This window comes from Microcoleus sp. bin48.metabat.b7b8b9.023 (assembly GCF_013299185.1).
Classification (GTDB): domain Bacteria; phylum Cyanobacteriota; class Cyanobacteriia; order Cyanobacteriales; family Microcoleaceae; genus Microcoleus.
This window is the reverse complement of record NZ_JAAFKG010000029.1, coordinates 1-48,248: the sequence shown is the minus strand read 5'-3', so window position 1 is coordinate 48,248 and position 48,248 is coordinate 1. Positions and strand designations below refer to the sequence as shown.

Sequence of the window (48,248 nt, the reverse complement as noted above, 5' to 3'; positions counted from 1 at the left end):
TTTTCTGCGGACTAAAGTCCTCACTACAAACCCCATAAGAAAATAGGTTTGTAGTGAGGACTTCAGTCCTTCTTTTTCTGCGGACTAAAGTCCTCACTACAAACCCCATAAGAAAATAGGTTTGTAGTGAGGACTTCAGTCCTTCTTTTCTGCGGACTAAAGTCCTCACTACAAACCCCATAAGAAAATAGGTTTGTAGTGAGGACTTCAGTCCTTCTTTTTCTGCGGACTAAAGTCCTCACTACAAACCCCATAAGAAAATAGGTTTGTAGTGAGGACTTCAGTCCTTCTTTTTCTGCGGACTAAAGTCCTCACTACAAACCGTTCAGGCAAAAATTCATCATTCAACTACTTGTTGCAAGCTGAAAGCTGAATTTTACAATTGCCTCCTTCCAGTTCGCTGCAAGCAGCGAGAGCTTGAGCTTCTGCTGCTGCTTTATCGCCGCCCCAGCCCGCACCTGCTCCTCCTTTGCCTACTGAGATCGCTCCACAATTATTGGTATTAGAGGTTAGCGCTTGACAATCGTTAGCCCCACCGCTTTGTTGATTGCAGGCGGCTACTGCTGCATCTAGCGCTTCTTTCTCTGTACCATGATCCCAACTAATACCGGTGGCGTCAGAAGTCGGAGAATAAGCAGTAGCTCCATGACTGTTCTGAGCTTTAGCTACTTGGGCAGAGCCAACAATAGAAAGTATCAGACTTGTCACTACTACTAACTTAAAACAGAGTTTTTGCAGCATATTCACTCGATATTTTTACAACGTTAACTTTGAATGCTTGTTTAATATTATATTCTGAATTTTATTGATGTCAAGATTGCTGGCAAATGTTTATATTTGCTTAATTTCTATGCAGATCGTGTAAAAACAAGTAAAATCACCAGAAAGAATTGGTTGAAAGCCTCTCCCCGATAGGGAGAAAATAAAATCAGACTATTCATTACTCCAATCCTCTTCCTTCTAGGTAAAGGTCGCTCTTAAACTGTCAACTGTCAACTGTCAACTGTCAACTGTCAACTGTTGAAGGAGGTCACTTCCATGGCAAACATCCGCAAAATCATCAGCAAACTCGCTGCCCAAGAAGGGGAACTGCTCGATACCCAATTCCTGGCTCCTTGCGTTCGAGGGGGAAGGGTGCGGACAAAGATAGGTGGCATGATTTATACTTTTCAGTTGCAGCAGCGCAACTTTGAAGGATGGGCGATTTTGGGGTCAATTAATGATAAAATTGCTGCTGTAGTTGAGGAACCGAGTTTGCCACAAATCGCCGAGTATTTGCAACTGCTTGTCCCGATTCGCTTGCAATTAGCTCGCGTGCTGCAAGGGCAAACTTGGCTGGCTTATCCTGTTAACGAGTCTGATGCTAAACAGCGCGTGGGTTTTGCTAAACCTGTACCTGTACATTTAGTGAGTGAAGGCTCCCAGTTCGAGCAGATTGTGGCGCGGTGGGACGGTAATTGTTTGTGGTTTGAAGAGATTGACAGGCGCGCCGATCCGCTGCTGTCCGAGCAGTTGAGATCAGCTTTAAAAAAGTTGATTTTGCCTCAAGATGTTCGCTTTAAAGGGATGACTCCAGAAATGCGAACTGTTTATGAATTGGTGACTAGAAATATTAAAGATTTCGCTCCGAAAGTCCGTGACGAACAGCGCTTGCAGCGGGCGTTGAAGATGGGCGGCGGCGAGTTGCGGGATTTTTCCGATCGCGCTGATTATTGGCTGGTTGAATGGACTAGCGGCAGTGGAGAACATCATAGTTCGGCGATCGCCAAAAATGACTTAACAGTTATGAGTGCTGGCATTTGTCTCAGCGGCTTGGACAATGATTTCGACTTGCAGTCATTAGTTGGAGTAGTCGAAAATCGATAAGCTTTACAGCATTTAATTTGTACGTCTGGGGCGGGCTAGGAGCATCGCCCCACAAGACTTTGAGTTTTTTACATTAAAATTTTTAATGCAGAATAGCTGAGCAATTCCCAATTCCCAACAGTCAACAGTCAACAGTCAACAGTCAACAGTCATGAGTATATTTTTTCACGAACAACTTTACAGAACTTCCGCAGTGATGTCGCTGGTTAAAAATTTCCCGGTAACGGTGTGCGGCGCGGGGGCTTTGGGTGCGAATATTGTAGAGAGTCTGGCGCGATCGGGCTTTTGCCAGTTAAGAGTCGTCGATCGCGATCGCATCGAAGAGCGCAACCTTTCCACTCAACCCTATTATCGATCGGACATCGGCGCATTCAAAGCCAAAATTCTCGCCAACAACCTGTACCGCGCTTTGTCTGTCAGCATTGACGCGCACTCAAAGGAATTGACACCCGCCAATGTCGATCGACTGCTTGCCAACAGCGCCGTTGCGATCGATACTTTTGATAACAGCGTCGGGCGCCAAGCAGTCAAAGATTACTGTGCGAGTGCCTCCATTCCCTGCGTGCACGTCGGATTAGCCGCCGATTACTCCGAAATAATTTGGAACCAACACTATCGGGTTCCGACCGCCGCCAATGATGACGTTTGCGATTACCCGCTGGCGAGAAACTTGGTAATGCTGACGGTTGCTGTTGCCTGCGAAGTAATTGTTACCTTTGCTGCAACCCAAGAGCAACAAAATTTAACTTGCACAATCAGAGATTTTGCAGTAAAGCCACTTATATTGTAGAATGTCTGTTGACTGTTGCTAGAAACCCGGTCAATCGAGATTGGACGCCTCCATCCCAGAAACCAGGTTTCTCACTCTCAAACAATTGTCAGTAGATTTTAGATTTTAGATTTTAGATTGACTCTCCGATTGCATCTGGGAACTCGAACAAAAGTCTAAAATTTTGATATAGTCCACTCCTGGTGTCGGTGGCTTTTACCCGTTTCTTGCGGGTCAAACTTGCAGAAAACGCTTAAGAAAATTAACAGGGAAAGTATGGTTGGATCGCAGACTTTTTATTATTTACTAGCAGTTCTCGGATTATTAGTTTTGACTGGCGCCAATGCAGCCACTTATTCTGGCAGCAGCAGCACAGCTTGCCACACTAATGATTGTCACGAACCAGAAGTCCGTTACCATAAAAGGGTTTTAAAACACGGATCGAGAGGGGAAGATGTGAGGAAACTGCAAAAATTGTTGAACGCCCGGGGTGTCTGCCCAGAACCGATCGCACTTGATGGCATCTTCGGTAGAACAACCCTAGATGCAGTGAAAATATTTCAGCGGCAAGAAAAACTTCCTGTAGACGGAATTGTGGGAGGCAAAACTTGGGACAGACTGTTTTCGAGTTAGTAAATTCAACTACCGGACAGCAAAAGTTCCTAAGTCACTCAATTTTAGATTTTAGATTTTAGATTTTAGATTTTAGATTTACTCAATAACAGATGAATCTGGAAGCTTAAACTCTACAATCTAATTTTTTTTCTCGACCCTCCATATCGTCGGAAAGCAAGTATCTGTGTTTGGATCGAGTCATTTTTGGCAATCATTAATCCCTGGAATTTGTAGTTGTACATTAAGTAGATTTTGTGCAACTACAGATACCTAAATTTCCATTAATAATCAATGCCTAACTAGATTGGTAATGAATGAAATTTTAGATTTTTGGTTTGGGCGATCGAACTCTCCAGAGTTTGGTAAAGTTCAAAAGAAGTGGTTTGAGAAAGATGCGGCTTTTGATACGGAAGTGCGATCGGGCTTTCTGGCAGAATACGAACGAGCAGCCTCGGGTCAACTCGACTTCTGGCAAAATACCCCAGAAAACTGCCTAGCATTGATCGTACTGCTCGATCAATTTCCGCGCAATATGTTTCGCGAAAATCCCCAAGCCTTCGCCACGGACAGCAAAGCCTTAGCCGCCGCCCAACACGCTGTTAACAATAACTTCGATCGCGAATTGTTGACTGTACAAAAGTGGTTTATCTACCTGCCTTTTGAACACAGCGAAAACTTAGAACACCAGCAAAAATCTGTGAAACTATTTCGCCAACTCAGCGGCGAACCTGACAGCGATTCAGTCATTGATTTTGCAGTGCGGCATTTTAAAATCATCGAGCGTTTTGGGAGATTTCCCCACCGCAATCAAATTCTCGGACGCGAAACAACCCCCGAAGAAGCAGAGTTTTTAAAACAACCAGGTTCGGGGTTTTAAAGTTTATCAATATTGGTTCGTAGTTAGATTGGTTCGTAGTGAGGACTTTAGTCCTTCTTTCTTGGCAAAAATTCGGAGGACTGAAGTCCTTACTACGAACCTGAAGACGGACTGAAGTCCTTACTACGAACCTGAAGACGGACTGAAGTCCTTACTACGAACTTACTAAGAAACTTATAAAACGTTATTTTACCACATACGATCTTGTCTTTAAAAAAACGTCCTTGCCCTTTGCTCACCGGGGATACTGCACCCGATAAATCCGGTTGTTCGCTTCCTCAGTAAACAACAAACTCCCATCAGGTAAAACCAGCAAACCAACAGGCCGCCCCCAAGTTTTCGGGCCCGACGGATCGGTGAGAAAACCAGTCAGAAAGTCCTCATAATAACCTTGAGGGCGTCCAGTCGCCGCATTAAAAGGTACAAACACAATTTTATAACCCGTTCCTGCATTCCGGTTCCAACTACCGCGAAACGCTACAAACGCCCCGTTCAGAAATCTTTTGGGAAACGTTTTCCCGTCGTAAAACTGAAGTCCCAAAGCTGCCGAATGTGCCTGAAACAGCACGTCTGGCATCAATGTTTTAGCCGCTAAATCAGGCCGATCGCTCTTTCCATTTTTGACGTGGCGCGGGTCGAGCAAATTTGGCTTAAAATAAGTGTATGGCCAGCCGTAAAACTCGCCTTGACGAATTCTGGTCAAGTAATCCGGCACCAAATCATCTCCCAAACCGTCGCGCTCGTTGACTGTCGTGTAGAGTTGATTGGTTTTTGGGTGAAAATCCAATCCCACCGGATTTCGCAAACCGGAAGCAAAGGTTTGCTGGTTTGTACCGTCCAAATTCATCACTTGCACCGACGCCCTGGGTAAGGGTTCGGAGTCGGCATTAGATTGGGAACCAACTGATACAAACAACTGGCGGTTGTTAGGAGAAGCGACAACATTTCGCGTCCAGTGTTGATTGTAGCCGCCGCCCGGTAAAGTGGCAATTTTTTCACCAGTACCTGTTAATTGTTCTTGTCCTCTTGTGTAGGGAAATCGGCGGACTTCATCGCTATTTCCTAGGAAGAAATAGCGATCGGCAAAAGCCATACCAAAGGGAATATTTAAGCCGTTTTGGGCGCTAGCAAAAGTCATGTTCACCTCAGCAACGCCATCACCGTTGGCATCCCTGAGCAGCCTAATCCGATTCTGCCGGGTTTCTGTTACCAAAACATCTCCTGTCGGCGTCAAAGCCAGCCATCGGGGAGCGTCTAAATTGTCAGCAAAAACGCTGACGACAAAGCCCGGAGGGACTTGCAGCACTGGCGATGGGGGAATCGGTACTACTTGAGGAGGTTTCGAGGCGCTTTGGGTGGCGAAAGGCTGCGGCAAAGCAGTTGCAACAATGCGGATCGGCTGCGGCGATAGCGGCTTGGTTGGTACAGTTTGATTGGTGCGGACATTTGTCAGCGGTGCAACGGAGGGAATTTGCGACAGGGGAGTTGGTGCGGGTACAGGAGTCGCTGTAGCATCGGTAGCTCGATCGCACGCAACCAGCGGTAACAGCAGAATTAGCAGCAAGAAACGCAGGTAATACATAGCAGCGATTTCTCAACAATTGCTGGACAATTCTCTTATTCTAACTGCTCTGAAAAAGCGAAGCCACCGCGCGCGCGGTGGCTTAATTCTGGTTAGAAATCTAGCTCTACCAAAGTCCTCTCACAGGAGGAGCTGGACGCGGAGCCGGAATCGGACGCGGAGCCGGAGCGGGAGCGGGACGGGGAACTGGGCGGGGAGCGGGAGCCGGACGCGGTGGCGGTTCAGGGGCCGGACGCGGTGCTGGAGCGGGGGGACGAACAACTGTGGTAGAGACTACTTTATAATCGGGGATCACGACGAGCCTTTCTACCTGATCTCCGGCTACGGTGGCTCTGACTTTCATTCCCGGTACCAGAGACGTAATTCTCAGGATACATCTTTGAATCCTGAGAGTCCTGTACGGCCCGCTTTCTGGGCTAATTGTTACTATGTCGCCGACAATATTTTTGACAAAACCAATAATGGTTTGAGCGTTGGCTGTTGTGGTGCTCTGCGTTTGGGCTATTTCAATTGGAGGGTTAGCCATCGCAGGATTCACTGAAACCGCCGATATTAGTACCGACAGGGTTGCACCTGTAAATAATTTGATCTTCTGAAGACGCATTGAAACCTCACATTAACTGCTATTCAGGGTCGGGCTTGCTTCCGCTGCGCGAAAGTCCCAACCTTTAAACCTAATCCAGTTTAATCCCCGGAGTAGTAAATTTAGGACAATCTCAAAAAAAGATTATCGAACAAGTTTTCAAAGACTGAATTATACATCAAAAGTTCCCCTGTTACAAGAAGTTCAGTGCTTCGAATCTCTAGAGTGTCGGCGTGATATATTGAGTTTGTTCGATCGACCGTTTCCGTTTTTTTGCGCCCCTCTAACTGTGGTGCCACGGGCGGCAAACTCTGCCAACAGACAGATTATGCTTGCCGGATGCAGCAGCGCCATAGTTTCAATTTGCGATCGCCAGTCTGCCACAGATAAAAAAATCAAATGAGTCGGAGGTAAAATTCAATCATTGACTTGCGCGATTTACCCATCAACCGGATTTGTTCGCGAAAATCTCTAGCCCAGCGCCACCATTAGCCGTATAAAATCCCGGTTTCTTTGATATTAGTGCTTCATTCAGTTGACAGTTGACAGTTGACAGTTGACAATTAATAGTTGACAGCAACCTCTGCCTGGAAGTCCGAGGATTGGAGTAATGAATCGTCTGATTTTAATTTCTCCCGCTCAAGGAGAAGCTTTCAACCAATTATTTCAGGTAAGTTTTTTGTTGAGTTAGATCGTATCCGTAAAATTACTGACAATAAAAAATATTGGTTTGTAGTGAGGACTTTAGTCCGCATCAAATTTCCTAAAATCGCATTCATCACTACAAACCTATCTTGTGACAGTTAGACAAGTTATAATTTGTAGAATTGAAACTCAAAACTGGGCAGGGCATTTACACAAAAAAAGCCATCTCTAAATTGTGGCTGTTCGGTGGAGTTTGCGGATAATTACATAGGAAATTTGTAGGAACTGCTGGTGAGGAGTTTAGCGAACAAAATAATGGTGAACAGCAAATTTTTATTTAACAACTTAATTGTGCTGAGTTTGAGCGCAGCGGCGCTGTCGGTTCCCCTCCAGCAGCAGGTAGCAGCCGAACAGGTGGCTAATTTGAGTAATAGGGCGATCGCCCAGCAGCCAAAATCCGATGTAAAATTGCCACATCTCGGAGTTCCCGAACTGCCACCATTAGGCGAACCGTCTCAGTATCTTCCCCAGGAACCAAACGCGCCGCAAAATGCCATTGAGGAAGTGCGTTTAGTGCTGAAATTGCGAGAACGCCGGGTCTATGTTTACCGCAAAAATAAGGTGCAAGCCAGTTTCCCGGTGGCTGTCGGTAAAGGCGGGTGGGAAACTCCCACGGGGAATTTTAAAATTACACACATGATTAAAGATCCAGTTTGGGAACATCCTTGGACTGGAGAACTTGTACCCGCAGGGCCGGACAATCCCCTGGGAAGCAGGTGGATCGGGTTTTGGACGGATGGTAAAAATGTGATTGGTTTTCACGGTACTCCGAATCCAGAGTCGATCGGGCGAGCGGCTTCTCACGGTTGTGTCAGAATGTTTGATAAAGATGCCCAAGCTTTATTTGAGAAAGTCGCAGTTGGCACTCCGGTAATAGTCGAACATTAGTTGTGTTCGAGTAGAAAAACATCAATTCCCGGCGATTGAAATCGCGGCTACAAAAACATCAATTCCCGGCGATTGAAATCGCCGAGTTTCAACAAAAACATCAATTCCCGGCGATTGAAATCGCGGCTATAAAAACATCAATTCCCGGCGATTGAAATCGCGGCTACAAAAACATCAATTCCCGGCGATTGAAATCGCGGCTACAAAAACAAAGTCCGCCTCCGCGGACTGAAGATTTTCTTAGTCCGCGGAGGCGGACATCGTTTGTGTAGTAGCGGTTTCAACCGCCGAGTTTCTGAAGATTTTCTTAGTCCGCGGAGGCGGACATCGTTTGTGTAGTAGCGGTTTCAACCGCCGAGTTTCTGAAGATTTTCTTAGTCCGCGGAGGCGGACATCGTTTGTGTAGTAGCGGTTTCAACCGCCGAGTTTCTGAAGATTTTCTTAGTCCGCGGAGGCGGACATCGTTTGTGTAGTAGCGGTTTCAACCGCCGAGTTTCTGAAGATTTTCTTAGTCCGCGGAGGCGGACATCGTTTGTGTAGTAGCGGTTTCAACCGCCGAGTTTCAACCGCCGAGTTTCAACCGTCGAGTAATTTTGATATCAAATAGATTGCTGGTATTTTTCCAACAATTCCGGAATATAATCGTAGCCATCAACACCAATTACTGGCATGATGCGGGATCGACTTTTGGCTAAAGACTGTTTAAAAGATTCCGCCCCCATTTGTCCGCGCAAAATAGTCAGCAAACCAGCCGATTGTCGCCATTCCATCGCCCCAATTTGCTCCAAAGTATACATCCCCAAACAGCCAGCAAAAATTGCTTGTTCTAGCTCATTTAGGCTGTAATAAGCTTGAGCTAAATAAGCTAAATTGAGACCTTGGAGATATAAGTCGCCGGAAAATTGAGCAGCTTGCCAACCTTTGACCAAATACTCGATCGCACCAGCAGCATTTTCCAGAGCAATTTTAGCAATACCGAGGCTGCTAGAGCAAAAAGCTTGACTTTGGCGATCGCCCAATTTCTCCGACAATAACAAACCTTGTTCCAAATAACTAATAGCGCTTTCGTAAACCTCCGGTTCCACCTCCTCCAACTGCCGCGCCTGGAACACCTCGCTGTAGCCCAAATTAGCCAGCGCGTTCGCCTCACCTTGCCGCTCTCCCGCCTGCCGTGCCATAATCAAAGCCCGTTGGCTGTAATTAATCGCTTCCTGATAATTTTTTTGAGCAACATAATTGCGGCTGATATGATTGAGATTAGCGACTTCGCAGGCTTTATCTCCTTCGGCGCGGGCAATTTCCAGGGATTGCTTGTGCAGTAAGATCGATCGTTCGTAAGCCCCAGCCGCCTGCATCGAATAACCCAAAAGCGTCAGAATCCGAGCCTTCGCTTGAGTACCTTCAACACGCCGCAGCGGTTCATCTAAATAATCCAAAGTATGCCGCAAAGCTTTACCATCAAACGAAGCAAAAATCCCGCCGTAAAGCGGAAAGTATTCCCGCTGAGAAAAAGTGCGTAAAATTTGCAAAGTCACCTGAAAACAAGCATTTGCCAACTGTTCGCCGCTCTTCGTAGAATTATTAAATCCACTAGCTAGCTGACTCCAAATTACCGAAAAAGTAATATAAGTAGAAATCGAAGCTTTTGTGGACACCTTGGAATCATAAACTTGCTTGTCGAACCATGTTACCAAAGCCCGTTGCAAACACTGCAAAATTATCGCCAATTCCAGCAGCGTACCTAATTCTACATTAGACTGCTTGGCTGCAAATTCAACGATAGAATCACCCCTGGCAATAGTCTGTAAAAGAGCATTAACAAAGGCACTATTAACTTTTTTAGCCCAAAAAGCCCAAGGCCCATTTTGTTCGGGACTGCCGGCGAATCCTAGCTGCTGCGGCTGATAAATCCAGCCGACGAGTTCCGGTTCCAAGCGCTGCCAAGATTCTAAACCTTTAGCAATCCCGGCTGTGATTTGCTGCAAATCTCGTTCGGTTTCGGGATTGGTAGTTTGCAGCATTTGTTGGTGAACAGATTTTGACAATTGCTGCAATTGATCGAGAGTCAGCGGATGTTCTTTATTGGGATCGATTATTTGCAATATTGCCAGGAGGCGGCCGTTAGATTCGGCGGCAAGGATTTGTTGGATGGAAGATGCGATTTCGCGATCGACGCGGTTATCCTTCTGCCAGCGTTCCCATTCTCCTTGGATAGTTTTGAGCGCTCTGAGGCTGCGATTTGCCTTGGCTTGTTTGATTTCGTCCTTTTCATTTCTGAGCAGGTTGTCAGTGGCATCTAAGCGTTCGCCGAAACAGCGTTCAAAGATTTCGCCGGTGCCGGTGCCAATGTCTTGCACCAACATTTGATATACTTGTTCTTTGGAGCGAATTTGACCTTTGAGGGTGATTTCGACAATTTTATCGATCAGTGCTAGGTAGCGATCGCGCAATGAAGTAGGTTCTGGCATAAGTTATTTTTAGTTAATAAATTTTTATGGGCAGTGCTAGCAGCATTTGACGCTAGTATTTCATCTTACAGTTTAAAAGAATGTTTGTAGTGAGGACTTTAGTCCTCAGCAGTGAAGGACTTTAGTCCTTACTACAAACTAATTTTACTGTCGGATGACAGAGCAAGTCCTATATTAAATTTTACAGTTCATCTGGATTAATGCCCATTACTCGGAGGCGATCGGCTAAACGATTGGCTCGCTCCCTTTCAGATTCAGCACGTTGCCTTTCAGATTCAGCACGTTGCCTTTCAGATTCAGCTTGCTGCCTTTCAATTTCAGCTTGCTGCCTTTCAAACTCAGCTCGTTGGCATTCCAATTCGGCTCGTTGGCTTTCCAATTGAGCTCGCTGTCTTGCAAATTCTTCAGGAGTCAGAATCAAATTCCCATTAATATCGTACCAGCGCAGCCACAACCTTTCATTTTGCAGAAAAGCGCCTTGCCACAAACCCAAACTTAACTGTATTTCCGGTATCCAGAATCGAGAACCTGTTAGCACTTGTTCGCGGTAACGGTTGCCAATCAAGCGAAATACTCTCAATTGATTGTTGTATTTGCTAAAAACAAAGTAATAGGGAATCCGCAAAATTCTCTCGTAAACCTGCCACTTAGTCGGCGGTTTGTTTGGTTCTGATTCTGTCAGCCCTAAATCTTCATCTTCCGTACTTGGTGATAGGAATTCGATCGCAATTAAAGGATTGACTGCTTCGTCCCAAATGACGTAACTTTGGCGCAAGTCTCTGTCTTGGTAAAATCTCGAAACGCCCACAACTAAATACCAATCGGGTCTTTTGTACCAATTGGGATGGTTAGAGTCGTAGTATAGATTGAGATCGCTGGCTGAAAATGTGCGATCGACTGGATAATTAGGGGGAATGCAGCTAGCAGACAAAAGTTGTGCTTGCCATCGATGATATTCGTCAAACCCAGTATCATCGGGGTCTTCACTAGGTAGATCGTACATCGTCGGCAACGCTTTTGCTTGGGAAGATTGCGAATCTGGTATGTACATGGTTATACAAATATCCCTGCGAGATGTGATATCAATTCCGATTGTACCGGAATGATTGTTGACTGCTGCATAGACTCCGATCCCCCCTAACCCCCCTTAATAAGGGGGGGACAAGATTCTGCTCAAAGTCCCCCTTCTTAAGGACAAGATTCTGGTCAAAGTCCCCCGACCTAAGGGGGATTTAGGGGGATCGAGATATCTGCAACGACCCATTAAATTGATAACGGATGTGATATTAAGGAGATACAGGCACTGCGGTAATTGTTACATTATAGCGCGATGTGATTTGTTGTGGCAGAAAATCAGTATCTTTTGCACCGCTAATTTCATCGAGATAGCAATCTTTTACTGCTAGCATAAAGCCTTTGATTCCTTCTGGTGAATTTTGGGAGTCTGCTATATTCAAAAAATCTTGCCATTTACTCTCATCAGTGCCGTTAATATCTAGCAAATGCAACGCGGCTAAATACTCGGCTACCGGATCTAAAGCAAAGTGAATTTGGTCGTGGGCGACACCTTTTGTTTGGATGATTCTGAGTTTCTCTTCTAAATACTTGATTCGCGATTCTGGATTCTCTGCACCCAGAGCAATTATCGCATTTTTAGGGTTTGCTGCTGCGGGGCGATAGGTTGACTTCAGGCATTCCCAGGCGATGATTTTAGCATCTTTTTGGACGGTGGAATCGCTGATCTTATCCTCTGTTACGCTGTGGTTGACTTGGTTTAAATAGTGCAGCATTAACTCGGCAATGTTATCTGGTAAATTGCCGTCAGTTGTGCCTTCTTTCTTGGCAATCAGTTGGTCGGCATAGAGTTTGGCTAGCAAAACGGTGATGTTTCTGTCGCCTGCGATTGTTGATAGTTGGATACAGGCATCGAAAAATTCAGTATCGCTGCTGAATAAGTCGCGCTTTTGCCGTTGGCTGAGATAGCTTTCCATGAACGATGACAATCGATTTCCGGCAATGCGGAGGGGTTTGATTGTGGTCTTGGTAACTTTATCTAAATCTTCTTGCAGCCGCGAAGTTACCAGCAAAGCATTAACAGAAAAATCTGGCATTCCCGGTTTAATTGCTGTTCGTGTTTGTTCGCTCATTTCTGAGAAATGATCGACGATAACTAGAATGCGCCGCTGTTTGAGCAATTGTTGTAATAATTCTTCAGAAATCGGCTCGGCAGTGTCGGTTAAATCTTGCAATTGACCGCGAATTGCTTCGATGAATGGCTGTTTGCCTTCTGTTACTTTTATGTTGAGTTCTTCTTCGATCAGAACTGGCAGCATTCGATGACTGCAAATACGTTCTTCAGGATTATCCGACATCGCCCATTTGCCAATCTGACAAGCTAAACTGGTTTTTCCGGCTCCCCCTTCTTCCCAAATCAACAAACAGCCGCGCTTTTGAGCAAATGTGGGCTGCAAATCTTTGCCTTTCAAAGTTGCAATTGTGTTGTTGTCGAGGATGACGGGAATGGGGACGAAAATTTTGCGATCGCGCACTGTTTCCCGCTTCTGAAATTCGTTTCGCGGGGCTTGGATGTGTGCTGTCACCCAAGCATCGAGGACTCTGGGATGATATTTGAAAAATATCAAGTTGCCGAGGGATACGTCTGTGCCGAGAACTGGTATTTTGAAGCCGATCGGTTTTAAGGTTTCATAGATTTTTAGCAGCCACAGTGGACGGATGGCAAAGGTTCCGAAGAGTAAAAATAAGTATATTCCGGTTCCCCAGATGTAGGGATTTTGGATAATTGATTTTACGAATAGGCGATCGTTTTGTTCGGCTTTGAGAACATTGATGTATACACGGAGATTTGCGATCGTTGTTTGTGGTGATACACCACCTTTAGGTTCTGCCAAAATTTTCAAGGCTGATTCTAAATTTGATACGACCTCATTTAACTCCGGTGAAGTTAGCATCTTTGCTTTTTCTTGAAGCCTAAGAGCGATTCTCCCCAAGGCATAGGCTGCACTGCCACGCACACTTGCATCGAAGTCTTTAAGTAAGAGAACTAGCTGCGGTATAACTGTTTTAGCTTCTTCACTAATAAATCCCAAGGCATAGGCTGCACTGCCACGCACACTTGCATCGGAGTCTTTAAGTAAGAGAACTAGCTGCGGTATAACTGTTTTAGCTTCTCCACCGATATTCCCCAAGGCATAGGCTGCACTGGTACGCACACTTGTATCTGAGTCTTGAAGCAGGGGAACTAGCTGCGGCACAACAGCTTTAGCTTCTTTACCGATAAGCCCCAAGGTAGAGGCTGCACTGCTACGCACACTTGCATCGGAGTCTTGAAGTAGGGGAATTAGCTGCGGTATAACTGTTTTAGCTTCTCCACCGATATTCCCCAAGGCATAGACTGCACTGATACGCACATCTGGATCGGAGTCTTTAAGTAGGAGAACTAGCTGTGGCACAACTGCTTTAGCTTCTGATGAGAATAAAGGGCTTCTGTTTATTTCGCTTACCAGCAAACTTTTTGCCAGCAAAACAGCAGCGCGACGACGTACCAGCACATCTGAGTCTTTCGAGGCTTTGACAAGGGCAGGAATAGCAGAGGCACCAAATCGTTGCAAAACCTCGGCAGCACTCCGGCGGACTAGCAAATTCTGATCGCGCAAAGCTTCAATCAAAGCGGGGATGGCTGGTTTACCTATTTTTCGTAACTTCTTAATAGTTGCATCAAGTTCCCTTTCATCATTAGTCTTTAACTTCTCGATGAGTGAGTCAATCTCTTTGGGATTAGCCTTCGATGCGCTCAGGTTTTGGGCCGCAGCATTCCGAGTCAACAGTAAAGGTGATGTGAAAGATAGAAACGAGAGGGCAATTACGGCAACTAATCTTTGTCGGTAGTGCTTCGTCATGGGCCAGAATCCTTGTATTTGATGAGCCGTCTCAGCCATTTGAATTATTGTATCTACATTCTCATCAAATTGGTTTCCAGAGTTCGGGCGATCTAAATTTGTGCTTCTCGGTGGTGAAATCGAGCGCCCTAAATCCTGCTTAAAAAGCGGGATTTTAATAACATTCCGGTTTTTTCCTTAAACAACAATTCTTTACGTGTAACTTTTGCTGGGAATTTGGATATATGAATCGGGCATTTCATGCTGCTGGTGAATAGCAAAGAAACGGCGCTCAATTTCTTTAAGAACTGCTGCATCATAATATATCATGCCGCAATCAATACAAATCTCAACTGGCGTGTTAGGAACTAGCAAATATTTACCTTTGTGACTGTACAAGTAATTGATTTTACGTTCCTCATAGCTACTGCTACCGCAGGTATTACATGGGATTATTTCTCGCATCAGTTTATCCTCTGGTTCTAGGGTTAATAAAATTTGGGGGACTGGGAATATAGACAGTTATAATTGCTATTCTTTCACCGCGCCAGCCGCAGACTATATGAATGGATATCTCACTTACATAACCTAATACTAAACAACTTTCACCTCGACCAGTATTAGGATATTGATCGAGAATCTCTCCGTTGAGCAAAGCTTCCTCAACCTGAGTAAAAGTTAAGTCATCAGCCTGACGCTCGATATCTCCATGAGCTGTATAAACATATAAATTTTGGCGAACTCTTGCTTGAATTTCCTCGGCTTCCATTTATACTTAAGTCTAAGGCATAATCACATAATCTCTATTCTATCATATTTGATGATTTCCGAACCACTTACCCTCTCAAAAAGCACTCCCGTCTTAGCAGCCCAAGGATTGACTCGCCGCTTCGGCGGTTTAGTGGCGGTAAACGACGTATCTTTTACAGTTAAAAAACACGAGATATTTGGACTGATCGGCCCTAACGGCGCGGGCAAGACTACCCTATTTAATTTAATGACTGGGCTGATACCCAGCAACAGCGGAAAACTGATTTATCAAAATGAGGATATTTCCCAACTTAAACCACATCAAATTGCGAACAAAGGTATTGCCAGAACTTTTCAAAATATTCGTTTATTTGGGGAACTTTCGGTGTTGGAGAATGTGGCGATCGCCCGACACATCCACAGTCGATCGCAAAATCCGGTATTATCGCTACTATCGGGGATTTTCGGCTTACCAGAATCTAACGCCATGGAGCGCGAAACCCAGGCAAAAGCGTTGGAATTGTTGGATTTGGTCGGTTTGGGCGATCGGGCGGGCGAACAAGCCAAAAACCTACCCTACGGCGATCAGAGGCGTTTGGAAATTGCCCGTGCCTTAGCCCTGGAACCGCAAATCTTGCTGTTAGATGAACCAGCGGCGGGGATGAATCCCAAGGAAAAGCAAAAGTTAAGCGAATTTATCCGGGAAGTGCGGGAACAATTCAATTTGACTGTAATATTGATCGAGCATCACGTACCGCTGGTGATGGGATTGTGCGATCGCATTGCTGTATTGCATTTTGGTCAGCTTATTGCCTTGGGTGAACCTGCTCTTGTTAGGAACGATCCTGCTGTAATAGAAGCTTATTTGGGAGACGAAAAATAGATAAAATAAACAGTAGATTGTTCCTTGGGTGGGGGCGGGTTTATGAGACGATCGATTTCAGTCGATTACGGTTGGCGAACCCGCCCCTACAGGTATCATGTAAATTAAAATTGATATTAATGGCTGTCAAAAATAGGTTTTTACCGAAATATTGTAGGGGCGGGTTCACAAACAATAACTGCATAAAACTAACAATCTCATAAACCCGCCCAGCCCAACCAATAATCTCATATACTTCAAGCTCAAAGTCAGATAAAATGCACGATTTTCCCCCAAAGACCACCAAAAATATCCTGTTAGAACTCAAAAATCTCTGTGTAAATTACGGAGGAATTCAAGCCCTGCAAAATATCAATTTAACCGTAAATGCGGGCGAAGTTGTCAGTCTCATCGGCGCTAACGGTGCAGGGAAAAGTACCACCCTGAGAGCAATTTCTAAAATAGTTAATTTCCGGGAAGGACAAATCATCTACAGCGGGCGCGATATTAGTCGCCGCCAAGCTCACGAAGTGGTAAAATTGGGAATCGCCCACAGTCCAGAAGGACGAAGGGTTTTGGCGCAACAGACGGTGTTAGCTAACTTGGAATTGGGTGCTTATGTGCGATCGAACTTCGCAGCCATCAAAGCCGATTTAAGCCGCCAATTCGAGATATTTCCGCGCTTGGCCCAAAGGCGGACTCAACTGGCGGGAACCCTTAGCGGCGGGGAACAGCAAATGCTGGCGATCGCCCGCGCGCTCATGAGCCGCCCGAAACTGCTATTATTGGACGAACCTAGTTTAGGCTTAGCACCTGCGATCGTCAAAGAAATTTTCGGAATCATTCAAAACCTACGCTCTACGGGGGTTACAATCTTGTTGGTAGAACAAAACGCTAATTTGGCGCTCCAAATTGCCGATCGGGCTTACGTACTAGAAGCTGGTAACATGACTCTCACAGGTACAGGATCGGATTTGCTAAACGACGAGCGAGTCAGGAGCGCATATTTAGGTTGACTTGGTTAATTTTTGGCATTCTCACCGCTTTTTTTGAAGCCGTAAAAGACGTTTTCAGCAAGCAAAACCTGAAAAAAAACGATGAATATGTCGTAGCTTGGTCATTAGCATTTTTTTCAGCACTTTTTTTACTACCCTTTTTATTTTTCATAAAAATACCGCAACTAAATCCCCAATTAAACCCGCTATTTTGGATAGCCTTATTAATCGGAGGAAGCATCAATGCAGTCACAGCCATCCTCTACATTAAAGCCATCAAACTGTCCGACTTATCCCTAACCGTGCCGCTAGTAGCTTTGACACCCTTATTCATGCTGCTAACTTCACCGTTAATTGTCGGCGAATATCCCAACTTTTTTGATTGTATTGGAATTTTTCTCATCGTCACTGGTTCCTATCTATTAAACATCAAAGAAAAATCTCAAGGATACCTAGCCCCATTCAAAGCACTACTGCACGAACCAGGGCCAAAATTAATGTTAATCGTAGCCTTTCTCTGGAGTATCACCTCAAATTTCGACAAAATAGGCGTGCAAAACTCTTCCCCGATTTTTTGGTTGTTCTCTTTATTTACGACCATGAGTGTGTTATTGTTACCAGTTTTACTGCACAAAACCCCCAACCCCAGCCGCAAAATTATCCAGCAATTACCGCTGCTAGCAACAATGGGTTTTGTCAATGCTTTAGGAGTCGTTTTTCAGATGCAAGCTTTGACAATGACTTTAGTTGTGCAGGTAATCGCAGTTAAGCGTACCAGCGTATTAATGGGTGTACTTTTCGGTCATTTCATTTTTAAGGAAAAAGATATTCAGCAAAGATTGTTAGGATCTGCTATCATGATTTTGGGAGTTTTCTTTATCACCTTATGACTTTCCAAGGTTCGTAGTGAGGACTTTAGTCCGCTCCAACTCTGAGGACTAAAGTCCTCACTACAAACATCTTTTTTCGGGCTCGTAGTGAGGACTTTAGTCCGCTCCAACTCTGAGGACTAAAGTCCTCACTACAAACATCTTTTTTCAGGCTCGTAGTGAGGACTTTAGTCCGCTCCAAATCTGAGGACTAAAGTCCTCACTACAAACATCTTTTTTCGTGTAAGAATTAAGTGAGAGCATTTGTCTCTGAGAATTTGGAATTTTAACTTATTATAGAGGAAAATTTAATGCACAAAATAGCAGCTACGCCCGGAGGTTGGAACCCTCAAGCAGAAGGAGTAATTTTTATTCAGCAAACCCCAGCACCAATCGTATTTATTAGTGCTGCTGACACGGACATTCAAACACTCGCGGCCGCCGCATCCAAAATGCCACCCGAATTCCCGAAAGTGCGCGCCGTAAATCTGCTTCAATTGCAGCAACAATTAACCATTGACACCTACGCTGAGGAAATTTTAGAACGCGCGGAGGTAATAATTTTAAGGCTGTTAGGTGGGCGTTCTTATTGGTCTTACGGATTAGAAGTTCTGCGGGAAACGGTGCAGAAAACTAATGCGGTATTGATTGTAATGCCCGGTGAAGATAGTCCCGATCCAGATTTAATTAGTCATTCTAATGTATCGCTGTCGGCAGTAAATCAACTGTGGCGTTATTTCACTGAAGGCGGAGTCCAGAATTTTGTTAATGCACTCAAGTTTACGGCTGACACTTGTTTGAAAACTGCTTACAATCCGCCTCTTCCTCAAACAGTTTCTCGGGTGGGAATTTATGACTGGGGAGGAAATACAACGGCTGGTTTGGGAATTTTACTACCAGATTCCGATCCCCCTAAATCCCCCTTAATAAGGGGGACTTTGAACCCAGATTCCGATCCCCCTAAATCCCCCTTAATAACTGAGACTTTGACAACTTCTTGCCCCCCCCTTAAGAAGGGGAGCTGGGGGGAATCTCCGGGTTTACCAAGCGATGCCAATGCTCCTAAATCACCCTTAAAAACTGAGACTTTGACAACTTCTTGCCCCCCCCTTAAGAAGGGGAGCTGGGGGGAATCTCCGGGTTTACCAAGCGATGCCAATGCTCCTAAATCGCCCTTAAAAACCGAGATTTTGACAACTTCTTGCCCCCCCCTTATTAAGGGGGGCTGGGGGGAATCTCCGGGTTTACCAAGCGATGCCAATGCTCCTAAATCGCCCTTAAAAACCGAGACTTTGACAACTTCTTGCCCCCCCCTTATTAAGGGGGGCTGGGGGGGATCTCCGGGTTTACCAACCCAGGCGAAAGTCGGCATTTTATTTTATCGCGCTCATTACTTATCGGGAAACTTAGCGCCAGTTGATGCACTTTGTCAAGCTTTAGCAGAACGAAACTTAGTACCAGTTCCCGTCTTTGTGTCTTCGCTGCGGGAACCTGATTTACAAATAGAATTGCTGGAATACTTTCAACCAAAAGAATCCGAACCAATTCAATTACTTATCAATACGACAAGTTTTGCAGTCTCCGGTTTCAACAATCCAGAACCGGAACAAAATAGTTTAAACTCCTTAGATGTTCCTATCTTGCAAGCAATCTTCAGCGGCGGCGGTTTGCAACAGTGGGAAGCTGAATTGCAAGGACTTTCCCCCCGCGATGTGGCGATGAATGTGGCATTGCCCGAAGTTGATGGTAAAATCATTACTCGGGCTGTTTCTTTTAAAGCAGTACAGACTTGGAACAGCGAATTAGAAACAGATGTGGTAGGATATGTCGCTGCGGACGATCGCATTTCATTCGTAGCAGACTTAACGGCGAAGTGGGTGAAGATGAAGCAAACCCCCGCCGCCAACAGACGCATCGCCATAATTCTCGCAAATTATCCCACCCGCAACGCCCGTTTAGCTAACGGCGTCGGCTTGGATACGCCCGCTAGCTGTGTGGAAATCCTCAAAGCTATGCAGGAAGCCGGTTATCGAGTAGATAACATTCCCAGCAGCGGCGGTGAGTTAATTGAAATGCTCATTTCCGGTGTGACAAATGACCCGGAAGGACGGGAATTGCGGCCTGTTAATCAATATTTGGATTTGGCAGAATATGAAGAGTATTTTGCAACTTTGCCTCAGCAAGTACAGGATGGAATTTGTAATAGATGGGGATTGGCGACTGGGGAAAGAAGGACTGAAGTCCTTACTACGAACCTGGATGCGTATCTGTTTCCGATTCCGGGGATTCAGTTTGGCAATGTATTTGTGGGAATTCAACCGTCGCGGGGATACGAAATTGACCCTAGTTTGAACTATCACGCACCGGATTTGGAACCAACTCACAATTATCTCGCTTACTATTATTGGCTGCGGGAAAAGTTGGGAATTGATGCGATAATTCATGCGGGAAAACACGGGAATTTAGAATGGCTTCCCGGTAAAAGTGTGGCACTATCTAATAAATGTTATCCCGAAGTCGCATTGGGCGCGCTGCCGAATTTCTATCCGTTTATTGTCAACGATCCGGGGGAGGGTTCCCAGGCAAAAAGACGATCGCAAGCCGTGATAATCGACCACCTCACCCCGCCGATGACTCGCGCCGAACTTTACGGGCCTTTGCAGCAATTGGAAGCCTTAATCGACGAATATTGCGAAGCCCAAAGCTTAGATCCGTCCAGATTACCGATGATTCGCGATCGCATTGTAGCCCTCACCAACCAGGAAAATCTAGATAAAGACTTAGGCATCCAACTCAATAAATCCGAATTTACCGAGTTTATCACCCGCACCGACGGTTATCTTTGCGAACTCAAAGAATCCCAAATCCGCGACGGATTGCATATTTTTGGTCAATGTCCCCAAGGCAGACAGTTGCGAGATTTGATAATTGCGATCGCCCGCCATCCTAGCACAAATCGCATCGGCTTAACTCGCGCCCTCGCCAAAGACTTAGATTACGATTTCGATCCCTTAACCACCGCAGGCGATTTAACCGCAGAATTAGAAGCAAAAGCCGCAGAATTAGTAGATGATTTAATCAAAAATATCCGCGTTCATCCGCATCCACCTGCGGTTAAAATTGGAGAATCAACCCAACAAGAATTAGATTGGATTGCCAATTATCTTTTACCATCACTCCTCCAAACAAACCAAGAAATCACCAACCTGTTGCGCGGACTAGATGGGAAACACATCCCCAGCGGTGCATCCGGCGCACCCACCCGCGGCAGGCCCGATGTATTGCCCACAGGCAGGAATTTTTACTCGGTAGATATCCGCGCCATTCCCACAGAAACTGCTTGGAGAGTTGGCAGAGTTGCAGCCGAAACTTTAATCGAAAGATACACTCAAGAAAATGGCGAATATCCTAAAACTTTGGGTTTGTCAGTGTGGGGAACATCGACAATGCGGACAGGCGGAGACGACATCGCTGAAGCCCTAGCATTAATCGGAGTTCAACCAATTTGGGATGGGCCTTCGCGCCGGGTTGTAGATTTTGAAATCTTGCCTGTTTCTGTTTTGGGGCGGCCGCGCGTTGATGTTACTTTGCGGATTTCTGGCTTTTTCCGCGATGCTTTTTTTAATTTAATTGATTTGTTTGACTCGGCTGTCAAAGCTGTCGCAGATTTAGATGAACCTGCGGAAGACAATCCTTTAGCAGCACAAGTTAAACAAGAGATTTTGGATTGGGAATTGGCTGGTTTGAGTCGGGAAGATGCCCAAGCGCGATCGCAATTTCGAGTCTTTGGTTCAAAGCCGGGTGCTTATGGTGCGGGACTTCAGGGCATAATTGAAGCTCAAAACTGGACAGACGACGGGGATTTAGCAACAGCTTACATTAATTGGAGCAGTTACGCCTATACAAGTACCCCCTCCACTTCTTCTGGTAAAGATGTGGCTAATGCCAACTCTTCTCTTTCTTGTCCCCCCCCTTTACAAGGGGGGGCTAATTCCAATTCTTGTCCCCCCCCTTTACAAGGGGGGGCTAGGGGGGGTGAATTTAGCGCTTCACCACCAGTCTATACCCCCCCAACCCCCCCTTACCAAGGGGGGGCTAATTCCACCAATACCCCCCCAACCCCCCCTTATCAAGGGGGGGCTAATTCCACCAATACCCCCCCTTATCAAGGGGGGGCTAATTCCAATGCTTCTCTTTCTTGTCCTCCCCCTTTACAAGGGGGGGCTAGGGGGGGTGAATTTACCGGGAGTGAATGGGGATGTTCGGCGCCCGAAGCATTTACCAAACGCCTCGGCCAAATGCAAATTGTGCTGCAAAATCAAGACAACCGCGAACACGATATTCTCGACTCCGACGATTACTATCAATTCCAAGGCGGAATGACTGCGGCAATTCGCAATTTGCAAGGGAAAAATCCTGAAACCTATTTCGGCGATAACTCGATTCCCGAAAATCCAAAAGTGCGACAACTGCGAGAAGAAATTGCGCGGGTTTATCGCAGCAGGGCGGTAAATCCGAAATGGATTGAAGGGGCGATGCGCCACGGTTATAAAGGTGCTTTTGAAATTGCCGCCACTGTCGATTTTTTGTTTGCTTACGATGCGACGGCGAATTGCGTTGAAGATTTTATGTATGAAGGAATTGCACAGGCTTACATTTTTGATGAAAAAGTTCAGGGATTTATTCAAAAAAACAATCCTTGGGCGCTGCGAGATATGGCGGAAAGATTGTTAGAAGCTCGCCAGCGGGGGTTGTGGGAGAGTGCCAGTCAGGATATCATTGATAAATTGCGATCGATCGCCCTGGAAGCCGAAGCAGTCATCGAATCGCAGTAATTTGTTAAGCGATTGTTACAAAGGTTGATCGATTTGAATCTATAAAATTTGGATGCAGAGCATGAGAATTCAAAAAGAATGGCAAATTTTTTCAGTGTTTTTAGGTCTATTTGCCCTACTGACAAGACCAGTAGCAACTAGCAACGATGCTTCCAGGTTAGCCACGATTGAATCTCTCGTAGATTTCCATACCTTCATTATTGACAATTCCCGATTTATTTGGACTATCGATAAATACTTATACCAAGGCCACTTCTACTCTGACAAGCCTCCTATTCTATCCATATATGGTTCATTCTTTTACGCTCTGCTGAAGGTGTTTGGTATCTCTTTCAAAAATCAATTCATGCTCACTAATACCCTACTGATAATTTTAGTTGTAGGGGTGGCTACAGCCACGGGCATAGTCTATTTGTACAGGATATTTAAGTTTTTGGCAGTAGAGGAAACATGGATAGATGTAGTTATAATAATTGCTGGTACAGGAACTCTGCTGCTACCTTACTCAACCGTATTTAGCAATCATGTAGTTAGTGCAAGTTTACTGATGGCAGGATTTTACTATTTGCTCAGGGTCAAAGAAAGTATTAGATATTCTTTGCTCTCAGGTCTGTTAATTACACTGGCTGGGAGCATTGATGTAGTAGCTTTTATTTTTGTCCCGTTTTTCGCTGTCAGCTTTTTCAATAAACCTCTGAAATCAAAGATAGTTTTTGCTTTGGCTGGCGCTTTAGTCATGGTGATTTACTTACAGTTAAATTTTTACACGTCTGGTAGCCTGCGGCCACCTTCCATGAATCAATCCCTGTGGGAATATCCAGGTTCTGCCTTCGATAGCACAACCCTTTCAGGCTTAGCATATCATTCAAATTTTCCAGCCCTTTTGAATTATGCTTTTCACATGATAATAGGTCATCGAGGCTTAATTTCTTATACTCCTATTCTGGTATTCTCGATTTTTGGTTTTGTGAAGATTTTACGAAACAAAGAATTCAAGTATCGCCAAGAATATCTATTAATTCTTTTGGCATCATCCGCCTACGTCCTGATGTACATTCTGCGTTCTAACAATTACAGTGGGTATTCTTATGGAGTCAGATGGTATGCCAATCTTATGTTTTTGCTCTGCTTACCGTTAGCTCAAATCAGCGAGGATATCAAAAGTTCCAAGAATTTGAGAAAAGCTTTTATATTTGTGAGTTGTCTGTCGATTATCATCTCTTTTGTCGGTGTAAATCATCCTTTTGTAGCGGTTAGCGAACAGCATCCGAGTTCATTTTTAAATGCTTTGATGTACATTTTTAAGCCAATAGATACTCAAATTTACGGCGACAACCAGGCTATGAAACTGTCATTTTCGCACTCTTTGCTATTTGCACTCAAGCAGTTAAGGGTAATTGTCATAGCAGCTCTTGCTGGTTTGTCGTGCTATTTATTAGTGAATCGTGTCAAGCAATTTGTAGCAAACAGACCTTTGGTTAAGAGTTCGATAGATTAGAAAGAATCTCACAATCTAAAATCCCAAATCTAAAATCTCAAATAGATCGTCCTTGCAGCCACAGCCGTCATGAAATCCGACACCGAAATACACAATTAAGTCAACAACGGCTAAACAAACAGGACACCCAGATCCCTGCATCACTCTCAGAAGTCGCGGAATTTAACATTTAAGGTAATATCTAGTAATGTTTCGCGATCGGTGAAAGTGTATGATTCGCCGCTACATTGCTAACCTCAGCACTAGCATCTTTCAACGTGCTGGCGCCGCTGTTGCTTTACTCGCCTTAACCGTCGGATGTTCATCAACAAAGCCGCCCAACACCACAGCGCCCTCTCGGACGATCGCATCTTCCTCCGTCCTAGCACAGCCGCCAACCTCTGTGTTAGCCAAAAACCCCAACAAACGCCAAAAATCGATCAGCGTTCCTTCCTGCGCCCAAAACGACCCCTTTGGAGATTCAGTTAACTTTGCCACCAAGGCCGCCAATTTGGCTCAATCAGCCAATTCAAAACAAGAGTGGGACGAAGTAGCAGCCCAATGGGTGCAAGCGGTAGCCTGGATGCAAGCGGTTCCCCCCGGTAGTCCCAGGCGGGCGTTTGCTGAAAAAAAAGTCACCGAGTACATGAAAAATCTGCTTTATGCACAACAGCAAGCGGGCGCAAGTCGATCGCAAGCCAGTACAGTGAGCTTCAGCAGCGATTTACTCGACGAACAGCTAGAACTATACCTATCCTACGTTGCAGCGGTCGGGCCGCCAGATGTTTTGATTGTCGGCAGTTCCCGGGCGTTGCAGGGCGTCGATCCCAAACAGCTAAAACAATCTTTGGCTGCTAACGGGAGTCCGGGTTTAAAGGTATTTAACTTTGCTGTCAACGGCGCAACTGCCCAAGTTGTTGACTTTCAACTGCGACGGCTGTTGAAACCCGAACATTTACCTCAAATGATTGTCTGGGCGGACGGCGTGCGCGCATTTAACAGCGGCCGGGACGATCGCACTTTTAATTCGATCGTCGATTCTGAAGGCAGCCAGCTTTTAGCAGCAGGCGTTCGCCCCAAACTCCCGTCTGGTGAACCTAACGTGACGCCCCAGTGTTACCGATTCCCGCAGTCTTGTAACACCGATGGCGACGGCATTTTCCGCCGATCGCAGGCATCGGTTAGGGGCGGGCAAGATGCCCAACCCCTACTCCCCACAGTCAAATTTCTTAATAGTGGAACAGGCCTCTTGCCTGTTGCTGACTCGGGCGGGCAAGATGCCCACCCCACAGCCAAATTCCTCAACAGTGGAACAGGCCTCTTGCCTGTTGCTGACTGGCGCGGGCAAGATGTCCACCCCACAGCCAAATTCCTCAACAGTGGAACAGGCATCTTGCCTGTTGCTGACTGGGGCCGACAAAATGTCCACCCCACAGCCAAATTACTCAATAGTGGAACAGGCATCTTGCCTGTTGCTGACTGGGGCGGGCAAGATGCCCACCCCACAGTCAAATTCCTCAACAGTGGAACAGGCATCTTGCCTGTTGCTGACTGGGGCCGACAAAATGTCCACCCCACAGTCAAATTCCTCAACAGTGGAACAGGCATCTTGCCTGTTGCTGACTCGGGCGGGCAAGATGCCCACCCCACAGCCAAATTCCTCAACAGTGGAACAGGCATCTTGCCTGTTACCCAGAATGCAGTATCACAAACAAAAGTAGTAGCAATCAGACAAGTCAGCGAATTGGCAGATGCGATCGACTCTAACGGATTCATGCCTATGTCGGGAAGTTACAATCCCAACACATATTATCGACAACGCGCTTACGTTTCAGGCCAGTACGATCGCGACTACGAAGACTTCAACCTCAGCGGCAAACAAGCAACAGCCTTTAATTCAGTCGTAGCATTTACCAAAACTCGGAAAATCCCCCTAATTTTCGTCAATTTGCCCCTCACCGACGACTACCTAGATCCAACTCGTCGGTGGGCAGAACAGCAGTTTAGACAACGAATGCAGCAACTCTCGCGACAAAAAGGCTTCGCCTTCCGCGACTTGTCCCAGCGGTGGCCAAATCGCAACGACTATTTCTTCGATCCCAGCCACCTCAACCGTTTTGGGGCGATCGCAGTTTCTCGCATCCTCGCCTCCGATACCAGTATTATCTGGCCGCAGCCCAAATCCCGAAGTACCGACGGGTAATCAATATTATTTTCGATTGGCGATTTTCGATTAAACAATTGGGAATTCTCGTTCCCCGGCGCTGCCGAGGAACGCAGATGCTTTGGCTATGCCTCGCAATTTTCAAGAATAGTTTAATATCTAAAATGATGTCCGAAATCAATTTGTGCGATCGAACACTTTGAGATTTTTTAGTTCAGTCTAAAATCCCAAATCCCAAATCCCAAATCCCAAATTAATTGTGCAACTAAAACAAGTAATTATCGCCCACAAAGCCAGAGACACCCTCAGCCAGCGGTGGGCAGAACAATGTGCCCGCCAGTTAGAAAGTCGCGGCTGTCAAGTTTTAATGGGCCCCAGCGGCCCGAAAGATAACCCGTATCCGGTGTTTTTAGCTTCTAGCAGCAGCCCGATCGATCTAGCCGTAGTTCTCGGTGGCGACGGTACCGCCCTGGCGGCAGCCCGGAATTTGTCTGCTGACGGCATCCCGATTTTAGCTGCGAATGTCGGCGGACATCTGGGTTTTTTAACCGAGTCTTTTGAGGATTTCCAAAATACTGAGGAGATTTGGGATAGGCTGGCCGAAGATAGGTATGCCGTGCAGAAGCGGATGATGTTGCAGGCGGCGGTTTTTGAGGGAAACAGAACTAATCTCGAACCCCAAAGCGATCGATTTTTGGCACTGAATGAAATGTGTGTCAAACCTGCTTCTGCCGATCGAATGCCGAGCTGTATTCTAGAAATGGAAGTTGACGGCGAAGTAGTCGATCAATATCAAGGCGACGGTTTAATTGTGGCAACTCCTACCGGTTCGACTTGCTACACCGCATCTGCCAACGGGCCGATTATCCACTCGGGAATGGATGCGATCGCAGTTACTCCGATTTGCCCTTTAAGTTTATCCAGTCGGGCTGTAGTTTTGCCGCCCGGTTCCGTCGTCAGCATTTGGCCCTTAGCAGATTACGAACTCAGCACAAAACTCTGGATGGACGGCATTTTATCTACAGCAATTTGGCCGGGACAGCGCGTAGATGTGCGGATGGCCGACTGCGAAGCCAAATTTATCATTTTGCGGGAAAACTATTCTTATTACGGCACATTGAGGGAAAAACTTCAGTGGGCCGGAGCCCGAATTCGGTACACCAACAATCACCGCAATTAATCGAAGTTTGATTAGGTACGTTGTTGCGCTTCAGCGCTCTTTTCCACAATCTATAAAAGAGCGCTTTAATTAGGTACGTTGTTGCGCTTAAGCGCTCTTTTCCACAATCTCTAAAAGAGCGCTTCAATTAGGTACGTAGTTGCGCTTAAGCGCTCTTTTCCACAATCTCCGAAAGAGCGCTCAAGCGCAACTACGTACCTTAAGATTTGGACTGAAGTTTGATTAGTTCTCTTTTCTACAATGTCCGAAAGAGCGCTCAAGCGCAACTACGTACCTTAATTTTGGACTTAAGTCCGATTAGCGCTCTTTTCCACAATCTCCGGAAGAGCGCTCAAGCGCAACAACATACCTTAGGATCGAACTCTGTTAAGATCGCTGAATATCTTGACAAGCAGCCCGATCCATGCAGACTCTCAAACCATCAACCCGACCTTTCAACCATCAAGATACATATCCCTGCCCTGTCTGTCGCACCGGTCAAATTTCCACCATGCCGATGATGGAAGCCCTCGGTTGCAACTTCTGCCAGCACATTTTTACCGCCAGCGAAGAAAGACAATTACTGAAAATGGCCGATCGCCAACCGCCCGTAACATGGCACTGGGACGGCAAAAAATGGATAGGAGCACACCTCGAAGGCACCGAATTCGGATGGTCTTATTTTGCCGCCGCGATCGGTCTAATCTTCCTTCCCACTACCTTGCTCGGACTTTCAGCTTACTATTTTCCTCCGGTTCCCGGCAGCCGTTTGTCGTGGTTCCCGGCAGCTTGGACGGGCTTAGCCTTTTTGTCCCATTTAGGCATAGTGCTGTGGTTGGTAGCTGAATTTTATCAATTTCCGGTGGGCACTTACTTCAGAGCCTGGGCGCGCAGGATTCGTCGGCGCTAGCTGGATGTTGTCAGACGCGCGATCGACCTCAGCCGCCCACCAACATCAATTCAGCTAAAATTAGAGGCGATCGCAAAACTCAACTCCAAATCTGCACCACTAAAGCTATAATCGTTAGCTATTCTAAATACATCAGATACGAGCGCATAGCGATTTGTGAGGAGAGCGATGAACATACTTGGAATCTCGGCGTATTACCACGACAGCGCCGCCGCCTTAATTCGCGATGGAGAAATTATCGCCGCAGCGCAGGAAGAAAGATTTTCCCGCAAAAAGCACGACGCCAGATTTCCCAAGAATGCGATCGCCTATTGCCTAAAAGAAGCGAACATAGAATTGCGGGAACTCGATCGCATAGTCTTTTACGACAAACCATTAGTCAAATTTGAGCGCCTGCTAGAAACTTACCTAGCCTACGCACCCAAAGGTTTTCGCTCTTTCCTCACCGCCATGCCCATCTGGCTGAAAGAAAAGCTTTACCTCAAAACCATGCTCAAAAGAGAGCTCGCAGAAATGGCAAACTGCAAAAGCAACAAACTGCCATCTCTGCTATTTACCGAACACCACCAATCCCACGCAGCCTCAGCATTTTTCCCCAGCCCCTTCCAAAAAGCCGCCGTTTTGTGCCTCGACGGCGTAGGTGAATGGGCAACAACCTCAGTCTGGCTAGGAGACGGCAACCAACTCACACCTCAGTGGGAAATCGATTTTCCCCACTCCTTGGGCTTGCTTTATTCAGCTTTCACCTATTACACAGGCTTCAAAGTCAACTCTGGTGAATACAAACTCATGGGTTTAGCGCCCTACGGCGAACCCAAGTATGTAGACAAAATTCTCACCCATTTAATCGACCTCAAAGATGACGGAACTTTCCGTTTAGACATGGATTATTTCAACTACACTGTTGGCTTAACCATGACAAATCAGAAATTTGACGAACTGTTTGAAGGGCCGCCGCGCAAAGCTGAAGGAAAATTAACTCAGCGGGAAATGGACATTGCAGCATCCATTCAAGTTGTTACAGAAGAAGTTGTTTTGCGGCTGTGCAGAACAGTTAAAAAAGAATTGGATGTAGATTATCTTTGTCTTGCCGGCGGTGTTGCTCTTAACTGCGTTGCTAACGGCCGACTCTTGCGGGAAGGTATTTTCAAAGATATTTGGATTCAACCTGCCGCCGGAGATGCTGGCGGTGCTTTGGGCGCGGCTTTGGCGATTTGGTATCAGTATTGCGAACAAACTCGTACTGTTGCTGATGAGCTACTCGCAGTAAATAAGATTAAGGAGGAGAGGACTGAAGTCCTTACTACGAACGAGGAGAGGACTGAAGTCCTCACTACCAACCAAGCTGTAGCAACTGTGGCGAAGTCTGTCACTCATTTAACTTGTCACGACAAAATGCGCGGTTCCTATTTGGGGCCAAGGTTTAATGACACAGAAATTCAGGAATATTTGGATGCTGTCAAAGCTAGCTATCATCGATTGGACGATGCCGAATTGATGCCGCAGTTGGCGGAAATTTTGGAACAGGGAAACGTCGTCGGATGGTTCCAAGGGCGGATGGAATTTGGGCCGCGAGCTCTGGGCGGGCGATCGATTATTGGCGATCCTCGCAATGCTAAAATGCAGTCCGTGATGAACCTCAAAATTAAATATCGGGAATCATTTCGACCTTTTGCACCGTCAATCTTAGCCGAACGAGTTGCCGATTATTTCGAGATTGACCATTCCAGCCCTTATATGCTATTAGTAGCTCCAGTCAAAGGCAGTCTCCGCATTCCCATGACTGCGGAACAAGAGCAGTTGTTTGGCATTGAAAAACTCAACATTCCGCGATCGGAAATTCCGGCTGTCACCCACGTCGATTACTCCGCCCGCATCCAAACTGTTCACAAAGAAACCAATCCTCGGTACTATGACTTAATCAACCATTTTGAAGAGCGATCGGGCTGTTCGATTTTAGTAAATACTTCATTCAACGTCCGAGGCGAACCAATTGTTTGCACTCCTGAGGATGCTTACCGCTGTTTCATGCGTACCGAAATGGATTATCTGGTTTTAGAGAATTTCTTAATTCCTAAATCGGAACAAATTCCTTGGAAACAAGATGAAGCTTGGAAAAATGAATTTGAACTAGATTAGTTATTAGTTATTGGTTATTAGTTATTGGTTATTTGTGATTTGTTGGTGTGAATGACTGATAAATGACTAATACCTAATACCTAATACCTAATGCCCAATGCCCAATGCCCCATTCCCAATGCCCCATTCCCAATTTCTAATGAGCGACGAAATAAAAAAACTCGATAACAAAGGCCTGCGCGATTTCGGCCTGCTAATTGGCGGCTTAATTGCAGTGCTGTTCGGTTTAGCAGTACCTTTGCTGCGGCGCGATTCTATACCTTGGTGGCCCTGGGCGATCGGCGCAGTGCTAATTGTGTTAGCATTGGCTGCGCCGAAATCGCTCAATCCCATTTATCACGGGTGGATGTGGTTTGGACTTACCCTCAACAAGATTGAAACGCCGATCGTGCTGGGGATAGTTTTTTACCTGATAATTTGGCCGATGGGAGTTATCAAAGGCATATTTGGCGAAGATGCAATGCGACGCAAACTTAATCCAAAAATGGATACTTACCGCGTCCAAAGTAAAGAAAGAACAAAAGTTAGTATGGAGCGTCCTTTCTAAGTGTTTGAATCAACATTAGACTTTCTCAAAGATTTGTGGGCGTTTATGAAGGAACGCCAAAAATATTGGTTGCTACCATTAATTGTGACTTTAGTCTTTTTAGGAGCTTTGATTGTATTGAGTCAGGGTTCTGTAATTGCTCCGTTTATTTATACCCTGTTTTGAAAGAATGAGCAAGTTGAAGACTTTGGGTGTCAATTTAGGTTTGACACTCGGCGGTTTATTAATGGGGGTGGTAATTGGTGAAATTGGATTGCGAGTTGCTAGAGTTGAGGGCTACCCAAAAATAGGAGATGTTGTAGACTCCGCGCCAACTCGTTTCCATACTTCCGATCGCGATTTGGGTTGGAAGCTCAAACCCGGTGTGTCCGGCGAGTGGAATGGGGAAGGTGCGAGTTTTGTACGGGTGAATAAGGACGGTTTGCGCGATCGCGAACACACCAAAACCAAACCTCCCAATACCTTGCGCGTCGCAGTTTTAGGCGACTCTTTCACCGAAGCAATTCAGGTACCAGTCGAACAAACTTTCTGGTCAAAATTAGAACGAAAGCTAGGTAACTGCGACGCCGTTAAGGGACGCAAAAAAGTTGAGGTCATCAATTTCGGCGTTCAGGGTTACGGTACCGCTCAAGAATTGATGATGCTGCGGAAAAAAGTATGGGATTACAGTCCTGATATTGTAGTCCTGGCATTTTTTATTGGTAATGATGTAATTAACAATTCCCCGCAACTGGAATACGACCATTATCGACCATTTTTTGTGTACGATACTAGCGGCAAGTTAGTACCAGATATGTCTTTTCGCAATCTGCCGCCGATCGCCCGCAACGAAAGAGCAGTTTCCTTTGTAGACAGGATGCCCAGTTTTTTGGTCAACAATTCCCGAATCTTGCAGGTGATTAAAAAGGTAGATTTAGATAGGAAAAAGCGGCAGTTATCTGGAGATTTTACCGCCTTGAGCAGCAAAAACTTCAACCCACCTCAGGATGCTGTTTGGAAAGATGCCTGGAAGGTGACAGAGGGTTTGATTGTGACTATGCACAATGAAGTCGTGCAGAAAAAAGCTGATTTCTTGGTTGTGACGATCGGCGATCCGATCCAAGTTGGACGGGATGTCAAGATCCGAAAAGATTTTATAACACAAAACAACATTCAGGATTTGTTTTATCCCAATAGGCGGGTGGAAACATTGGGTACGCGCGAAGGTTTTCGGGTACTGAATTTAGCCGAACAGTTTCAAGGCTACACTGAAAAATATCAAGTTTGCGTCCACGGTTTTGACAATTCTGTACCCTGTGGCGGACACTGGAATGAGCTCGGGCATCGATTGGCAAGTATTAAAATCAACCAGAATTTGTGCGAAAATTTGAAGCAGTCTCAAGTCCCCAAAAAACAACCGTAATCAATCAAATTTCATGAAAGACTCAACGCTCCAAAAAAGCAAAAATATATTAACTTTAATCGCCGTCAATTTGGCGATCGCCTTTATTTGCCTGGAAGCTTTGTCCCTAGCTTTTTACTTTATCAACCAAAAGCAATTTTTTTATACCAGAACCAAAGCCAAAGAAAAAGTAGTCGAAGATATTGAACGTATCGGCATTCGACTAGATGAATCTATCGTAGAAAGACTGCACCCGTTTTTTGGCTACGTTCTCAAACAAGGTGCTTTTACCAATGAAAGATTAAAGTTAAAAGTCAACAAACACGGCTTTTTTTCCCAGTACGAATATCCCTTTATTAAGACCAATAAAAAACAATTTATTATCGGAGTTTTTGGCGGTTCAGTTGCCAACAACTTCGCAGTAGATGAGTATAAAAATCAAAGATTGTCTAAAAAATTGCAGAGTTATCCAGAATTTGCCGATCGCGAAATTGTGCTTTTGAATTTTGGCAACGGCGGATACAAACAGCCCCAGCAATTATTAATTTTAAATTACTTTCTGGCTTTGGGTCAAGAATTGGATTTAGTCATCAATATTGACGGTTTTAACGAAGTAGCGCTGTCCAATTTAAACAACAAAGCCCAGCTAGAAATAGGAATGCCCAGCGTCCAGCACCTACAGCCGTTAACAAGTTTAGCAAGCAATGTGTCGCCGGAAGCGATGACTTCCATCGTCAACATTAACGAAACCAAAAAACAATTGAAAGCAGGTATTGACAAATTGCAAAATTGTCAACTTGCTTTGTGTCACGCCGTTACCTCGCTGAGAGTGAAACAATTAGTCAACAATTACCAGCAAGCAGTTGTCAAGTACGACGCCCAAGTCAAACAATCCAACCCAGACAACGCAAATAGCAGTATAGTGTACATTCCAAAAGCTGAGTCTGTATTGCCAGAGGCTGCTGCTTTTGATAAAATGGCCTCGATTTGGTACGAATCGTCGATCGGCATGAACCAAATTTTATCGAGTAGAAACATCAAATATTTTCACTTTATCCAGCCCAACCAGTATTATCCAACTAAACGAGTGTTTACCGCCAAGGAAAAGGAAATTGCCATCAGCAAAGACAGCCCGTACATCGCAGGAGTAAACAAAGGTTATCCGGTGCTGTTATCCAAAGTCAATGATTTGCAGAAAGCTCAGGTTAATGTGTTTAGCGCCGTAAATATTTTGGACAATACAAAAGATACGGTTTACAAAGATGCTTGCTGTCACTATAATTCAGTGGGAGAGGAAGTATTGGCAAACTATATTTCCAGTTCCATCATTAAAGTAGTAAGAAAGTCTAAATAAATATTTATGAAAGATTTCAAGTTAATTAACAAAGGCCAAGAAATCCTCAAAATTACTTTGATAAACTTGGCGCTTTTACTTGTTTTCCTAGAACTCGGTTCCTTGGGATGGTATTTTGTCAAGCACAAGCAATTTTTCTACACGAGACAAAAGGCGCAAGATAAGTCGGCTTTAGGAATTAATTTAGAAGGAGTGCGTCTGAATCAGTCTATTGTCGAAAGGTTTCATCCTTTCTTTGGGTTTATTCAAAAACCCAGCGCTGATTTTCGACCTGGTTTTAAGGTGAACAACTACGGATTTATCTCTCCTTACGATTACCCTTTTAAAAAGTTTAAAAAAAATCAATTTGCGATCGGAATTTTTGGCGGTTCCGTGGCTTCAGATTTTTCTATATTTCAAATTCAAAACAAAATTTTACCTCAATATCTAAAACAGGTTCCCGGTTTACAGGACAAAGAATTTATAATTTTGTCTTTTGCTACAGGCGGTTACAAACAGCCGCAACAGTTATTAATTTTAAACTATTTTTTGGCTTTAGGTCAAGAATTAGATATGGTCATCAATATAGATGGCTTTAATGAAGTAGCGCTTTCTAATTTAAACAATAAAAATCAGATTAATCTGGCGATGCCGAGCATTCAGCACATTTCGCCGCTGACTAGCTTGGCGAATAATAGCCTTTCTACCAAGGCTTTGCAAGCAACTATTAGAATCAAAGAAAATAAAACTAAGATTACTGAGGGTTTGGAAAGTTTGCAACACTGCTCTTTAGCTGCGTGCGATGCTTTGACTTCTGTTTACGTTCAAAATTTAGTCAACAATTATCGCAGAGATGTGATTGCATTTGAAAAAGAACGCAGCAAAACTCGGGAAGATGACGAGGGTAGCGTGATGTATATTAATAAAAATAAGTCTATTTTAGAGGATGGTGCAGCTTTTGAACAAATGGCGTGGAATTGGGCAAAAAGTTCAATTTTTATGCACAAAGTGCTGTCGGCCAGTAATGTTCCTTATTTTCATGTCCTCCAGCCGAATCAATACTATCAGACGAAAAGAGTGTTTAGCGATGCCGAGAAGCTGATTGCTTTTAATAAAGATACTCCTTATGCTAAGGCTGTGGAAATCGGATATCCGGCTCTTTTGGGTAAGTTTCCTAATTTACAAAAAAATAAGATTAATATTTTGAATGGGGTGAAGGTGTTCGACAAGACTAAAGATGTTGTTTATGTAGATAGCTGCTGTCATTACAATAAAACTGGAGAGGTAATTTTTAGCAATTATGTGGGCAGTTCTATTCTAGAATCTATGCGGAACGATCAAAGAAAAAATAAGAAGTGATATTATGTCCAGTTGATTGTTATTGATGGTACGATTTGCGAACTCGTAGGGCGGGTTCACCAACAATATATAACGATAACCAACAATGTATAAAAACCCGCCCCCACCCCACCAATAATTTATGTCAACCTGATATTTATATTTAATTTCTAAATGTAGGTGATAATTGATATCATGTCCGGTCGGTTAACCGCAATAAAATGGGTTTGTAGTGCGGACTTCAGTCCGTATTATGCGGACTGAAGTCCGCTTTTGCGGACTTTCATTGTTATGGTAATTGACCGGACATAATATTATCGCTGGGTGGGGGCGGGTTTTTGAGATTGTTTGTTTCCGGCGATAATGGTTGGTGAACCCGCCCCTATGGGTATTATGTCGATCGATTAAAATTACATGGCTTTTAGGTTTTTGCTTGGGTTTTAGCCAGATCGCCCGTGGAGTCGATCGGCATTACCAAGATCTTATCAACTCGGTTTCCGTCCATATCGACGACTTCGACGCGCAAGCCGTTCCATTCAAAATGCTCTGCCGCCGCCGGAATTTTGCCCAAATTTGTAATCACAAAACCGCCCATTGTGTGGTAACTTCCCCTATTTTCTGAAGAGACTTCTTCAATTCCAAACAGTTCAAAGAAATCCTCGACCGGGAGCATTCCATCTAACAGCCAAGAACCATCTTCGCGCTGCACGGCTTGCGGTTCGTCGGCATCTTCAACCGAGGGAAATTCGCCAACTAATTCGACTAAAATGTCGTTGACTGTCACCAATCCTTGAATGACGCCGTATTCGTCTACTACCAAGGCAAGTTGATTGCTAGATTGCTTGAAAAGCTCTAAGACTTTTAAACCGCGCGTACTTTCGGGTACAAATAAAGGTCTCCGCAAAGAAGCACTTAAATCGAGGGGTTGACCTGTTAAAGTGCGAGACAACATATCGGTAACGTGTACCAAACCGACAACATTATCGAGTCCGCCCTGACAAACTGGAAATCGGGAATGACCGCTACCAAGCATTTTTTGGCGGTTTTCTTCTACTGAGTCGTCGAGGTCGAGCCAAGTCAGATCTGGTCGCGGTGTCATTAAAGCGCTGACTCGCCGATCGCCCAAACGGAACACTCTTTCTACCATGTCCTGTTCGGCTTCTTCAAAGGTTCCCGCCTCGGTTCCTTGCTCGATTAAAACTTTAATTTCTTCCTCTGTAACTTGGGGTTCTGTAGAAGGCGCAATCCCCATGATTCGCAGCACTAATTCCGTGGAATAACTTAAAAGATAAACGGCAGGAGCGCCAATTTTTGAGAGCATTCGCATGGGAAGAGCGACACTACAGGCGATCGGCTCGGGGTTGTTGAGGGCCAGCCGCTTCGGCACAAGTTCGCCGATAATTATGGTGAGATAAGTTATGGTTAAAATTGCGATGACTGAGGCGATCGGCTGAGCGTAGGGCGCTAAAGCCGGTATCAAGCGCAACAGAGGCTCTACTCTTTTAGAAATAGTGCTTTCTCCGAAAGCGCCTGACAGGATCGCCAGCAGCGTAATTCCGATTTGAACTGTCGGCAAGAACTGATTGGGGGCATTGGCCAGATCCAAAGCTACACGGGCATTCCTCGAACCCTGGTTAGCCATCTGTTGCAGTCTCACTTTCCGTACTGAGATGATGGCCATCTCTGACATCACAAACACGCCATTGAGGAAAACCAGCAGGAGAACAATCAGAAGGTCGGTACTTGGGGACATTTCTCAATTTATCGGTGTTGACATACTCCCCACCGATGAATCGGGGGGATTCTTATTCATGGTTCATCGAAATCCACTTACAGTATCAAATTGCTTATCAACGGCAGCGGTGGTCTTCTCCCCATGCTTTCCCGATTTCTCGGCGGATTCCTCTTGCCCAGAGGTACCGTTTTTATTCCACTCTACACCAAGAATATTCAATCCTTTGTGCAAAATATTTAGAGCCGCGTTTGTATCGCGACAAATTTCAATCTTGCAACTAGGACATGAATGAGTTCTAGTGCTGAGAGACTTTTTGACTCTATGGCCGCAATTAGAGCAGTCTTGAGATGTATAGCTTGGCGATACTGCCACAACTACTTTATCCCAAATCTTGCCGTAGTAGTCCAACCATTGAGTGTATTGATACCAACCAGCATCCGAAATAGACTTAGCCAAATGGTGATTTTTGACCATGTTCGCAATCTTTAAGTCTTCATAGACAACCACATCGTTAGAGTGGACTACGCACCGGGCTTGCTTTATTGCCCAGTCTTTACGCTGTCTTTGTACTTTAAGATGGATTCTACCCAGTCTTTTCCGAGCCTTATGATAGTTCTTTGATTGGGGCTTTGCACCCTTTACAAATTTCTTGCTTAATCGTCTTTGGGCTTTCTTGAGTTGTTTTTGGGCCTTTCTCAAAAACTGAGGATATATTACAGCATTATCGTTTTGGTCTTTGGTGAAAAACTTCAACCCCAGATCCAATCCTACGACATTGCCAGAATACTCGCCTTGCTCTTTGCGCTCTGCATCAAAACAGAATTGGGCATAATACCCATCTGAAGAGTGCACGATCCGCACGCGATTAATTTTCAATCTATGCAAATCTTCCTGAGTTTCATTGTTGCAAAATATTGATAATGTTCCAATCTCAAAGCCATCGGTGAATGCGATCGATTTGCAATCATCCGATAGTTTCCAGCCTGAAACTTTATACTCGACAGAGCGACAATGTTTTTTAAACTTTGGAAAACCTTTCTTGCCTACACCTTTTTTACATCGGCTATAAAAATTAGAGATAGCAGCCCAGGCACGTTCTGCACTAGCTTGACGAGCGGCGGAGTTAAGCCTTTTAGCAAAGTCAAACTCCTTGGCTAAATCTTTACATATGCTGTACAGATCGGCTTTACTCGTACCTTGATTATCCATCCAATAGCGAAGGGCTTTGTTCCGAATGAACTGGGCTGTTCGGATGGCTTCATCAATGGCAGAATATTGCTCTGCTGTACCGTGTTTTAGCTTGGCTTCTCTAACTATCATGGAGCTATGATAATATAGTTTTATCCAGAAAAACACAGATAAATATTTTTAACGATGAATTACTACTCAATAGCGCACTCTGCCGAAGACAGCCGTGGAATGGGTTGTCTTGCGACGGTCGTCGTAGCCGAGTTCATCCCCAGTCTTGAAAGGCGGGGCTTTCCTCTCGCCTTTCGGTAAAGGCGAAGCGCACTGCCCGCTTAAAGCATAAGCCTGGAAGCTGCCAATCTCGATCGCAAAAATCGAAATTGTTGTCAACCTGTCCCTAGATTAACGGAACGGGCTCATTTCGATCGCAAGTTCCAGATATTTACACAAGGCTTCTAGTAGAAATCTACCCGCAGTGCAGTTGAACTGCCAATAACCGATCGGCACAATGATAGATGTTTGTCGTACAATCTTCCTTAATCAGCAGCCGGGAAGAGCCTTCGCCCATCGGGGATAATAATTAACAGCGCATGACTTTCTCTTCGATAATTCGGACATTGGGGCGATCGCCCTTAGCAACAGAACTTCTCAACAAGCTCAAACGGTATCACTGTTTGCAACTGAACGGCATCGCCCGCTTACCCAAAGGTTTAGTAGCTTCCGCCCTCGCACAACAAGAGGGACGAAACCTATTAGCCGTGACAGCAACTCTGGAAGAAGCCGGCCGCTGGGTAGCTCAATTAGAGGCGATGGGCTGGCAAACTGTACATTTTTACCCTACTTCGGAAGCTTCGCCCTACGAGCTATCTTACTCGGACGAGAACGAAATGACCTGGGGGCAAATGCAGGTACTGGCGGATTTGGTGGACAAGGAAGAAACAAGCGCCACGAAGTCTAAGCCGATCGCAATTGTAGCTACAGAAAGAGCTCTCCAGCCTCATTTGCCACCTCAAAGTGCCTTTGAACCCTACTGTCTGACGCTGAAACGAGGCGAAGTTCAAGACTCAAAGATACTTGACCGCCAACTTGCCTCGATGGGGTACGATCGGGTGACTTTGGTGGAAACTGAGGGCCAGTGGAGTCGCCGGGGCGATATTGTCGATGTGTTTCCGGTGGCGGCGGAGTTGCCGGTGCGGCTGGAATGGTTCGGGGATACTTTGGATCAACTGCGCGAGTTCGATCCCTCCAACCAGCGATCGCTCGATAAGGTCGATCGATTAGTTTTAACTCCTACTAGCTTTAACGCAATTATTAAGGCAGTTTTAGCTGAAAATAATCTTGACAAAACCAACCAAATAGACTCTGTTGACACAGAAAATGAAGCAGAAAAATATGTCCGCAGGCTGTTAGGTTTAGCGTTCGAGAAACCAGCTTGTTTGTTGAATTATTTGCCAGAAAATACTTTAGTTGTAATTGACGAACCCCAAGGATGTGAAGGTCACAGCAACCGCTGGTTTGAAAATGCCCAGGAACAATGGGAAAGTTGCAATCGGGAATCAGAAGTTGTTGATGGTGAAACGCCAAGATTGCCAATTGCGAATCTGAAGGTTCCGAAAATTCACCGCACTTTTGCGGAATCGATCGCAGATGTCGCAGCTTTTGACAGGCTAGAACTTTCAGAATTAGCAGAAGATTCTACTACTCAAAAATCCCAAACGCCTGCGGTTAATTTGTCCAGCAGGCCTGTGCCGGTGATGCCTCACCAATTTGCGAAGCTGTCTCAAATGCTCCGGGAAGAGCGCGATCGCGGTTTTACGGTGTTTATGGTTTCGGCTCAACCGAGTCGATCGGTCTCTCTGCTGTCGGAACACGACTGTCCGGCTCAGTTTGTGGTGAATCCGCGCGACTTTTTGGCGATCGACAAGTTGCAGTTGCAGCATATTCCGGTAGCTTTGAAGTACAGCGGGCTGGCAGAGTTGGAAGGGTTTGTTCTGCCGACTTTTCGGATTGTTTTAATTACCGATCGGGAATTCTACGGTCAGCATTCTCTCGCTACATTTAGCTACGTTCGCAAGCGCCGCCGCGCCGCTTCTAAAAAGGTTGACCCGAACAAGCTGAGTCCGGGGGATTTTGTGGTACACCGCCAGCACGGAGTGGGCAAGTTTCTCAAATTGGAACGCTTGACGATCGATCGGGAAACTCGCGAATATTTGGTGTTGCAATACGCTGACGGTACTCTCAGAGTCGCGGCGGATCAATTGGGCGCCCTGTCGCGGTTTCGGACTGTCGGCGATAAAGTGCCAGAACTCAACAAGCTGACCGGTCAAACGTGGGAAAAAACTAAAGCAAAAGTTCGCAAAGCTGTTAAGAAAGTAGCGGTAGATTTGCTGAATCTTTACGCTAAAAGAGCTAAGCAACAGGGTTATGCTTTTCCTCCTGATATGCCTTGGCAGCAAGAGTTAGAGGATTCTTTCCCGTACCAACCAACGCCGGATCAGTTGAAGGCTACTCTTGATGTGAAACGTGACATGGAGGGCGATCGACCGATGGATCGCTTGGTCTGCGGCGATGTCGGTTTCGGCAAGACGGAAGTTGCTTTGAGAGCTATTTTTAAGGCAATTACAGCGGGCAAGCAGGTGGCTTTGCTGGCGCCGACGACAATTTTAACCCAACAGCACTATCACACGCTCTCAGAGCGTTTTTCCCCTTATCCGATCGAAGTTGGTTTGCTCAATCGCTTCCGCACGGAAACTGAACGCCGGGAAATTCACAAACGCTTAGCAACTGGGGAGTTAGACGTGATTGTCGGTACTCAGTCTGTTTTGAGTAAAGCCATTAAATTTCGGGATTTGGGTTTGTTGGTGGTGGATGAAGAACAACGGTTTGGGGTGAAGCAAAAGGAAGCGATTAAATCTCTCAAAACCGAGGTAGATGTCCTGACTCTGACGGCGACTCCGATTCCCCGCACGTTGTATATGTCGCTGTCGGGGATTCGGGAGATGAGTTTGATTGCGACTCCGCCACCCAGCCGCCGTCCGATTCAAACGCATTTATCCCCCTACAATTTGGAGGTGGTGCGGACTGCCATTCGTCAAGAGTTGGACAGGGGCGGTCAGGTTTTTTATGTTGTACCTCGGATTGAGGGGATTGATGAGTTGGCGGATACGTTGCAGCTAATGGTTCCGGGGGCGAGAATTGCGATCGCCCACGGTCAAATGGATGCTGCGGAACTAGAATCGATCATGCTGACTTTCAGTGCGGCAGAGTTTGATATTTTGGTGTGCACTACGATTATTGAGTCGGGTTTGGATATTCCGCGCGTCAATACAATTTTGATTGAGGACGCCCAGAAGTTTGGTTTGGGTCAGTTGTACCAGTTGCGCGGGCGGGTGGGACGTGCGGGGATTCAAGCTCACGCTTGGCTGTTTTATCCGAAGCAAAACCAACTGTCGGATGCTGCAAGGCAGCGGCTGCGGGCTATTCAAGAGTTCGCGCAGTTGGGTTCTGGCTATCAGTTGGCTGTCCGGGATATGGAAATTCGGGGATCTGGTGATGTTTTGGGTACGGAACAGTCTGGTCAAATGGAGGCGATCGGTTTTGATTTGTATGCTGAAATGTTAGAGGAGGCTATTCGCGAAATTAAGGGTCAGGAAATTCCGAAGGTTGAGGATGCACAAATCGACCTCAGTTTGACGGCGTTTATTCCTGCCGATTATATTGGAGACCTGGATCAAAAGATGAGCGCTTATCGGTCTGTGGCTTCTGCGAATACTCTGGAAGAGTTGCAACAGATTCGGGCCGATTGGTGCGATCGTTACGGGCAGATTCCTCTACCAGCGCAGCAACTGATTCGTGTTGTCGAACTCAAACAAATCGCCAAGCAAATCGGTTTTTCTCGGATTAAACCGGAAAATAAGCAGCACATTGTCTTGGAAACGCCGATGGAGGAACCTGCTTGGAATTTGCTCAAGGCTAATTTGCCCGAACATCTACATTCTCGTTTTGTCTACAGCAAGGGGAAGGTTACTATTCGCGGAATGGCTGTTTTGAGCGCCGAAAAGCAGTTGGATAATTTGATTGATTGGTTGGGTAAAATGCAGGGCGCTTTGCCGGAAGCAAAGATTTGATTTTAATATGAAATCCCGCTATTTAGCCGGCGGTCGAAATCTCAGAATCATACCGATGGAACCGGAGAAAATATTGCTGCTGCTTTAATAATTGTTTGAGCAGCACAAAGGATTAAAATCGTGAAAAAGTTAGTCTGTGTTTTTTTTGCGATCGCGCTAGCGCAAGGAGTGCCAACGGTGGTTCAATCTCAACAAATAATTGACCCGATCGACCGGGTTGTCAATGCAGGATTGATGAATAAAGATTCTAGCGGCAATTTTAATGCTGAAAGCATTATCAGTCGCGCCGATTTGGCGGTAATTTTACTGAAAACTTTTGGTTTGGAACGGCGGAAAACAGCTCAGAAACCGGATATGGAATTGCCCGACGTACCTAAAAGCTACTGGGCTTACAGTGCGATTCAAACTGCTTTGAAAACGGGAACTATGAGTGGATATCGCGACGGAATGTTTTTCCCAAATCAAAGGGTGACTCGCGCTGAGTCTTTGGCGATTTTTGCTCAAGCTTATGGGGTTTTTCAGTTTCCAGACGCCACCGTTGCCGAGATTTTAGCTAGGTATCCAGATGCAGGGGAAATTCCTAGTTGGGCTAGAAAGTCTATGGCTACTGCACTGTATGAAGGGTTTGTGAATTTTGAAGTCGGAACTAATAAAATTAATCCTTTAAAGCCGATGACTCGCGGCGATATCGCTTACGCTTTGAGCAAGTATTTGGAGCGCCAGGTAAGACCAACTTCTTTGCCTGTACCGGATGAGCCACCAAATCGGGGTATGGGAAGGTAAGACGTTTCTCCTGGCCCGTCCCGACTAATTTCCTTATTCCTTATTTTTTATCAGAAAATTGGGTTAAAAACCCCGTCCTTTCAGGACGGCTTTTTTCCATTGTTAAGTAAAATGACAAATCCATCTTCACAAATGAATATGGTAAAATAACCACATCAGACAAGATGTAAAAACCTACCCCCTCCCGGTGGGAAAGTCTACGCCCAAAACATTTTTGAGGAGATATGACTACACACCAAGCGTGCTCTTTTGTGCAAATGTAGTCAGCCTGGGAACTAAGCGCAATACGGATATTTTGACAGAAATGTCTTAAGAATCCTCGTACCTTGATACTCGATGAGTGTCAATCTAGAAAAAGTCGATCGCCCGCCCTGCAAAATCCCGGAGCTTTGGTGACTGTAAAAGCAGCCATCAAACCCCCAGGATTTAATGTTTTCCTCTTAAACGAGGCTCAAATTATTGCCAATGGGTATTGACTAATCAGCAGTAGCCAATTCGGTACTGGCTGCGCCGCGCTTCCGCGTCAGGGTATTGAACAGCATCTGACCGACAGCTTTAATCAAATTGCCTTCTAACTCCATAAACATCTTCATGTTCATGCCAAAAGCTGCATTAGCTTCGTCAACAATGCGCTCTGCTGTAGCTTCGTCAATCGGCAATTCATTCATTGCCTGACGGTAGTTAGCTTTGAACTCTTTTTCATCAGGAATATCCTGGAATTCGTAGAAAGCAGTGCCTTCTCCCTCGGTAAGATTCATGCCGCGCTGAGCAATTCCCTTGAGGATTTGTCCGCCGGACAAGTCGCCTAGGTAGCGAGTGTAAGACTGAGCTACTAACAGTTCTGGTGCGGTAGCCGAGATTTCACGAATCCGCTGCACGTAAGCTTTAGCTGCTGGTGATGGGGATACTTGTTCCCGCCAATTGGCGCCGTAGTAGTAGAATAAATCTTGCTCTAAACTTTGTTTGCGATTTAACTCAGAAAAGTAAATTTTTGAAACAACCGGATGCTGCTTTTGGCGTTCCATTTCCTCTTCCATTGCCGAGTAGACAAAGTACAGGTTTCCTACTAACTTCCGGTAAGAAGTTTTTTCTACAACGCCTTTTAAAAAGCATTTGACAAAACCAACGTTTTCTGCCATTGTGTGAGATTTTTTTGTTCCCTCACGCAATTTTGTTGCTAAATTGATGCTCATGCTATATTGTCCAACCTTCTATTTTTGTGGTAGCTGATGGATGCGCCAAAAATCTAAAATTTACCTAAGCATTTACCTTAAAGCAATTTGATGAGAGATTGTATTAATTTTTATAACAAAAGTTGCAGTTGGCAGGAAAGCAGTAGTCAGTTGACAGGAAAGCAGTTGACAGGAAAGCAGTAGTCATCAGCCACTAACTAATGACTAATGACTCATCCTCGCCAGCAACTGTCAACTGTCAACTGTCAACTATCAACTAACTTAGATGTCCAAGTCGAGGAGGTTGAGTTTGGGGCCGTAGGTTTCGATGAATTCGCGGCGGGGGGCGACCCGATCGCCCATTAAGATGGTAAAGATGCGATCGGCTTCAGCAGCGTCTTCAATCTCCACCCGTTTTAGCGTCCGAGTTTCCGGGTTCATCGTGGTATCCCACAACTGCGTCGGCATCATTTCGCCCAAACCTTTGAACCGCTGGATGGTGTAGTTCGCATTGGCGGGGAATTCGTTGCGGACGAGATTGTTCATTTCGCGATCACTGTAACAGTAGTAGTGATTGCGTCCCCGTTCCACTTTATACAGAGGAGGACAAGCAATATAGATGTAACCTTGTTCTACAAGTGCGCGCTGGTAGCGGTAGAAGAAAGTCAGCAACAGCGTGCGGATGTGGGCCCCATCTACGTCAGCGTCAGTCATGATCACTATGTGGTGATACCGTAATTGACCGGGGTCGAATTCTTCGCCTTTGATGCCCAAACCCAGGGCTGTAATTAACGACTGAATTTCGTTATTTTTGTAGATTTTGGCGTCGTCGGTTTTCTCGATGTTGAGAATTTTACCGCGCAAAGGCAGAATTGCTTGGAATTGTCGATCGCGCCCTTGCTTCGCGCTGTTGTGTACAAAAACTCCCGCACCTAAGGCAAAGTTGTGGCTGTTAGGCACTTCGATGTCGTAAACATCGTACCGTTCCTCTACAGCTTCAATCTTCACAACACGGTGGTTGTAATTACGAACCGCTTGGCGAGCATATAATTCTTCACCATTAAAGTAGCGCTTACAAAAAGTCTCGTACTTCAACAAAGACTTATCATTCTTCAGGCGGCGATAAGAATTGTAATAATCTACATCCATCCAGCCCATTTTGATATGAACAGTCTTCAATGCTTCCAGAGTTTTGCGGTAATAAGTTTCGTCCAAAGCAGCTTTGCGTTGGCGGCGAAACTCCGGTGTCCACTGTTCCTTAGTTTTCTCCCGTCGCCAGTCCAACAAATCCTGATTTTGCCACTGTTCTTTGGCCAATTGTGAATTAGCCTCCCGCGCTTCAGGATTGTTAGCAAAATGATTGCGAACCCGTTGAGACTGAGCTAAGCGGTTTTCTTCGGAGCTCCAATACTCTTGTTGGGCTTGGTTGAGCAATTCATTATTTTGCTCGCGATAAGCTTCATTAGTGTCGTAAAACTCACGCCACTTGCTAGTCATGTAAGCTTTATACTCTTCATCTTCCCACTGAGCCTTCGCCTGTTCAGAGAGAATTTGCCTCGTTTCAGGCTGCTGCATCCGCTCTTTCATCATCGCCCGAAATTCATCAGTCATGTGAGCTTGACGGCTCTTTTCAATGACATCCGGCCTGTGCAATGTTTTCTCAAGGTTGGCACGGTGCAAAGCCAAGTGTTCATGAGCAGGCAGCCGCTGAATATTGGTCGGATTGTTGTTGAGTTTGTTGAAATCAACATGGTGGCGGTGGTTGCCGTCAGATGCTTGATACACATCATGTTTCAGGTTGTAGAAATCCGATAACAGATGACTGTAAATCCACTTGTCGCTGTTGGGATTCCAAACCATTTCGTAACCATTAAGCCCCTGACCATTTGGCTTCTTTTTAGACAACTGGCGGTTGAGAGGCATTAACGAATCGTCCGGTGTCAGCATTGCTGCTGCTTTGTAAGTGCCATCCCGCAACATGAACCGATGGTCGGGGGTACAAGTGATTGTCTCCCCATTGTCTAATGTCAATTTGATAACTTCAGCATTTGCTTTAGTCATGCGAGCGTTAGTTATCCGCTCAAACCCGATGTTTCCACTCTCGCGAATGGTGTAGCAAAAGTGTTCTTTACCTTCTGCTTGTTCGTCAACTATCTGTTTGAAGGTTTTTGTTGTGCCATCAGCTAATAATATTTTCTCCGAAGAAAGAAAACAGCCGCCGGCTGAATCGCCCTCGACCAGGTATATCTCAGACAGGGCGGGGTCTCTGGAGCTACAGTCCGCTAATTTTCCGGGCAAAGGAGACGATTCTAGGACGGATTTTCGGCGGACTAAATCGCGGGCACGACGGGCGGCTTCTGCGGCTTTAAATGCCTGAATTGCTTTTTCCAAAATAGCGTCTGCTACTTGGGGCCGAAATTCCAAATATTCGGTTAATACTTCGCCTACCAAGGAATCAACTATTCCTCGGACTTCGGTATTTCCTAGCTTTGTTTTAGTTTGGCCTTCAAATTCGGGATCGGGAACTTTGACCGAAATCACGGCTGTTAAACCTTCGCGGACGTTTTCGCCAGCGAGGTTGGGTTCGTTTTCTTTGATTTTGTTGCGCTTGCGGGCGATCGAATTCATCGTCCGCGTCAAAACAGCCTTCAAACCTTCTAAGTGTGTACCGCCGTCGATCGTCCGAATGTTGTTGGCAAAACCGAGAACGTTGTCACTAAAAGCATCAACGCACCACTGCAAAGACACTTCCACGTGCACGTTGTTGCGTTCGCCTTGCACGTAGATCACCTCTTCGTGCAGCGGCTGCTTCTCGCGGTTCATGTAAGTGACATATTCCTTAATGCCACCTTCGTAACAATAGGTTTCGACGCGCGGTTCGGCACTTTTGAGCAATTCCAAACGCCGATCGCCAAAAGTAATTTTCGCGCCGGCATTCAAATAAGCCAACTCTCGCAAGCGTCCGGCAACCGTAGCATAATCGAACTCAATGCCAGTGCTAAATATCTGAGTGTCCGGAAGGAAACTAACTGAAGTACCGGTGCGATTTCCTTTGCAGGGCTTTGCCACAAGTTCGCTGACGGGAAAGCCTCTTTCGTAGCGCTGCAAATGTTCTTTTTGGTCGCGCCAAACCGTCACCTCTACCCACTCCGAAAGCGCGTTAACCACGGAAATACCTACACCGTGCAAACCTCCAGAAACTTTGTAACCGCCGCCGCCAAACTTACCGCCGGCGTGCAGTACAGTCATTACTGTTTCGATTCCCGATTTGCCAGTCTTGGCAACGATCCCGGTAGGAATACCGCGACCGTCATCTGTGACAGTGACTGAACCGTCGGCGTTGAAGTCAACCTCGATGTGAGTGCAGTGGCCAGCCAGCGCCTCATCGATGGAATTGTCCACAACCTCGTAAACTAGATGGTGGAGTCCTCGCGGGCCGGTGGTACCGATGTACATCCCCGGTCGTTTGCGGACTGCTTCGAGACCTTCGAGAACTTGAATCTGGTCGGCGCTGTAGCTGCTGGTCATACAAAAATAGCTCCAATAATGAGGCCTAAAGCCCCAAAAGCTTCTAAAATGGGAAAACTCCTAAAATTATAGCACAAAACCGTTAATGGCGATGCTAGGGCTATCTAAATGGAAATTTATCGGGGGGACGCACCCGGTATAGTAGTTTTACTTGGGGAGCTATTGACATTTGGTGGCTGGGCTGTTAGCCGGAAGGTTAAGAAGTGCGATCGCCCGGTTGCCGACGGTTGCGAATTAATGTCTTATAGCCATTCTGGCGTCGCAGCAATGCCCGTGCTTGGCGTGCAGCCATAACTGCATCGCGAGTCTCGATCGCCTGTTGTGCGATCGCCCCTGCAACTTCCGGGCGGGCTGTCAAATATGCGATCAACTCTTTTTCTACCAAAGATTTAACCATTTCTCGTACTTCGGGGTTAGCCAACCGACTTTTAATCGCGCCCTCAAACTCGGGATTCGGTAACTTAATGGCAATTATGCCCGTGAAGCCACACTCTAAAACATCCTTCCAACCTAAAACAGGGTCTGTATTTTTGAGTTTGCCCAGTTGGCGGCCGATCGCACTCACCACCTGCCTCAATGTCGCTAGTGTCATGAATTATTCGCGGAGATGACAGGAGCGATGAAAAGCCGCTAAAACGAGAAGGTACCGCCATTTCCCGTAATTTGCCATGACGATTTTAGAGCGAGAAGCCCAGATTTTACGAGTC

Annotated in this window: 37 protein-coding genes; 22 read left to right on the top strand and 15 right to left on the bottom strand. The window is 45.7% G+C overall.

Annotation, left to right across the window (positions count from 1 at the left end):
* Positions 1 to 348: 348 nt before the first annotated feature.
* Positions 349 to 741 (bottom strand): DUF4189 domain-containing protein, encoded by a 393-nt coding sequence (locus tag QZW82_RS17230; RefSeq protein ID WP_293150271.1) that lies wholly within the window; start codon positions 739 to 741, stop codon positions 349 to 351.
* Positions 742 to 1,038: 297 nt separating this feature from the next.
* On the opposite strand from QZW82_RS17230, the gene QZW82_RS17225 reads away from it, so the two are divergent.
* From QZW82_RS17225 to QZW82_RS17210, 4 genes are all read left to right on the top strand, one after another.
* Positions 1,039 to 1,866: a hypothetical protein gene (locus tag QZW82_RS17225; protein WP_293150269.1), complete on the top strand. Its 828-nt coding sequence runs from the start codon at positions 1,039 to 1,041 to the stop codon at positions 1,864 to 1,866.
* Positions 1,867 to 2,017: 151 nt separating this feature from the next.
* Positions 2,018 to 2,656 (top strand): ThiF family adenylyltransferase, encoded by a 639-nt coding sequence (locus tag QZW82_RS17220; RefSeq protein ID WP_293150267.1) that lies wholly within the window; start codon positions 2,018 to 2,020, stop codon positions 2,654 to 2,656.
* A 255-nt stretch (positions 2,657 to 2,911) separates the two neighbouring features.
* Positions 2,912 to 3,268: a peptidoglycan-binding domain-containing protein gene (locus QZW82_RS17215; RefSeq protein ID WP_293150265.1), complete on the top strand. Its 357-nt coding sequence runs from the start codon at positions 2,912 to 2,914 to the stop codon at positions 3,266 to 3,268.
* A gap of 292 nt (positions 3,269 to 3,560) precedes the next feature.
* The gene (locus QZW82_RS17210) at positions 3,561 to 4,127 is read left to right on the top strand and encodes a DUF924 family protein (RefSeq protein WP_293150263.1); all 567 of its coding nucleotides are present in this window, start codon (positions 3,561 to 3,563) and stop codon (positions 4,125 to 4,127) included.
* Positions 4,128 to 4,362: 235 nt separating this feature from the next.
* On the opposite strand, the gene QZW82_RS17205 is transcribed toward QZW82_RS17210, so the two are convergent.
* Positions 4,363 to 5,709: a PQQ-dependent sugar dehydrogenase gene (locus QZW82_RS17205; RefSeq protein ID WP_293150261.1), complete on the bottom strand. Its 1,347-nt coding sequence runs from the start codon at positions 5,707 to 5,709 to the stop codon at positions 4,363 to 4,365.
* Positions 5,710 to 5,815: 106 nt separating this feature from the next.
* Positions 5,816 to 6,235, bottom strand: a complete 420-nt coding sequence (locus QZW82_RS17200; protein WP_293150259.1) for an autotransporter — start codon at positions 6,233 to 6,235, stop codon at positions 5,816 to 5,818.
* Positions 6,236 to 7,252: 1,017 nt separating this feature from the next.
* Between QZW82_RS17200 and QZW82_RS17195 the strand changes: the two genes are divergently transcribed.
* On the top strand, positions 7,253 to 7,885 hold the full coding sequence (locus QZW82_RS17195) for a L,D-transpeptidase (RefSeq protein WP_293150257.1): 633 nt from the start codon (positions 7,253 to 7,255) through the stop codon (positions 7,883 to 7,885).
* A 599-nt stretch (positions 7,886 to 8,484) separates the two neighbouring features.
* On the opposite strand, the gene QZW82_RS17190 is transcribed toward QZW82_RS17195, so the two are convergent.
* The 5 genes from QZW82_RS17190 to QZW82_RS17170 all read right to left on the bottom strand — a co-directional run bounded on the left by QZW82_RS17190 (position 8,485) and on the right by QZW82_RS17170 (position 15,018).
* Positions 8,485 to 10,353, bottom strand: a complete 1,869-nt coding sequence (locus QZW82_RS17190) for a tetratricopeptide repeat protein (RefSeq protein ID WP_293150255.1) — start codon at positions 10,351 to 10,353, stop codon at positions 8,485 to 8,487.
* A 181-nt stretch (positions 10,354 to 10,534) separates the two neighbouring features.
* On the bottom strand, positions 10,535 to 11,404 hold the full coding sequence (locus QZW82_RS17185) for a Uma2 family endonuclease (protein ID WP_293150253.1): 870 nt from the start codon (positions 11,402 to 11,404) through the stop codon (positions 10,535 to 10,537).
* A gap of 235 nt (positions 11,405 to 11,639) precedes the next feature.
* Positions 11,640 to 14,270: a HEAT repeat domain-containing protein gene (locus tag QZW82_RS17180; RefSeq protein WP_293150251.1), complete on the bottom strand. Its 2,631-nt coding sequence runs from the start codon at positions 14,268 to 14,270 to the stop codon at positions 11,640 to 11,642.
* Between the two features lie 192 nt (positions 14,271 to 14,462).
* The gene (locus QZW82_RS17175) at positions 14,463 to 14,714 is read right to left on the bottom strand and encodes a type II toxin-antitoxin system MqsA family antitoxin (RefSeq protein WP_293150249.1); all 252 of its coding nucleotides are present in this window, start codon (positions 14,712 to 14,714) and stop codon (positions 14,463 to 14,465) included.
* A gap of 4 nt (positions 14,715 to 14,718) precedes the next feature.
* Positions 14,719 to 15,018, bottom strand: a complete 300-nt coding sequence (locus tag QZW82_RS17170) for a DUF4258 domain-containing protein (protein WP_293150247.1) — start codon at positions 15,016 to 15,018, stop codon at positions 14,719 to 14,721.
* A gap of 51 nt (positions 15,019 to 15,069) precedes the next feature.
* On the opposite strand from QZW82_RS17170, the gene QZW82_RS17165 reads away from it, so the two are divergent.
* The 8 genes from QZW82_RS17165 to QZW82_RS17130 all read left to right on the top strand — a co-directional run bounded on the left by QZW82_RS17165 (position 15,070) and on the right by QZW82_RS17130 (position 28,270).
* Positions 15,070 to 15,882 (top strand): ABC transporter ATP-binding protein, encoded by an 813-nt coding sequence (locus QZW82_RS17165; RefSeq protein WP_293150245.1) that lies wholly within the window; start codon positions 15,070 to 15,072, stop codon positions 15,880 to 15,882.
* A gap of 293 nt (positions 15,883 to 16,175) precedes the next feature.
* Positions 16,176 to 16,877 (top strand): ABC transporter ATP-binding protein, encoded by a 702-nt coding sequence (locus QZW82_RS17160; RefSeq protein WP_366665037.1) that lies wholly within the window; start codon positions 16,176 to 16,178, stop codon positions 16,875 to 16,877.
* Positions 16,874 to 17,746 carry a DMT family transporter gene (locus QZW82_RS17155; RefSeq protein WP_293150241.1) on the top strand — a complete coding sequence of 291 codons (873 nt, stop codon included), beginning with the start codon at positions 16,874 to 16,876 and terminating at the stop codon, positions 17,744 to 17,746. The genes QZW82_RS17160 and QZW82_RS17155 overlap by 4 nt, the downstream gene beginning before the upstream one ends.
* A gap of 290 nt (positions 17,747 to 18,036) precedes the next feature.
* Positions 18,037 to 22,560, top strand: a complete 4,524-nt coding sequence (gene cobN, locus QZW82_RS17150; protein ID WP_293150239.1) for a cobaltochelatase subunit CobN — start codon at positions 18,037 to 18,039, stop codon at positions 22,558 to 22,560.
* A gap of 346 nt (positions 22,561 to 22,906) precedes the next feature.
* On the top strand, positions 22,907 to 24,058 hold the full coding sequence (locus tag QZW82_RS17145; protein ID WP_293150237.1) for a hypothetical protein: 1,152 nt from the start codon (positions 22,907 to 22,909) through the stop codon (positions 24,056 to 24,058).
* 211 nt (positions 24,059 to 24,269) lie between these two features.
* Positions 24,270 to 26,240, top strand: a complete 1,971-nt coding sequence (locus tag QZW82_RS17140) for a hypothetical protein (RefSeq protein ID WP_293150235.1) — start codon at positions 24,270 to 24,272, stop codon at positions 26,238 to 26,240.
* Positions 26,241 to 26,460: 220 nt separating this feature from the next.
* On the top strand, positions 26,461 to 27,381 hold the full coding sequence (locus QZW82_RS17135) for an NAD(+) kinase (protein ID WP_293150233.1): 921 nt from the start codon (positions 26,461 to 26,463) through the stop codon (positions 27,379 to 27,381).
* 403 nt (positions 27,382 to 27,784) lie between these two features.
* Positions 27,785 to 28,270 (top strand): hypothetical protein, encoded by a 486-nt coding sequence (locus tag QZW82_RS17130; RefSeq protein ID WP_293150231.1) that lies wholly within the window; start codon positions 27,785 to 27,787, stop codon positions 28,268 to 28,270.
* 50 nt (positions 28,271 to 28,320) lie between these two features.
* Here QZW82_RS17130 and QZW82_RS17125 read toward each other — a convergent pair whose 3' ends face one another.
* Positions 28,321 to 28,446 (bottom strand): hypothetical protein, encoded by a 126-nt coding sequence (locus tag QZW82_RS17125; RefSeq protein ID WP_293150229.1) that lies wholly within the window; start codon positions 28,444 to 28,446, stop codon positions 28,321 to 28,323.
* On the opposite strand from QZW82_RS17125, the gene QZW82_RS17120 reads away from it, so the two are divergent.
* From QZW82_RS17120 to QZW82_RS17095, 6 genes are all read left to right on the top strand, one after another.
* Complete coding sequence (locus QZW82_RS17120) at positions 28,439 to 30,409, top strand: carbamoyltransferase (RefSeq protein WP_293150227.1); 1,971 nt, start codon at positions 28,439 to 28,441, stop codon at positions 30,407 to 30,409. The two genes, QZW82_RS17125 and QZW82_RS17120, sit on opposite strands and share 8 nt — an antisense overlap.
* Before the next feature lie 139 nt (positions 30,410 to 30,548).
* Positions 30,549 to 30,956 (top strand): SxtJ family membrane protein, encoded by a 408-nt coding sequence (locus QZW82_RS17115; protein ID WP_293150225.1) that lies wholly within the window; start codon positions 30,549 to 30,551, stop codon positions 30,954 to 30,956.
* Positions 30,957 to 31,121 (top strand): DUF5989 family protein, encoded by a 165-nt coding sequence (locus tag QZW82_RS17110; RefSeq protein ID WP_190734603.1) that lies wholly within the window; start codon positions 30,957 to 30,959, stop codon positions 31,119 to 31,121.
* A 4-nt stretch (positions 31,122 to 31,125) separates the two neighbouring features.
* Entirely contained in the window at positions 31,126 to 32,358 is a 1,233-nt protein-coding gene (locus tag QZW82_RS17105; RefSeq protein WP_293150221.1) for an SGNH/GDSL hydrolase family protein, read from the top strand.
* A 13-nt stretch (positions 32,359 to 32,371) separates the two neighbouring features.
* Positions 32,372 to 33,691 (top strand): hypothetical protein, encoded by a 1,320-nt coding sequence (locus QZW82_RS17100; RefSeq protein WP_293150219.1) that lies wholly within the window; start codon positions 32,372 to 32,374, stop codon positions 33,689 to 33,691.
* Positions 33,692 to 33,697: 6 nt separating this feature from the next.
* Positions 33,698 to 35,029 (top strand): hypothetical protein, encoded by a 1,332-nt coding sequence (locus tag QZW82_RS17095; protein ID WP_293150217.1) that lies wholly within the window; start codon positions 33,698 to 33,700, stop codon positions 35,027 to 35,029.
* 400 nt (positions 35,030 to 35,429) lie between these two features.
* Here QZW82_RS17095 and QZW82_RS17090 read toward each other — a convergent pair whose 3' ends face one another.
* The 3 genes from QZW82_RS17090 to QZW82_RS17080 all read right to left on the bottom strand — a co-directional run bounded on the left by QZW82_RS17090 (position 35,430) and on the right by QZW82_RS17080 (position 38,321).
* A complete protein-coding gene (locus QZW82_RS17090) occupies positions 35,430 to 36,761 on the bottom strand; it encodes a hemolysin family protein (RefSeq protein WP_293150215.1) in 1,332 nt (443 codons plus the stop codon).
* A gap of 63 nt (positions 36,762 to 36,824) precedes the next feature.
* Positions 36,825 to 38,063, bottom strand: coding sequence for a transposase (locus QZW82_RS17085; RefSeq protein WP_293150376.1), 1,239 nt, complete (start codon positions 38,061 to 38,063; stop codon positions 36,825 to 36,827).
* A 66-nt stretch (positions 38,064 to 38,129) separates the two neighbouring features.
* A complete protein-coding gene (locus tag QZW82_RS17080; protein WP_293150213.1) occupies positions 38,130 to 38,321 on the bottom strand; it encodes a hypothetical protein in 192 nt (63 codons plus the stop codon).
* Between the two features lie 200 nt (positions 38,322 to 38,521).
* Between QZW82_RS17080 and mfd the strand changes: the two genes are divergently transcribed.
* From mfd to QZW82_RS17065, 3 genes are all read left to right on the top strand, one after another.
* Positions 38,522 to 42,058, top strand: a complete 3,537-nt coding sequence (gene mfd / locus QZW82_RS17075) for a transcription-repair coupling factor (protein ID WP_293150211.1) — start codon at positions 38,522 to 38,524, stop codon at positions 42,056 to 42,058.
* A gap of 120 nt (positions 42,059 to 42,178) precedes the next feature.
* Positions 42,179 to 42,841 carry an S-layer homology domain-containing protein gene (locus QZW82_RS17070; RefSeq protein ID WP_293150209.1) on the top strand — a complete coding sequence of 221 codons (663 nt, stop codon included), beginning with the start codon at positions 42,179 to 42,181 and terminating at the stop codon, positions 42,839 to 42,841.
* A gap of 326 nt (positions 42,842 to 43,167) precedes the next feature.
* The gene (locus QZW82_RS17065; RefSeq protein WP_293150207.1) at positions 43,168 to 43,317 is read left to right on the top strand and encodes a hypothetical protein; all 150 of its coding nucleotides are present in this window, start codon (positions 43,168 to 43,170) and stop codon (positions 43,315 to 43,317) included.
* Here QZW82_RS17065 and QZW82_RS17060 read toward each other — a convergent pair whose 3' ends face one another.
* From QZW82_RS17060 to QZW82_RS17050, 3 genes are all read right to left on the bottom strand, one after another.
* Positions 43,318 to 44,034, bottom strand: coding sequence for a heme oxygenase (biliverdin-producing) (locus QZW82_RS17060; protein ID WP_293150205.1), 717 nt, complete (start codon positions 44,032 to 44,034; stop codon positions 43,318 to 43,320). It lies immediately after the preceding gene.
* 261 nt (positions 44,035 to 44,295) lie between these two features.
* Positions 44,296 to 47,541, bottom strand: coding sequence for a DNA topoisomerase (ATP-hydrolyzing) subunit B (gene gyrB / locus QZW82_RS17055; RefSeq protein ID WP_293150203.1), 3,246 nt, complete (start codon positions 47,539 to 47,541; stop codon positions 44,296 to 44,298).
* Between the two features lie 196 nt (positions 47,542 to 47,737).
* Positions 47,738 to 48,133, bottom strand: a complete 396-nt coding sequence (locus QZW82_RS17050) for a hypothetical protein (RefSeq protein WP_293150201.1) — start codon at positions 48,131 to 48,133, stop codon at positions 47,738 to 47,740.
* Positions 48,134 to 48,248: the final 115 nt, after the last annotated feature.

Excerpts from the sequence above, each read along its gene's own strand:
- QZW82_RS17230 (WP_293150271.1), bottom strand. The coding sequence starts at position 741 with ATGCTGCAAAAACTCTGTTTTAAGTTAGTAGTAGTGACAAGTCTGATA.
- QZW82_RS17225 (WP_293150269.1), top strand. The coding sequence starts at position 1,039 with ATGGCAAACATCCGCAAAATCATCAGCAAACTCGCTGCCCAAGAAGGG.
- QZW82_RS17220 (WP_293150267.1), top strand. The coding sequence starts at position 2,018 with ATGAGTATATTTTTTCACGAACAACTTTACAGAACTTCCGCAGTGATG.
- QZW82_RS17215 (WP_293150265.1), top strand. The coding sequence starts at position 2,912 with ATGGTTGGATCGCAGACTTTTTATTATTTACTAGCAGTTCTCGGATTA.
- QZW82_RS17210 (WP_293150263.1), top strand. The coding sequence starts at position 3,561 with ATGAATGAAATTTTAGATTTTTGGTTTGGGCGATCGAACTCTCCAGAG.
- QZW82_RS17205 (WP_293150261.1), bottom strand. The coding sequence starts at position 5,709 with ATGTATTACCTGCGTTTCTTGCTGCTAATTCTGCTGTTACCGCTGGTT.
- QZW82_RS17200 (WP_293150259.1), bottom strand. The coding sequence starts at position 6,235 with ATGGCTAACCCTCCAATTGAAATAGCCCAAACGCAGAGCACCACAACA.
- QZW82_RS17195 (WP_293150257.1), top strand. The coding sequence starts at position 7,253 with ATGGTGAACAGCAAATTTTTATTTAACAACTTAATTGTGCTGAGTTTG.
- QZW82_RS17190 (WP_293150255.1), bottom strand. The coding sequence starts at position 10,353 with ATGCCAGAACCTACTTCATTGCGCGATCGCTACCTAGCACTGATCGAT.
- QZW82_RS17185 (WP_293150253.1), bottom strand. The coding sequence starts at position 11,404 with ATGTACATACCAGATTCGCAATCTTCCCAAGCAAAAGCGTTGCCGACG.
- QZW82_RS17180 (WP_293150251.1), bottom strand. The coding sequence starts at position 14,270 with ATGACGAAGCACTACCGACAAAGATTAGTTGCCGTAATTGCCCTCTCG.
- QZW82_RS17175 (WP_293150249.1), bottom strand. The coding sequence starts at position 14,714 with ATGCGAGAAATAATCCCATGTAATACCTGCGGTAGCAGTAGCTATGAG.
- QZW82_RS17170 (WP_293150247.1), bottom strand. The coding sequence starts at position 15,018 with ATGGAAGCCGAGGAAATTCAAGCAAGAGTTCGCCAAAATTTATATGTT.
- QZW82_RS17165 (WP_293150245.1), top strand. The coding sequence starts at position 15,070 with ATGATTTCCGAACCACTTACCCTCTCAAAAAGCACTCCCGTCTTAGCA.
- cobN (WP_293150239.1), top strand. The coding sequence starts at position 18,037 with ATGCACAAAATAGCAGCTACGCCCGGAGGTTGGAACCCTCAAGCAGAA.
- QZW82_RS17145 (WP_293150237.1), top strand. The coding sequence starts at position 22,907 with ATGCTCACTAATACCCTACTGATAATTTTAGTTGTAGGGGTGGCTACA.
- QZW82_RS17140 (WP_293150235.1), top strand. The coding sequence starts at position 24,270 with ATGATTCGCCGCTACATTGCTAACCTCAGCACTAGCATCTTTCAACGT.
- QZW82_RS17130 (WP_293150231.1), top strand. The coding sequence starts at position 27,785 with ATGCAGACTCTCAAACCATCAACCCGACCTTTCAACCATCAAGATACA.
- QZW82_RS17120 (WP_293150227.1), top strand. The coding sequence starts at position 28,439 with ATGAACATACTTGGAATCTCGGCGTATTACCACGACAGCGCCGCCGCC.
- QZW82_RS17125 (WP_293150229.1), bottom strand. The coding sequence starts at position 28,446 with ATGTTCATCGCTCTCCTCACAAATCGCTATGCGCTCGTATCTGATGTA.
- QZW82_RS17115 (WP_293150225.1), top strand. The coding sequence starts at position 30,549 with ATGAGCGACGAAATAAAAAAACTCGATAACAAAGGCCTGCGCGATTTC.
- QZW82_RS17105 (WP_293150221.1), top strand. The coding sequence starts at position 31,126 with ATGAGCAAGTTGAAGACTTTGGGTGTCAATTTAGGTTTGACACTCGGC.
- QZW82_RS17100 (WP_293150219.1), top strand. The coding sequence starts at position 32,372 with ATGAAAGACTCAACGCTCCAAAAAAGCAAAAATATATTAACTTTAATC.
- QZW82_RS17095 (WP_293150217.1), top strand. The coding sequence starts at position 33,698 with ATGAAAGATTTCAAGTTAATTAACAAAGGCCAAGAAATCCTCAAAATT.
- QZW82_RS17090 (WP_293150215.1), bottom strand. The coding sequence starts at position 36,761 with ATGTCCCCAAGTACCGACCTTCTGATTGTTCTCCTGCTGGTTTTCCTC.
- QZW82_RS17085 (WP_293150376.1), bottom strand. The coding sequence starts at position 38,063 with ATGATAGTTAGAGAAGCCAAGCTAAAACACGGTACAGCAGAGCAATAT.
- mfd (WP_293150211.1), top strand. The coding sequence starts at position 38,522 with ATGACTTTCTCTTCGATAATTCGGACATTGGGGCGATCGCCCTTAGCA.
- QZW82_RS17060 (WP_293150205.1), bottom strand. The coding sequence starts at position 44,034 with ATGAGCATCAATTTAGCAACAAAATTGCGTGAGGGAACAAAAAAATCT.
- gyrB (WP_293150203.1), bottom strand. The coding sequence starts at position 47,541 with ATGACCAGCAGCTACAGCGCCGACCAGATTCAAGTTCTCGAAGGTCTC.
- QZW82_RS17050 (WP_293150201.1), bottom strand. The coding sequence starts at position 48,133 with ATGACACTAGCGACATTGAGGCAGGTGGTGAGTGCGATCGGCCGCCAA.